Here is a 57671-nt window from a genome sequence, read left to right on the forward strand (position 1 = left end):
CATCCTCGGTGGCGCTTTCTCGACCACCCGCGACACCCTCGAGATGATCAAACAGGCCGAGACCTATGGTGCACGGGTTGCCTTGTTCGGGCGGCGCATCTTCTTTGCGGAAAGCTCGACCGCCATCGTTCGCACCATGCGGTTGATGCTGGAGGAAGGGTTGACCTCGAAAGAGGCCACCAAGCTTTATTATGACGGGTTGCTGAAGGCTGGCATCAGCCCCAAACTGGACCTTGAACAGGATATCGAACTGACGGATCCTGTCCTCAAGGCAGGCCTTTCCGATGCCACATAATCGTGCGATGGAACCGTTGGTTGACATCTTTCAGGCCTTGACCTCCGTTGCCCGCTCCGATGACAAGACCATGGCTCCGCTGGCCCAATGGGTGCTGGAACATCAGGATGTGTCGCGCCGACTGACCATTTCCGAGCTTGCTGCGCGCACGGAGGTCAGCGAGACAACCATCTTCCGCTTCTGCAAGCTGCTCGGTTTGACAGGCTACAAAGACTTGCGTCTGGCTCTGGCCGAAGGGCGTGGTTTGGCTCTTGGTTCGCAATTGGCTTCGCCTCAGGAAGAAGCCCACGCGCATTCCTACGGTGCCATTCTGCAAAAGGTGATCGAAGCCAATATCGAGCAATTGATGCGGACGCCGACAGTCCTCTCGCTTGATGCGCTGGAACAGGCAACCAACCGCCTGCTCAAGGCCAACCAGATCCAGATTGTCGGCTTTGGCAGCTCCGCCCCGATTGCCATTGATGCCTGTCGCCGGCTCCTGTCACTGGGGTTGCCTGCCATGGTGCATAGCGACCCGCATATTCTTGCGGTGGTGACCGCACAGGGCAAACCCGGCACGGTTTTTCTGGGCATTTCCTGCTCAGGCCGGACCCGAGATCTGATTGATGCCTTCGAGACGGCAGGCGAGCGGGGGCTCGACCGGATTCTCATCACCAGCGATCCCGGATCTCCAGCCACCAAGGTTGCCGATCTGGTGTTGGTCTCAGCGGTGCGCAGAATGCCACCGGCGCTTGACATCATCGGCACTCGGGTGTCGCAACTGGCGATTATCGAGGCCATTTCTGTGGCCCTGTCAGAGCAAGACCCAGACGCCCACGCGATCCTCGAGGATACAAGGCAACTGGAGCGGGAAATCGCCAAGAAACGTACGGGCGAACAGACGAAATAGTGGTCGGAACGGTAGGCGGATTGGAAGCCTTCGGGCCATTATGCCTGATTTATGGGGAGGCAAGCGATGGAACGGCAGACACCGCGACAAGGGATCATTTGCGCTGGCAACTGGATCGTCGACATCGTGCATGAAATTGACCAATGGCCAAACAAGAGCGAACTGGCATTGATTGCGCGCGAGGATCGAGGCATCGGTGGTGGTGCCGCCAATGTCAGCTCGGCGTTGGCCCGCATGCAGGTCGGCTTTCCTCTGTTGCCATTCGGAGCGATAGGGAACGATGATCTGGGGGGCTTTGTCGTTGAAAGCTGTCAGGCCCTCAAACTGCCGACCGATCGATTGATCCGTCGTGCCGACAAGCCAACGGCCCACACCCATGTCATGTCGGTGCCCGGCGACAGTCGCACCTTTTTCTATCAGGGCGGCGCCAATGACAGTCTGTCTGAAGCGGATTTCTCTGCCGGTTTCTTCGCTGGGTCGGACGCAAAAATCTTCTATCTGGGCTATCTGATGTTGCTTGAGCAGCTTGATGGAATGGAGGGCGACACCACCGGGGCCGCCCACATACTGGCCCGGGCCCGCGCCGCAGGATTGGTCACAACAGTGGATCTGGTCTCTGCCAGCCGGGATGATTTTTCATGCATCGTGCGGCATGCTGCGCCCCATATCGACTATCTCATCATGAATGAGGTGGAAGCCTGCCGGGCGGGCGATCAACCTCTCGAGGCGGGCGAGGTGCCATCGGATGCCACATTGCTGGCCGCAGCCGATAAAGTGATGGCGGTGGGCATTCACCGGGCAATCATCATCCATTGCCCCAAAAAGGCGGTCTGGATAGGCAGGGATGCGGAGCCGATCTTCCTCCGGCCCAAACCCCTGTCGCCAGACCAGATTCTCAGCCCGGTCGGGGCTGGGGATGCCTTTTGCGCCGGATTGCTCTACGGCATCCATCAGGGCTTTGCACCCACCCGGACATTGGCCCTTGCCCATGTCACGGCGGTGTCCTCAATGAAAGGCATGACGGCAACGGAATCGATCCCACCATTGCACAGTCTGCTGGCCGAACTGGCGTCGAATAGTGCAGAAGACTTTTCGCTCGTTTGACCGCAATTGTTGGATGGCAGGGCGCATGGACCACTTGTAACGTCGGCTCGCCTGAAAATAGGAAATTTTACTTATTTACGCTGCTTTCGGGTCGGCCTAGCCTCTTGATAGATCGTGTATATTAAGGGGGAGAAAAGCATGTCGAGACTTGCGAACATAGCGATCCTGATGGGGGCGCTATGTATAACAGGCACCGCACCTGCCGTCGCCGAGCAATCGCAGGCCTATTTCACGCAAGGGGTCCAGATCTGCCGCGACTTCGGCAATGACGGTTTCTTCGTTGTCGACCGTCTGGAAGAAAAAGGCTGGGTGAAAAGGCACGACGACTATTATGAAACGGATGTGATGTACACGCCCGGCAAGTCGGTATGGGTCATTCCACCCGAAGAGGGCGCATCGATGCCTGCCAGTTGCGTCGTCATCTCCGGTGCCGTCACCATCATGCAGGCGGAAGCCTCGGTCAATCTGGTGGTCTCCAACAGCAACGACAAACATCAGATTCTGTCCAATCAGGGCTGTACGGAGATTGATTTTTTCGGCTCGCAGAAAATCCGGATCTGGTCCGACGGGCAGGATGATTTCTGCAACGATCCCAACAGCGCCCGTGTCGAAGTGATCACATTGGTTGATCCGAATGTGGGACAATAGCCCACACGGCACCGTGCGACAGGGTTCGTTTGGTAAAGATTGTTCGCCCCTGCCTTATGCCGGGGCGAACGCATTGTCAGGCCTTTATGGCAAAGTCATCGCGTCAATGGGTGACATAGCCAAGGCTCTCAGGCAGCCAGAGGGCAAGGCCCGGAAAAAGAATGACCAACCCCATGGCAATAGCCATGGAGAGCATGAACCAGCCAACCCATTTGACGGTAGACTCAATGCCGACATTGGCAATCTTGGTGGTGACCATCAGATTGACCGCAACGGGCGGCGTGAACTGACCGATGGCAATATTCATTGCCATCAAGATGCCGAACCATGTCGGGTTCCAGTCAAACCGCTCCATGACGGGCATCAGCAGCGGCAGCGTGATCAAATAGATGGATACCCCATCCAGCACCATGCCCGCAAAGAGCAACAGCACCATCACCATGCCCAGGACAACATAGCCATTGTCTGATATGGTGAATAGAATGGCCGCGGCTTCGTCGAACGCGCCAAGCGTGCTGCCAGCCCAGGCGAAAATGCCCGCCAGCGAAATGATGATCATCACGGTAGCTGCGGTTTCGGCCGAATCTGCCAAACACTGATAGACATCGCGCAAGGTCATGTTGCGGTAGATCAGAGTCCCCATGATCAGGCCATAGAAGACCGCAACAACCGCCGCTTCGGTTGGTGTGAACAGACCGCTGCGCAAGCCGCCCAGAATGATCACAGGCGCCATCAACCCGGGAATGGCACCAACAAGGCTCTGCCAGAATGGAGGGCGATCATCAGTCTCCAATACCCCAAAGCCATGCTTGCGGCTGAGCAGGATGGTGGGAATGATGATGGCCATCCCTGCCATCAGGCCGGGGATCAGACCCGCCGCAAACAGGGCGCGCAGATCCATGCCGGGCACCATGATTGAATAGATGATGAGGGCAATCGAAGGCGGGATCAGAATGGCAGTCGAGGCCGAAGAGGCAATCACACCAGCCGAAAAGCTCTTGGGATAACCGGCCTTCATCATCGAAGGGATCATCACGGTGGCAACCGCGGCAGCATCCGCCGGGCCTGACCCGGACATGCCCCCCATCAGCAAACAGACAAGCACAGCCACAACGGCCAGTCCGCCGCGCCTTGGGCCAACGACGGCCGTAGCAAAGGTCACCAGTTTGGCAGCGACCCCGGAGCGCTCGAAGATCATCCCGGTCAGAATGAAGAGCGGAATGGCAATCAGCGGATATTTCGCGATGCCGTTATAGGTGTTGGTGCCAACCGTGGCCAAGGCATAGATATCAAGGCCCGTCAGGATGCCCAGCACGGCGGCAAGGCACAGGGATACCGCGATCGGCACCCCAGCCACCAGCAGGAAGGCAAGGCTGGCAAGCATGATGACATTGGGATCAAACATCATTCCCCCCGCCAGTCTTTGAGGGTGCGTTCGATGGCGCGATACAGGATCGCCACGCCGAGGATCGGCAACCAGATCGAATAGATCCAGCTGGGATAGCCCAGACCTGCGGACGTTTCTTCAAACTCCCACTGGTCATAAGCAAAATAGGCACCGTAATAGCAAATCAGGGAAAACACAGTGAGCGTGGCAAACAGCGAAATGGCTTCTGCCACATGACGCAGGCGCTTTGGCAGGCGATCAACAAAGAAAGTGATCCGCAAATGCCCCTTGGTGGCAAAGGCAAGGGCCGTGCCGATCAGGGTCATGAAGACAAGCAGAAACACCGAGAATTCCTCGGTGAAGGCAAAGCTTATATCCGTGACATAGCGCACTATCACGTTGGCAATGCTGATCAGACAGATGATTGCCATGGCACCTGCCGCCAAAGCTTGGTCTATGCGAAGCGTGCCAGACACTCTGGGGGACGCTTCACGGTCGCTATTCAGACGCTCAGTCACTGTGTTTTCCCGTTTGGGGCTTATCGGTTGGCGATCGACTCTTCGGCCATTTTGACCAGATCAGCGCCAATTTTCTTGGTCCATGTAGCATAGACATCACGGGTCGCATCAACAAATTTCTGCCGCTCGTCTTCGGTCAGCTCGGTGATGGTCACTCCGTGGCCGGTAATCTCTTTGGCAGCCGCTTCATCACCGCCACGAGAGGCTTCAATCCCAACCTTGCCAGCGTCAATCGCGGCCTGTTTGAGGATCGCCTGATCTTCTTCAGAGAAGCTCTTCCAAACGCGCTTGTTGACAGCAAACAGCAGGGGGTCATTCACATAGGACCAGCGGGTCATATACATCTGGCTGACCGTATGGATCTTGGCGATTTTGTAGACGGTCATCGGGTTTTCCTGACCGTCCACCGCCTTGGTGGTCAGTGCAGGCTTGGCATCGGCCCAGCTCATCTGGGTCGGGTTGGCTCCCAGTGCGGTGAAGATGTCCTGATAGAGCGGCGAGCCGACAACGCGAATCTTCAAACCCTTCAGATCGGCAGGGCTGCGCACTTCATGCTTCGAGTTGGTCAACTGACGGAAGCCATTCTCGGCCCATGCCAGCGGCACGGCACCTTTCTTGTCAACGGCCTTGAACAAAGCCTCTCCAACGGGGCCGTTGGTCAGGGCGTCAACCGCCTTATAGTCCGGCATCAGGAAGGGCAGCGAGAACAGATTGAGTTCCTTGACCTGTGGCGACCAGTTGATGGTCGAGCCAATGGCCATGTCGATGATGCCCTGACGCAAAGCGGTGAATTCTTTGGTCTGGTCGCCGGAAACCAGCTGGCTGCCGGAATAGATTTTCAGGTTGATGCGGCCATCCGTGCGCTCCTTGACCAGTTCGACCCACTTTTCGGCGGCAACACCCCATGGGAAAGGTGCCGGCAGAACCGTCGATACCTTATATTCTTTTTTGTAATCGGCCAGAGCCGGAGTGGCGATCAGGGCTGCAAGAGCCGCACAAGTCAACGCTTTCACGAATTTCATAATTGGTTTCCTCCGATAGCGGCACCTGTCAGCGCGGCACCTGCCTCATTCCACGGATTTTTGATTTCAAGCTGGGTGGGCGAAGGATCTGCTCACCCTGGATCAGAGTATTAATCGGGATAAAGAGCAAGAATCAACCATATATAAGGCCAATTTTGTAATTAAATATAAGGGGCTTAGGGTAAGTTCGTATATAAATCGCGGATCGCTGGTAGTCTGTGCTCGCTTGATCACTGGATTTTTGCCAAACATCCGTCTTATGACTAGGTTTCAACAAAGATCAACAAGGACATGTGGACAGTGGGGCCCGTGAGAATACATGCTCTCCGACTCACAGTTTGTGTTTGTTTTTCCATTGCCAATCACCTTGGGTGCGTCATGCAACGCCATGATTGCAATGGCCGTGGATTGACGCGAACCGGAACAGGGTAAGGGCGTGAGACCAGCAAGGGACTGCTTGATCAATTGTCATGATATTGATAAGGGAGTTAATCATGACAAATTGGATGCCAGACCCCGACCACTTGCAACGGCCAGTCTACAAGACACTTCAGAGCCTGATCATTGATGCGATTGACTCAGGTGACTTGCGCGCTGGCGAGCGCATGCCGACCCATCGAGAATTTGCCTACCAACTGAAGATTTCGGTCCAGACCGTATCGCGTACATATGACGCTTTATGCAAGCTGGGCTATCTGGTGGGGGAGGTTGGACGCGGGACCTATGTCCGCTATCGCGAAGGGTCGAACGCCTCGATGCCCTTTCTGCCAAACAGGCAGGAAGGTCTGGTCGATCTGTCCATGCTCAAGCCCGTGACCTCCGCCTTGCATTATGACACGATGCAGAAGGGCCTGAAGGAATTATCAAGGGGCTTCACGCGCGATCTGGTCCATTCCTTTCGGCCCGACGAGGCCTTTCGGGATCATCTTGCGCTTGCATGCCGCTGGCTGAAATCTCATCATATCCACGCGGATCCTTACACTGCCATCTTCACCAATGGCGCGATTCCGGCCCTGACGGCGTCTATCATGAGCGCCGCACCGCCCGGCTCGACTATCTGTGCGGAGGATGTCAGCTTTCACAGCATTCGACCGCTTTGTGAATATCTTGGCATTTGCCTGCAAACGATTGGTATGGATGAACAGGGCATTCGGCCAGACGCGTTTGAGGCGGCCTGCCAGAATACCTCCCTTCGGGCCTTGATCATATCGCCCACCGTTGCCAATCCGCGCGCCTATGTCATGGGGAGCACAAGGCGACAGGAAATCATCGACATTGCCCGGCGACACGATGTGTTCATCATCGAGAATGATGTCTTGGGGACACTGATCAAGGGGGCTCCCGCGACGATGCATCAGCTCGACCCGGAGCGCGTATTCTACATCACGTCTTTCTCCAAAACCATCATGCCGGGGATGCGGATCGGGCTGCTTGTCACGCCGCCGTCCATGTATGTCGCCACCAAGAACAGACATCTCGTGACAAACTGGATGGCCAATCCATTGATGGTTGATTTGCTGACACACTGGTTTGAAAACGGGACTGCGGATCACTTGATTGATTGGCAGGCGCGCGCGCTGCATCGTCGTCAGAAGCTGGCCAACAAGCTGCTTGCCGGGCATTCCTTCTCGTCCCACAAATATGCGCCTCACATCTGGTTGCCCTTACCTAAGATATGGAACGAGCAAGAGTTTTTGGATCGGGCACGAAAGAAGAATGTCGCGCTTGCAGGCAGCCTGCCCTTCATCATGTCAGAGCATTCCAACGAAGGGGATTTGGAGACACTCAATGCTGTTCGCATCGCTCTGGGACCATGCGATGAAGATTTGCTGGCATATGCCTTAAAGGTGGTCGCGACGCTGTTGGCCTCGGATGACGAAAAGCCTCTGCCTATGTTTTGATCTGCCCTGCGCCAAACTTTTGCTCAGTTGCATATCGTTCCATCAAAGGCTCTGATTGCGCTCAAGTAAAATTGTCATGATTTAATGTTTCGTTTGACCTGAAATTGTCTCTGTTTGATTGTGCGGGAAAAAGAAAACAATGATGCAATCATAAATGACAACGAGGGAAGCGATGAATACGCGATTTTTGAAGAATCTTGGCTCTGCGACATGTGCTGCTGCACTGCTGGCAGGTGTCTCCATGCTGCCAGGCGTGGCACAGGCCGACACCTGGAAATATGCCATTGAAGAAGCCATCAACGAAGTTCAGGGCGTTTATGCCACGAAATTCAAGGAAGAGATCGAGAAAAACTCCGATCACGAAGTTCAGATTTTCCCCTACGGCACGCTGGGTGAATCGGCTGACACGATGGAGCAGACCCAGGCGGGCATTCTGCAGTTCGTTGACCAGTCTCCAGGCTTCACCGGGGCGTTGATTCCAGAGGCACAGGTTTTCTTCGTGCCTTATCTGCTGCCAACGGACACCGACAAACTGAATGAATTCTTCCGCACCTCCAAAGCCATCAACGAAGATTTCGCCGAGCTTTATGCTGCTCAGGGGCTGGAACTGTTGAAAATGTTCCCTGAAGGCGAAGTCGCCATGACGACCAAGGAACCGGTCAAGAGCCGTGAAGATCTCAACGAGGTCAAGTTCCGCGTCATGACCAACCCGCTGTTGGTGGAGGCCTACAAGGCCTTTGGTGCCACGCCGACCCCGCTGCCTTGGGGTGAAGTTTATGGTGGTCTTCAGACCAACATCATTCAAGGTCAGGAAAACCCGACCAGCTTCATTGAATCCACCAAGCTTTATGAAGTGACCGATGTCATCACCTATGCCGGCCACAGCAACTTCACGACCGCTGTGATGGCGAACAAGGCCTTTTATGATGGCCTGAGTGATGCTGACAAAGAGCTCGTCCAGAATGCCGCCACGGTCGCGTTCGACTTTATTCTCGACTATCAGAAGGGCCTCGAAAAAGAGGCGCTTGACAAGATCAAGGCCGCCAAACCTTCGATTGTCGTGAATGTGCTGAGCGACGAAGAGCGTGCGCCGTTCAAGTCCGCAGCAGAGAAGGTTGAGGCCAAGTTCATCGAAATGACCGGTGACAGTGGCAAGGCCATTCTGGATCAGATGAAAGCTGATCTGAAAGCCGTTGAAGGGATGTAATCCTGCTCAAGGCGTTCATTCCGCCGGCGGTTGGTGCATGGGTGCTTGCTGACCGGCGGACTGCCCGCCGCAAGGGGAGGTCTTGTCATTCAGGACCCGCACCCTTTGTGCAGTGATCTACAGCTTTACACATGCGAAGAGCGGGACTGACTCCCGTTCTTTTCTCTTGGCCTCTGTCTTCGTCGGGAGTTTGCCATGTCTATGGATAATCAAACAGAGACAACTTTGCCCGGATTTCTCGGGTTGATCGACATTTCGATTGCCAGAATCGAGTCGGTGATGCTCGCGCTCGGCGTGATCCTCATGGCGACGAACACGGTGGCCAATGTCATTGGTCGGTTCGTTTTTCAAAATAGCATTTTCTTCTCAGAGGAACTCAATCGCTTTCTCATCGTTCTGATCACATTTTCAGGCATTTCCTATGCTGCGCGCCAGGGGCGACATATCAGGATGTCGGCAATTTTCGACAAGTTGACCGGGCCTGTGCGCAAGGTGCTGATGATCATCATTGCGCTCTCGACAGCGGCAATCATGATTGCGCTCGCCTATTTTTCCTTTTCCTACATCCTGACCGTTGCCAAATCGGGACGGGTCTTGCCAGCACTGCAAATCCCCGTTCACTGGATTTATCTCTGGGTGCCCGTGGGACTACTTCTCACCGGTCTGCAATATGTTCTGACCGCCATTCGCAACATCACATCGAAGGATATCTATCTTTCAAGCCAGGTGCTGGAAGGCTATTCCGATGACGAATTTGAAGTTTAGGAGCGGATCATGGCTTTAACGATGTTTTTTGTGATGCTTGCGCTGCTGCTCGTCGGATTTCCAATGATGATTCCGTTGATTGCAGGGGCCTCCATCGGCTTTTACTCGATGTTTGGCGGCTTTGACAAAATGGACTTCATGGTTCAGCAGTTCATGGCGGGCATCCGTCCTGCCTCGCTGATTGCGGTGCCAATGTTCATCCTTGCCGCAGACATCATGACGCGCGGGCAATCTGCCGGACGCCTCATCGACATGGTGATGAAATTTGTCGGCCACATCAAGGGTGGACTGGCGGTGACAACGGCAACCGCATGCACCCTGTTCGGCGCAGTCTCTGGCTCGACTCAGGCCACCGTGGTGGCAGTCGGATCACCCCTGCGCCCCCGTATGCTCAAGGCGGGTTACAAGGATTCCTTCATTCTGGCATTGATCGTCAATTCCAGTGATATCGCCTTTCTGATCCCCCCATCCATTGGCATGATCATCTATGGCGTTGTGTCCAACACCTCGATTGCCGAGTTGTTCATTGCCGGCATTGGGCCGGGGTTATTGATTCTGGTGCTCTTTTCGATCTACAGCATCATCTATGCCTACGTGAACAATGTGCCGACCGAACCCAAGGCGAGCTGGAAAGAACGCTTTGAAGCGGTGCTTGGCGCAATTTGGCCGATGGGATTTCCGGTGATCATCGTGGGCGGCATCTATGGTGGTGTCTTCTCGCCGACCGAGGCCGCTGCGGTCTGCGTCTTTTATGCGGTCGTTCTGGAAATGATCGTCTTCCGGTCCCTCAACTTTGCCGACCTTTATGAAATTGCCAAGTCGACGGGGCTGATTACGGCAGTTGTTTTCATTCTGGTGGCCGCGGGCGCGTCTTTCTCATGGGTGATTTCTTTCGCCCAGATTCCGCAACAAATTCTCGCTGCGATCGGTATTTCCGAAATGGGGCCGATTGGCGTTTTGATCGTGATCTCGGTGGCCTTTTTCATTGGCTGCATGTTCGTTGATCCGATCGTGGTAATCTTGATTCTGGTGCCGATCTTCACCCCCGTAATCAAGGCAGTTGGCCTTGATCCTGTGCTGGTGGGGACCATCATCACCCTGCAGGTGGCGATCGGATCGGCAACGCCACCCTTCGGGTGCGATATATTCACGGCAATGGCGGTATTCAGAAGGCCTTATTTCGACGTAATCAAAGGCACGCCGCCCTTCATCTTCATGCTGGTCGGGGTGTCCGCGATGCTTATCATGTTTCCGCAGATTGCCCTGTTCTTGCGTGATATCGCGTTTCGCTGACAGGGAGAGATAGGCGAATGTTTGAAAAAATCATCGTGCCAATAGACGGTTCGCCATGTTCGTTAAATGCCTTGGAAAAGGCTGTTGAGTTGCAGAAACTCTGCGGACTGGACTGTATCCTCAAAATTCTGTGCGTCTATCGACATCAGGGCGCACAGGAAGCCTCGCTCTCAATGGTGCGCCCCAGCGCTCCGGAAGTGATCGACAAGGCGCTTTCGCAGAATGCCCGTGAAGTGGTGCAGGACGCCAAGGCCCGGGTTTACGAATTGGGTGGGCGGAATGTCACCGCCCATGTCAAACAGGGCCCCACCGCCCGCACGATCATGCGCTTTGCCTCGGATAATGGGGCGGACCTGATCGTCATGGGGGGGCGTGGTCTGGGTGATCTCGAAGCGCTCTTGCTGGGCAGTGTGTCGCACAAGGTGACGAGCCTTGCACACTGCCCTGTCATGATCATTCGTTGAGCGCTCTCTGCAACACATTCAAAGACATGAAAAGACCCCTCGGCCATGGTGAAGCAACTCAATTTGACCCTGTCGCTGCGCAATAGAACCGTTCCTGCGCGGATCGGACTGATCCTGCTGGAAACGGATCACACCACCGAGCTGGAATTTGCCAGACATATGCCGCACGATCTTGTCGGGGTCTATGCCAACCGGATCCCCTATGCCAATCCGACAACGCCGGACAATCTAAAGAGGATGACGCCGATGATTGGCGAGCGGGCAGCGCAAATTCTGCCCGAGGCCGATCTCGATGTGGTCTATTATGGCTGCACCTCGGCCTCCTTTGTCATTGGCGATGATCTGGTTGCAGAGCATATCCGCGCAGCCAAACCCACGTCGATCGTCGTGACGCCAACGCTTGCCGCGGTTGCTGCCTGTCAACATCTCGCCGTCTCAAACCTCGCTGTCCTGACCCCCTATCTTGCCGAGACGAGTGCGTTGCTCGACCCTTACATGGCGTCGAATGGCCTTTGCGTTGTTTCGCATGCCTGTCTGGGGATCGAGGATGATCGCATCATGGCTGCACTTGATGACAAGAGCCTGATCAAGGCTGCCGAGGCGGCCGATCACCCTGAAGCCGACGCCCTGTTCATTTCCTGCACGGCACTCAGGGCAATAGAAGTGGTCCCCATCCTTGAAGCCCGCCTTGGCAAGCCGGTCATTACCTCCAATCAGGCGGCCATCTGGTATATTTTGCGGCATCTGGGGCTGCCACAGCCAACGCGCAACGCCTGTGATTTGTTCCGGACCCTGAGCGAGTTGGGTCAGCACTGAAACCACAAGATATGAGGTCACGGACATGGGGTCGGTCAATGTTGAAATTGCTGAGGCTGTGCGGGTTTCGCTGGCCGACATCTTACAGGCAAAGCGGCGCATCGCGCCCCATATCGTGAACACGCCGCTTGTGGCGTCCCGATCCCTGTCGAAACGGATCGGGTCCGATGTCTATCTCAAGTTCGAGCATCGCCAGCATACGGGAAGCTTCAAGTTTCGCGGGGCGAGCAACGCGGTCCTTTCTCTTGGTGATGACCAGAAGGTCAAAGGCATTGCTGCGGTCTCAACCGGCAATCACGGGCGTGCATTGGCACTGGCTGCCAAGCAGGCTGGCACCCGCTGTGTGGTCGCCATGTCCGAGTTGGTGCCACAGAACAAACGTGACGGCATTTCTGCTCTTGGAGCGGAGGTGGTCATTCATGGTCGCTCGCAAGATGAGGCACAAAAGGCGGTGGACCGCATGATCGCCGAGGAGGGGATGGCGACGATCCCACCGTTCGATCATCCCGATGTCATTGCCGGGCAGGGCACCTTGGGCGTCGAAATCATCGAACAGCTGGCAGACATCGATACCGTGTTGGTGCAACTGTCAGGCGGCGGGCTGATTTCCGGTGTCGCAGCCGCCATCAAGGCGGTGTCTCCGACCACGCGGATTGTTGGCATCTCCATGCAGCGGGGCGCTGCGATGCATGCCAGTCTGGCGGCAGGCAAGCCGGTTGAAGTGGAAGAATTGCCAACGCTGGCCGATTCCCTTGGTGGCGGGATCGGACTGAACAATACCTATACCTTCGCCATGACCCGCGCCTTGGTGGATGAGGTCGTCCTGCTCGATGAAGAGGAAATCGCCAGAGGCGTGCACCATGCCTATTGGCACGAGGAAGAAGTGGTTGAAGGGGCAGGCGCCGTCGGCATTGGAGCCTTGTTGGCAGGAAAGATCGCCGCTCCGGGCCGATGTGTGGCGATCCTGTCTGGCCGCAACATCGATATTGCCCAGCATCACAAACTGATATCCAACCAGCCCGTTGCGCGTTAGGGAGAGCTCAATGTCGATCCTGATTTTGAATGAAGACAATTTGCGCAAGGTCGTTCCCCTCGATCTGGAAAGCATCGCCTGTGTCCGAACCGCGATCGAGAGTCTGTCTTCCGGGCAAGTGGTCATGCCGCCCATCTTGTCGATGGAAATCCCCCAGCATAACGGCGAAGTGGATGTCAAAACCGCCTTCGTACCGGGTCTTGATGGCTTTGCGGTCAAGATCAGCCCGGGTTTCTTTGACAATCCCAAACTCGGTCTGCCAAGCCTCAATGGCCTGATGGTGCTGTTCTCCGCGAAAACCGGCATCGTTGATGCGGTGTTGCTGGACAATGGCTACCTCACCGATATCAGGACCGCCTGTGCGGGCGCTGTTGCAGCACAGGCGCTGTCTCGACCGGATTCGCATGTTGCCGCGATCTATGGCACCGGTCTTCAGGCGCGTTTGCAGCTCGAAGCCTTGTGCCTCGTCCGGCCGATTGACGCGGTGCGTATTTGGGGACGCTCATTCGATAAAGCGCAGGCGATGGCATCCGAAACCGTTAACCGGCTCTGTCTGGAAGCTGTCGCTTGTAAGGACGGGGCCGACGCGGCCAGCGGTGCTGACATTCTGGTCACCACGACCCCAGCACAACAGCCTGTCCTGATGGCAGACTGGCTTGAGCAAGGCCAGCATGTGACGGCCATGGGATCTGATGCGGATTACAAGAACGAAATTGATCCCGCCTGTGTGACCAAAGCGGACCTATATGTCGCTGATCGCGTGAGCCAAACACGCAAATTGGGCGAACTGCGCACAGCCATTGCCGGTGGCTGGGTGACCGAGCCGGAGGGTCTGCCAGAGCTTTCAGACATTTTGGCCGGATCCAGAACGGGGCGCCAAAGCGACAAAGACATCACATTGTGCGATTTGACCGGCATGGGGGTGCAGGACACAGCCATTGCGACACTCGCCCATCAGCGTGCGGTCGAGCAGCAGATGGGAGCCGTTTTCTAGAACCAAAAAACGACGCATTCAACAAGACCAGAAGGAACTGAGCATGAGTATGGACCATGTGAAGCCAAGACTGTTTTTCAGTCAGGAAGAATATAACAGACGGCTGGCAAAAACGCGCAAGGCCATGGAGGCCAAAGGCGTTGATGTCATGATCTGTACCGAGCCTGCCAACATGGCGTGGCTTACCGGCTATGATGGCTGGTCCTTCTATGTGCATCAATGCGTCATTGTCACGATGGAAGGGCAACCAATCTGGTATGGCCGAACACAGGATGCCAATGGGGCCAAGCTGACCTCATATCTGGATCACGACAATATCCTGTTCTATCCGGACCATTATGTGCAGTCCACTGAGCGACACCCGATGGATCTTCTGTCTTCCATCCTGATCGACAAGGGGTTTGGCTCGGCAGCCATCGGTCTTGAAATGGACAATTACTATTTCACCGCTGCGGCCTACATGTCGCTGGTCAAGCATATGCCGAATGCCACCTTCAAGGATTGCAATGTGCTGGTGCACTGGCAACGCGCCGCCAAATCCGCGCCAGAGCTGGACATGATGCGCATTGCGGGCCGGATCGTTGAACAGATGCATGCCCGCATTCGCGATCATGCCCGCCCCGGTTTGCCCAAGCATGAGCTGGTTGCCGAAATCTATGATGCTTCGCTGCGCGGGGTGGACGGGATCGGTGGCGACTATGCGGCCATCGTGCCGTTGCTTCCTTCGGGGGCCGATGCGTCTGCTCCACATCTGACTTGGGACGAAAGACCCTTCAAACGGGGCGAAGGCACTTTCTTCGAAATTGCCGGTAGCTATCACCGCTATCACTGCCCGCTGTCGCGTACGATCTTCATGGGCAAACCGACCCAACAATTCCTTGATGCGGAAAAAGCCGTGCTCGAAGGCATGGAGGCCGGGCTTGAAATGGCCAAGGTGGGCAATGTTTGTGAAGACATATCGAATGCCTTTTTCGCGGTTCTAAAAAAATACGGCATCGTCAAGGACAACCGGACCGGCTATCCGATCGGCCTTGCCTATCCACCTGATTGGGGCGAGCACACCATGAGCTTGCGGTCTGGAGACAGGAGCGTTCTGGAAGAGGGCATGACCTTCCACTTCATGACCGGCCTCTGGCAGGATGGTTGGGGTCTTGAGATTACCGAGAGCATTGCGATTGGTGAGACGGGTCCTGAATGTCTGGCCAATGTCCCGCGTGAACTGGTCGTCATCGACTGATCAAAGCCTGTTGGGCCGATTGGCTGCATGGTGCATCCTGCCGCCAGCCAATCGGCCTCATCTCCTTTATGTCTGGAGGCAGATGTGCATCAAGTCCTGGAAAAAGCAAAAGAAATACTGGCAGTTTTGGTGGCCTTCAAGAGCCATTCCGGAGAATCGAATCTCGATATGATCGGATATATCGAGGCGCTGTTGGCCGCAGATGGGGTCAAGGCCATGCTGTCTTATGATGAGACCGGCGAGAAGGCCAACCTGTTCGCTGTCATCGGTCCCGATGTGGAAGGCGGCATTCTGTTGAATGGTCATACAGATGTCGTCCCCACCGAAGGGCAGGACTGGTCCAGTGACCCCTATACACTGATCGAGCGGGATGGGCGTCTTTTTGGCCGCGGCTCGGTCGACATGAAGGGTTTTCTCGCCTGCATGCTGGCCATGGTGCCACACTTCAAGCAGGTCAAGCTGTCCCGGCCCATTCTGATTTCTGTTTGCTATGACGAGGAAATCGGCGGATTTGGGGCGCCTGTTCTGGCCCGTGACATCATTGAACGTGGCCCCAAACCGGCGGTCGCCATCGTGGGGGAACCCACCCGAATGCATTTGGTGAACGGGCACAAGGCCGGCTATGAGTTGCGCACCGATTTTACCGGGTTTGCGGCCCATGCATCGGACCCGCGCAAAGGGGTGAGCGCCATTGAAGTGGCGGCGCGTTACGTCAACAAAATCATCGAACTGGCAGATCGTTGCTCCATCAATCCGGATCTGCAAACCCCGTTCGAGCCACCCTATACCTCGTTCAATGTCGGCAAGATCGAGGGCGGGGTCGCCAGAAACATCACGGCCAACCACTGTTCGATCGACTGGGAGCTGCGCCCCATACCCTCTGACGATGGTCGAGTGCTGCTGGCAGAGCTGCAATATTTCTGCGACACGGAGCTGTTGCCAGCGATGCGCGAGACCTATGCCGATGCCTCCATCGTGACCACGATCGAAGCCGACGTGCCACCACTCTGGGCAGATGAAGCCTCTGCTGCCGTCCAGTTTCTGCGCCGGGTGACGGGAATCAACATGAGTGAAGTGGTGTCATTCGGTACGGATGCGGGGCATTTTGAGCGGGCCGGCATCTCTTCGGTGGTCTTCGGGCCAGGGTCAATCGATCAGGCACACAAACCCGACGAATATATCGAACTATCTGAACTATCAAAATGTTTGTCATTCTTGCGTGATGTCGCCGCCGATCTGGAAGAGGTCGATTGAAGAGGGCTGCGGCAGCGGAGGGCGGAGCCGAAGAGGATTCGTCTGCCGATCCCGCACCAAGCCGAGAGTTGCTCTGAAAATCGCTAAGAATTTGGAGGCACATTCGGCCCCTGATCCCTCACACTGGGGGCCGAATGAGGAGAGATGACGATGTTAACCGCACATACAAGAAACAGGTCGGAGGCCCTTGGCGACTTGGCCAACTTGCGCCTCTTCAAGGAATTTTCCTACATCAATGGCGAGTGGGTGTCGCAATCGGGGAAGAATTCACTGCCGGTCTGTGATCCGGCTGATGGCACATTGTTGGGCACCATTCCCGCCTTGACGGCAGACCATAGCCGCAAGGCAGTGGACGCCGCACACAATGCCCTGTCTTCTTGGATGGCAAAGCTGCCACAGGAACGGGCGGCAATCTTGCGCAAATGGTTCGATCTGATCCTTGAGAACAAGGACGATCTGGCGCTTTTGATGACGTTGGAACAGGGCAAGCCGCTGTCCGAGGCCCGTGGCGAGATCGATTATGCAGCCAGCTTTGTCGAGTTTTATGCCGAAGAAGCCAAGCGTCCGAATATCGAAGGCATCACTTCGCATCTGCCTGACGGAGAAGTTGAGGTCTGGCGCGAGCCCATTGGTGTGGTTGCCCTGATCACGCCTTGGAACTTTCCTTGTGCGATGATCACACGCAAGGCGGCAGCCGCGCTTGCGGTTGGATGCACCTGTGTCGTGCATCCATCCAGAGAGACCCCATATTCCGCCACCGCTTTGGCCGAACTGGGAGAACAGGCAGGCTTCCCCGCCGGGATATTCAACATCGTGACGGGCAGCGCCGCAGAAGTGGTCGAGCCATGGACAAAGGATGCCCGTGTGAGGGCGCTTTCCTTCACCGGGTCGACCGAAATCGGTCGTTTGCTCTATGGACAATCTGCCCAGACCATCAAGCATCTGGTGCTCGAACTTGGGGGCCACGCGCCCTTCATCGTCTTTGCCGATGCCGATCTTGACCGGGCTGTCGAGTGTGCCATATCGGCCAAATTTGCCACATCGGGGCAGGACTGCCTCGGAGCGAACCGTTTTTATATCGAGCGCTCAATCTATGACGCATTTGCCGCCAAATTCGTTGCGGCAACAAAGGCATTGAGCATCGGGCGGGGACTGGATGATCCCGATATCGGGCCTTTGATGAATGACAATGCCGTCAGCAAACAAAAAGAACATGTCGAGGATGCGTTGGCCAAGGGCGCGCGGCTCTTGTGCGGTGGTCAAGTCCATGCAATGGGGCCGCTTTTCTTCGAGCCGACGGTTCTGGGCGATGTGCCAAGAGATGCATTGATCTGTTCGCAGGAAACCTTCGGACCGGTTGCAGGCCTGATTCCGTTTGATGCCGAGGAAGATGTCATCGCACTGGCCAATGATAGCGAATATGGTCTGGTTGCCTATTTGCACACCAGCGATGTCAAACGCATCTACGCCGCCTCCAGAGCCCTGCAATATGGCATGGTGGCCGTCAACCGGACTAAGGTGACCGGCGCGCCGATCCCCTTCGGTGGCATGAAACAATCCGGTCTTGGGCGCGAAGGCGCGCGACAGGGCCTCGAGGAATTCACTGAAATCAAATATGTCTGCCGCGACTTCTCTTGAAAGCCGCGACGATCCGAACCTGCGTCCAAGGGCGCCGAAATTCCAGGAGAAAGAAATGCTACAGAATGATCAGTTGGCCGAATGGGACCGGGAAAACTTCTTCCACCCGTCCACGCCGCTTGGCCAGTTCGCAAGAGGCGAGCTCAGCAATCGCATCGTGACCGGTGGCAAAGGGGTCTATATTGAAGACCGTGAAGGCAACAAGTTGCTCGATGCCTTTGCGGGCCTCTATTGTGTCAATATCGGGTACGGCCGTACCGAGGTCGCCGACGCCATTGCAGAACAGGCCAAGGAACTGGCCTATTATCACGCCTATGTCGGCCATGGCACCGAAGCCTCTATCACGCTCGCCAAGATGATCCTTGATCGTGCGCCCGATCACATGTCCAAGGTCTATTTCGGCCTGTCCGGATCGGATGCCAACGAGACCAACATCAAGCTCGTCTGGTACTATAACAACGTGCTCGATCGTCCGAAAAAGAAAAAGATCATTTCCCGCTGGCGCGGTTATCACGGGTCTGGCCTGATGACCGGCTCTCTCACCGGTCTTGAGCTGTTCCACAACAAGTTCGACCTGCCGCTAGACCAAGTCGTGCATACCGATGCGCCATATTATTTCCGCCGCGACGATCTTTCCCTGTCTGAAGCGGACTTCGTCAAGCAGTGTGCCGACAATCTCGATGCCTTGATCCAGAAAGAAGGCCCGGATACCGTCGCCGCTTTCATCGGTGAGCCTGTGCTGGGCACCGGCGGCATCGTGCCTCCACCGGCTGGCTATTGGGAAGCCATTCAGGCTGTCCTCAACAAATATGACATCCTGCTCATTGCCGACGAAGTGGTGACCGGCTTTGGTCGCCTTGGGTCGATGTTCGGCTCAGAGCATTACGGCATCAAGCCAGATATCATCACCATCGCCAAGGGCTTGACCTCTGCCTATGCGCCACTGTCCGGCTCTATCGTTTCCGACAAGGTCTGGAAAGTGCTCGAAGCTGGCACCGACAAGCTCGGCGCCATCGGTCATGGTTGGACCTATTCCGCCCATCCCATCAGCGCGGCGGCTGGCGTTGCCAACCTCAAGCTGATTGACGAGTTGAACATCGTCTCCAATGCCAAGGAAACCGGCGCCTATTTCAATCAGAGCCTGAAAGACGCGCTCAGCGACATTTCCATCGTTGGCGACATTCGTGGCGAAGGCATCATGGCCGCCGTCGAGTTCGTCAAGGACAAGGACAGCCGCACCTTCTTCGATCCGGCTGACAAGGTTGGCTATCAGGTGGCCGGTGCTCTGCTTGAGCGTTCCAAGGTCATTGGCCGTGCCATGCCTCAGGGCGATATCCTCGGCTTCGCGCCGCCGCTTTGCCTTACTCGCGAGGAATCCGACACCATTGTCGCGGCAGCCAAGGATGCCATTGAAAGTGTTGCTGCCAAGCTCTAGTCCGAGCAAGCAACGGTTTATGGCGGGTCCCATCGGCCCGCCATTTTATTTCCGCCCTGTCATGCTAGGCATGAGAGACAAATCAGTTTGTGGAGAGCAGGATGATGCCCGTGCTGGGATTGAAACTAGATGATCGTGATATCGCCATTCTCGCCATCCTGCAAACCGAAGGGCGGATCACCAAGGCGGCATTGGCCCAACGGGTCAACCTGTCCCCGACCCCCTGTTGGGAGCGGCTCAAGCGTCTGGAACAGGCCGGCATCATCGAAAGCTATGAAGCGCGCCTGTCGCTGAAGGCATTCGGAGCGCTTTCCATCATTCTGGTCGAGGTGGAGCTGGACAGCCATCGGGCGGAAGATTTCGACCGCTTCGAGTTGGCCGTGCAATCCTATCCTGAAATTCTTGAATGCTGGGCTGTTGGCGGCGGCCTCGACTATATTCTCAAAATCGTCACCAAGGATGTCGATCACTATCAGCGGCTGATTGATCACATGTTGGAGGCCAACATCGGATTGCGGCGCTACTTCACCTATGTCGTCACCAAGCCGGTCAAAAGCACCGCCGCACTGCCACTGGACAAGTTGTTCTAGGGATGCAGCAACACATGTGGCTCAAGCCAACCGCACCTCAATGATGCAGTTGGCTTGCAAGGTCATGACCGCTGCCAAGGTGCCGCAATTACGCTGATTGCTTCTGGTCAAGATGCGGCAGGATGGCGTTCAGTTGCGCAATCGCCTCTTCGGGACCTTCACCAATGAACACCAGAAATTCTGCCGGGTCATCCTGACCGCGATAAGGCACCAGTTGAACGGAACTGGGCACATGCTGGCAGACCGTCAGGCTGTCAGCATCATCAAGGCGCAACAGACCCTTGACCCGGAAAATGGTCGGCGGCAGGCCCAGAAGGAAATCCCTCAGCTGTTCTTTACTGATGCGGCCGGTCGGGCGCCACAATTGGCTGCGAATGCCATAATGGTGATGCGTGACACATTTCTCGCCATGGCCATCATGACTGCAGCCACAAGGCTCGATCTCCATGTTGGCCTCCCGGTGCTGACCCTCGAAATTGACGCCATAGAGTTCGCGGGGCGAAATGTCTCCTTCTCTCGTTTCATGCAGGGAGCAGTAGGGATTGAGCGCTCTGACTTCGTGCTTGAGATGATCAATCTGGCCACTCTCCACCAGATCGACTTTGTTGATCAGCACCGTATCCGCGACCCGGATCTGATCCTGCAGAATGGCATAGTTCGGCAGAGCGGCCCCGCCATTCAGCGCATCCAGCATGCAGGTAACCGAACAGAATTCGAGCCTGTCCTGCAGCTCGGACAGTTCGGAAAGCAGGTTGGCGGGGTTTGCCAGACCGGTTGTCTCGACGATCAGGAAGTCAGGCTGATACTGGCTGCAGATCTGGTCGATCGCGACGGTAAGATTGTCGATCAACGTGCAACAGATGCAGCCTTCGTCAATCTCCTTGACCGCATAATGCTGTCCAAGCAGGCGGGCATCGAGCCCCCTTTCGCCAATTTCGTTCTGAATGACCGCGACAAACAGATTGCGCGAGGCTTGATAGTCGATGAAATGGGACAGGAAAGAGGTTTTCCCAGACCCCAGAAAACCGGTCAGAATGATCAGCTTGGGCAATTCTTCAATGCCCATGGTGCTCTTGTCCATCGAGTGACGGGCGCCCGGCACAAGCGGATTGTTCCATTTTGCCGCGTCAAAGTCCGTACCGGGATCAGCGTCTTTCCATTGACGCGCGTCGATGTCGGCCTCTGCAATGGGCGCCAAGCCATCCTCGAGCATCCAGGTGAGCCGCAGGGCCTTCAACGGATTGTCGTCTTCCTCAACAAAGAGCTGCTTTCCATCTGCGTGGTTGAGGCGCGTTGGATGGCGCGCGCATTGCAGCCTCAAGGCCGCTGGTGCGGCTTCAAAGACATAGGAAAAGGAGGTCGCGACCGTCTCAAAGAAAGGATAGGCGAGGGACCAGCAGGGCAGGTCCTGTTCCGCCCCTTGAGGCTCGACCAGCATCTGACGTCCCGCATCGGTATCGGCATAGATGCCATCCATCGCCAGCACCCGGTCCCGCTCTGGCGCAACGAGCGACAGGGTCAGCTGCTTGTCCGGGGTGAAGCGCAGCTCCATGTCAGCAATATGGAACAACGAGGCCATGTCCGGATATTGCGGAAAATCGCGCATCATTTCGCTATATTGGTCCCCATAGACCACTATGCCGGCGGAGAGGGAAATTTGATTGAGGATCTCTTCTTCGGGATCGGGAAAATAGAAGATCGAGAATGTCGCGATACCAGTGTCGTTCGCATCAATGCAGCCTTCCGGCTTGATGCCATAGATACCTGTCATGCCGTCTATTTTCGCCGTTTGGCTCATGGGGGCCTGAGGGCAAGCCCTCATCCCGCGCCAGCCAAGACGCTGGCGGACACCAGGAATGAAATTCACCCGCATCATTGTGGCGCGTGGCAGGTGACTGGCGGCAAAGCTCGGCTCTGTCTGACAGTGTGGGGGTAACAGCTTGCTCAGTTCAATCATGGTGCTGGTCTCTGACGGATGGAAAGACAGACTGGAGGTGCAGGCCCCCAAACGGGTGGATGTTTGATGGACCTGCAGGGGTTGGGTCGGCAATTTCGAAGAACCACCAATGAACTTGCCGACCCCGGGTGAAGGTGGCTAACCAAACTTGATCTGGTCGCCATTGCCCAGATAGGCGGTATCCTTGGAGCGATGCTTGGCTGTGCCACGCACCACCGGATAGCCTGCCTGAATGAACTTGTTGGCACAGACCAGACCAGTGCAGTGATTGCAGCCGATCACGTCGAAGTCATAATTCTTCAGCGAGATGACCAGATCGTCATATTTCGGATCCCAGTCATCGAATGGCGAGATATGGAGCCCACCATAAATGCCGTAGAAGTTATCCTTCTCATAGGCCAGTTCCGTATAGGCCGTTTCGGCAAACTGGATGATGCCCTGATGGCAGCAGCCAGTCACGGAAACCAGCCCCTTGTCCTTGACGTTGCAGTAGATGGACTGCTCACCAAAAACGCGGCAGATGATCGGGATCGGGAAGACATAGGTTGCAAGACCGGGAATGATCTTGTTCAAGCCATTCTTGACCTCGATCACTTTGCCCTTGTGGCCGGAATCCTTGATATATTGCTTGCCTTCTTCGTAGAAACCTTCCGGAATGTAGATGGTGATTTCCGGATCGTATTTCAGTGTGACTGGCAAGCCCCAGAAGTGGTCAAAATGCTCGTGGGAAATGATAAGGGCTTCGATTTCCTTGTTCTCGAGCATCTTGTCGATGCCTTCGCGTTTGAAGCTTTCGTCCATCCATTTGTATGACCAGCCACTGTCGAGCAGGAACTTGCGTTTGGTGCCATCCATTTCCTCGATATCCAGCAGGGCGGCATAGCCACCAGCATTGTCAGTGCTGACCGTGTTGGCGCTGATGACCTCCCAGGCTTTCTCCAGATCATGGGGCAAATAGGGCTTGATCTTGGCGATGCCCTCGGCATAGGAGCCTTTGCCCAGCCCCTTGCCGTTGCCGAAAGGTGGCCAGTTATAGTCATACTGGTTCACCAGAAGCCCGCCTGCTTTCTTGATGTCGCCCATCAGAATGGCATTTTCGAACCAGGAGGTTTCCGAGATGTTGGTGACATTGACGCTTTTCAGCACGCCGATGTCGTTCATTTTACGTTTCACCTGCGGCAGGAAGGATTCGCGTAAGGAGGAATAGGAATAAAGTCCCATTGCTCCGAACAGGCCGAGACCGACGCCTGTGGTGGTCCCTTTCAGGAAGGTCCGACGATCAAATGACGTTGTCATTGTATATCTCCAAGTCGTTGGTCAATTAATAGAAGCTCGAGACGACTGCGTAGAATGCAGGCAGGATCGCAACCACGATGAAGTAGACGGCAACACCTGCCACGACACCGGCGCCAATGCCCCAGCCATAACCGCGTGCCGGTGCTTCGGCCGCGATGCGTGCGGCTGCTTCCGCATGCCCTTTGGCGATTTCATCATCGGTTTTGGGAACCATCTTCCACATCGGCCAATTATCCATGAACCAGTGATGGACCAGCATGATATTGACCAGCCAGATCATCGGAATCATCGGGAACTGCTGCGGATGGGAGAAGCCCTTCTGGGTACCCAGGAACAGGTGAGAGGTCTTGTAGTAGACGATGTAAAGGGCAACAGCGCCCACAAAGGAGATGAGTGTGCGAATGGCCACATTGGTTGGCATGGAATATTTGTTTGGCCAATTGTCGAAATAGAAGGCCAGCACAAGAGCGGGAACAAGCCAGAAAATGGCCATTTCACCCACATGCAACCAGCGCCAGTCCGGAGCCATTTCCCGACGGGTACCGCGCACGGCTTCGCCCCAGGTCAGTTCCTGCGCGAAATACAGGAAGAAGTTGATGCAAAGCGCGATGGCGATAATCCCGAAGAACAAGGCCATGCGACGGGCCCAGTTATTCTTGATCAGATTGAACGGATAGCGCTGCCAGATGGTTTCCACCAGCCAGACGACCACCGTACAGCACATGATCCAGGCAATATGGAAGTTGCCTGAGACGGTATCAGCGAAGTTTTCCCAATAAGGAGGGGCGATGGAGGTGAAGCTCTGCCATGGCTGATACAGGATACCCATATGGCTGTGCATCGTGACGAAATACACGATGGTGGACAGGAAGAAGGTCACCAGCAGAATGGTGATCCCGCGCACTGGCTGGGTGAGCTTGTCCCAAGGGGCATTTTCAAAGGCCACGACCCAGGCAGGCGAAAGCCATGAAGCGATGGCTGCGAACATCAGAATGGCCAGAGACGCATATTCGATCGCAAAGAAGGAGGTAATGCCTTCGAGTTTTTCAAGTTGTTCGGGGTTGAAATAGGCAAGTCCGTAATTGCCCAGCAATCCTTCAAAGAAGCCCTTGATCAGGGTGATAAGGATCAGCACAGATACCGCTGTGAGGACCACACCCTTGATAACAGGATGGGTTTGCTCAAGCCAGCTGCGTCTGAATGGCCAGAAATCAAAGATATATACCATCCAGATCATCATGATGAGCCACCAGCGGCAATACATGTAGCCCACATAAGGGGTATACATCCGCATCAGGCCTCGTGGGTCCTGAAAGATCCACCAGGTTGCATAAAAGAGAACTGAAACCAGCAAAAGGCTGACAAGGCCCGGTACTGGACCTGACATGCGCTTGGTCAGTTTGCGCTCCTCGAGGTAACCGACACCAAATCGTTCCATAAGTGTTGTCTCCTAGAACGTTCCCAGGAAGTTGGCCCGTGGTGGCGGGCGCTAGATGAAAACGTAGTCCTGTCGTTGTTGGTGGCAGTGTTGGGGCATGGTTACCAAGCGCTGCTGCCAGCAACTGTGTTTCCCTCGTTGGGGCCATGAGGGGGAAGGGGCGGCCCACTTGAGACAAAGCGGAGCCGTTGCCAAGGATGGATCGTCCCGGCTTCAACTTGTCTCAAGATTTTTAAGGCTTCAGATGGTCGCCAGCTTAAGGCGGCGGATTGGCCTGTTGGTCGGCCGCAATTACAGGGGACGTTGGTATGCCGCGCAATTTTGCCAATGCGTATGCCACATTGGAAATCTTGACCTTGATGGTCTGGCGGGACAGATCAGGATCCCTTGCTTTGATTGCCTTGAGCACCAGCACAAAGTCCGCAAACATCTTTTTGCGATCCTCTTCGGCAAAAGCGCTGAATTTGGGAAACAGGAAAGAGGAAGAAGCACAGATCTCGCAGGTGACATCATGCACAATGCGATTATCGAGCGAGCCGGCTATGATGGAGAAGAATTGCTGGGACTTCTCGCGCAAACCCGGCCAGTTCTTGTCCAGAATGGCCCGTCCGATCAGGCCTGTCACTTCTTCAAGGCGGGCAATGTCGTGTGCACTGATCACCCGCGCGGCATTGGCGAATACCGACGGCAGGAAAAGATAGGCAGCCTCAAGCTTCTCCATCAAGACAGGTGCAGCTTCATTCTCCGGTGTTTCTGCAGGTGTGTCTTCCTTGTCGGTCTCGGCAAGATAGCAGCCGCTGCCCCGGCGAATCGTGACCACTCCTTTGGCTTCCAATTGTTTGAGGACCGAGCGCAGGGTGTTGCGGCTGACAGAAAATTCTTCGCACAAAAGACGCTCCGCAGGCAGTCGCTGACCAACATGCCAGCGGCCATCGGAAATCATAGCCATCAAGCTTTCATGTAGATTGTCCTGCCGGCTCGGTTGCGACAATGCTGCATTTGAAATTGGTAGAACCAATTTCGCCTCCTCCCTTAAAGTTGTTCCCATAATCTCTCTTTTTGGGGAGAAAATAAACGTTTTTATTGGTAGAACCAATTACATGACACTGCTTCGCCGATGAGATTTTTCCCTTTCAGACTGTTGGAATGGTGCTACAATCAACGGTGGTTTCGGTATGGATGACTGCCATCCGACCCGATCAATGTGAGCGCATCGGAGAAGACAATGGGCATCACTTCCAAATTGGACAAGCATTTGGCAGGATCTTCGATTTTGTTATGGAAGATCAATTTGTTAAAGCAGTCCCTGCATGTCACAATGCATGCTGGCTGGGCTGATTTTCCCCACGATGTCGCCAAGTTGATGAAAGATCCCGCTTACCGCGAAGCGATTGTAAGGAAGAGTGATCTTGAGGGGTTGGCAAAAGCCTTGTCTTCCCTGCGCCGCGGTTTGACAGCAAGAGTGGTCTTCCAGATCGGAAACAGCGACAATTCGACCCATTGGTGCCTGCTGGTCGGTAATCCCCAGCAAGGCGTGTTCGATGAGATCTACGGCTCACTTCTTTGCATCGATATGAAACTGATCGGACCGGGGCGCGCGGGAGCGCTGTTGGGGGAGGATGCAGGGCCTGCACAGCATCCGGTTTCAGATCAGCAACTGTCTTCCAGACATCTGGAGGCGCTGCAGAACCGTCTTGCCTCTGGCAACGGCCTAATCGACCGGTTGCAGGGGATTTGCAGTTGGGACAATTCCAATGCCTTCGACTCGCTGCTTTTCTCCGATGTGCAGCAGGCCGAGGACAAGGTGGTGGTCTATGGTGCGGGAGCTGCCTTTGCGGACCTGAAGGAAGGCGGAGCCTATCCCTATGAGGGCACGATTGCCGAGATGATCGTCTCGCTCAATCTTGACCACATGATCGTTGAAGATACGATGGAAAGCCTGAAGCCGATCGACTGGGCGCTGTTCGTTCCCCAAGGCATCCGCTCTTATTTTGCCGTTCCGACATTTGCGGGGGGCACCATCCGAGGGGTGCTCATTTTCTGCTCGTCCAATGCCAACCAATTCTCCGAGGAACAGAAGGATTTCTTTGTTCAGATCGCCAATGTGGTTTTTTCAACGCAGAACCTTTTCAGCGAACGATAAAGGCAACGGAGCTGTGTCATCCTGTTATCCCCTGAGACGGTTAGCCTCAGGGGACCGGAGCGGTTGTCAGGCCGGGTCCGTCACGCTGTTAGCGAGAATGGATCGTCCAGAGGTCCTGCCAATATTGCAGCTTGGCAAAGTCCTTGTCCGTTGTCTCCGAATTGGTCACATGCAGCTGGTCAACAACCTTCGCGACACCTGAGCCTTCTTCTGCTGGCATGTCCGTGTTGATATTGGTGGCCATCTTGCCATCAATCAACTGCGGTCCCATGCCTTCCCCGCGCATCATGTAATGCACAAACAGCTTGGCCGCATTTGGACTGTCCGTGCCACTGGCAATGACTGCCACACGCGGTGTCAACTGACCGGCCCATGGTTTCATGCCATCACAAATGGCCATCTGGTAGCCATACTTCTTGCGGAAAATTGCGGCACTGAGGAAACCGAAATGCGGGTCTTTGAGGCCGGGTGAACCGACAACCGGCCCCACTTCGCTGTCCTTGCGGGTGACGTTCGGCTGATTGGCGGCAAAGCGTTTGACCCATTCACTGGTTGCGCTTTCTGCATCCTTCGGCAGGTCCTCGTTGAAGTGAGCCCGATAGGCTTCGGCCATCAAGTCATCCTGATTGGTCTCGATCTGGTTGAACCAGAACATGGTCTCGTTGCGAAGCAGCGGATCGGGGATGCTGACGCGCCCCTTCCATTCTGGATCGGTCAATTGCCAGATATTCTTGATCGGGCAGCTGTCGCCATATGTCTCGGTATTGTAGGCCCAAACCCAAGGATTGAGGCTGGTGATGGCTGGCTTCTGATAGATTTTTGGTGTGGTTTCAAGTTGATCGGGTGGCATCCAGCTCACACCGGCTCCGTTGACCAACAGCTGAGAGGTGACAGAGGGAAGATTGCTCATGTTGAACACATCATGTGTGACATTCTTTGCAGCAAACTCACGTTGCAGGATCAGCTCCTGCTCCTGACCGCCGAGCTTCACGCCGGTGGCTTCAAGGCCATATAGCTCGGAGAAATTCTTTGCCATTGTCTTGATTTTGCCGGTTGCATCGACAACCACGATGGGCGGTTCCTTGCGAGCGGCCTCAATCAACGCCTCCAGCGAGAAATTCTCGTCGGAAATACCCAGTTCCGCTGCCATGGTTGGCAAACTGGCCATGGTCCCGCACATCAGCGCAAGAGCCAATCCCGTTTTGCGTGTTTTTCTCATTAGAACAGTCATGTCATTCCTCCTAGTTTTGACATTTGTGGATGGGGTCAGACGCGGTGATCCGATCACCGCCTGTATCGAAAATGTGCAGATCGCGCAGGCCGATCGCCATGTGAACGGACGCACCGATCGACAACGCGTCCACCTGGCGCTTCAAGGCGAACAGGCGCGTGCCATCGATGTTTAACTCGACAATCCAGTTGCCCCCGGTGGGAACCAGATCGAGAATTGTGGCCGAACAGCTGGCAAGCTCCTCAGGCACCGCCACGCCTTGGGCGAAAAGCTCAATGGTTTCAGGCCGAATGCCAACCGATCCAACCTTGGCAGGATCGAGCGGCGCATCCGCCCAGATCGCCTTGACCCAGTCATTGAGCAAGGGGTTTTTGGCGAGATCCGATGTTTCGAGAATGTTGATCGGCAGGGTGCCGACAAATTCGGCGACGAACCGGTTGGCGGGACGGTCATAAATGTCCTCAGGTGGCCCCACCTGCTGCAATCGACCCTCATTCATCACCGCAATGGTGGTTGCCAGTGTCATGGCTTCCCACTGATCATGGGTAACGAAGATGAAGGTCGACCCCAGTTCGGTATGGATCCGTTTTAGCTCGGCGCGCATATCAAGGCGCAGCTTGGCATCAAGATTTGAAAGCGGTTCGTCCAGAAGGATCACGTCCGGACTGACAGCAATCATTCTGGCAAGGGCGACGCGCTGCTGCTGGCCGCCCGAAACTTCCGAAGGGTATCGGTCTTTGAACTGGTAGATGCCGAGTGTTTTCAGAACCTTCTCGATGATTGTCTCGCGTTCTGCAGCTGCGACCTTCTTGATCTTCAGGCCGAACTCGATATTTTCCTTGATCGACATGTGTGGCCAGAGGGCATAATTCTGGAAGACCATGCCCAGATTGCGCTTTTCAGCTGGGACAAATATGCCATCCTCGGTCGCATCAACCACCCGATTGCCAATCTGGATCTGACCTGATGTCAGATTTTCAAGACCGGCGATCATCCGCAAAGTCGTCGATTTGCCGCAACCCGAAGGACCAAGAAGACAGAGAAATTCGGACTCGGGAATGTCCAGGTTCAAGTCTGCCACGGCCAAGGGGCCGCCCTTGCTGTAGGCCTTGTTGGCATGTTGAATGTTGATGTTGGTCATGTGATTATCCTCCAATGCCACTGGCTAAATTGCTCTTGCCGACCTTCTGGCCGATCCATGTGCCGACAAAGGCAACGATGCAGATCATGATCGAGACGGCATTGGCTGCTTGGGTGTAGCCGAAATCGACAAGGCGCACGGCGTAGGTTGTGAGAAGGTCTGTGCCGGGAACGGCCAGCAGGATCACCAGACTGAGCCCTTTGATGCCCGAGATGAAGGGCAACAGAATGCCGGAAACCAGAGCCCCGCGATGGATCGGCAAGACGATGGAGATCGCACGGCGCCACCAGCCTGCCCCGGTGATGCGAGCGGCTTCTTCCGGGTCCTTGCCCATCTGCATCATCGCCGCGATGCCGGCCCGTGAGGCAAAAGGCATCTGGCTGGCCAAAAGGGCAACCACGAGAATGTATCCGGTGCCATAGAAGGACGGGATCGGACCACGCGGGACTGCGAACATGGAGAGATAGGCCGCTGCAAAGGCGATGCCGGGCACAAGATAAGGCAGGAAGGTCACCTGCTTGAGAAAGGCACCCAGAATGCGAAGGGGCGAGCGCGCCACGATGTAGCCCACCAGCAACCCGAGCAGGCCCGCCCCAATCGATGCAAGGCCAACCATCCATACGGTGTTCCAGGCCGCCATCCAGAAGTCAGGCGTGATAAGGATTCCCTGCGGCAAGGCCGTGGTCAGCAGATCCTTGCCAATCCAGAAATCGAGCGTGAAATTCTCCCGCGTGAAGACACCCGGCATGCGCATGATCGTTGTCAGGAACAAAGCCACCATCGGAACGACTGCGCCGATGAAGACAAAGCTGCTTGCAAAGCCGAAAGCGGGCCATTTCCATTTGCCCAGTTCGGTGGTGCGATGCAGGGACCCCTTCGAGCCAATCGTGACGAAGCGCTGGGCAGCCTTGAGCAGCTTCATGTCGATCAACACCGAAGTAGCCCCCAGAATGACGATTGCGCCAGCAATGATGGCCGACATGCCGCTTTGGCCGGTCGATATGGTGCGCAGCAGAGAGGTTGCCAGCAAATCGAGTTTGACCGGTGCGCCGATAATGTAGGTGACACCCACATCCCCTAGACATTTGGCAAAGACCAGAGTGGAGGCCGATATGATCGAGGGTCGCAACAAGGGGAAAATGATCTTCCGGGCCACAACCAGCGGGCTGGCACCGAGGGTGCGGGCCGATTCTTCCATCTGGCTATCGAACTGGCGCAGCGCATTGCCCACCAGAAGGATGACAAAGGGGACATAGTGAAGCGACAGAATGACCGCAATGGGAAGGAAGCCATAGGCCAGCCAGTTGGGCGGTGTGAAGCCCAGGCTTTCAAACCAGCCCGGCAGGCCCCCCATGGTCCGGTTCTTGAAGATCGTCATCCATGCAAGGGCGAAGGTCCAGGACGGCACCATATAGGGCACGATCAGTGCGGTCGAAAACCAGCGCCGCCCCAACAGATCTGTGCGGCTGACCAGCCAGCCCAGCAAGCCACCAACCAGCAGGGTGGCACAAATCACGATCAGCGAAATCAGGGCCGTGTTGCCGAGGGGAATCCAGAAGATATATTGAGCAATTCGAGAGAAAAGCGCCCGCTCGATATAGTAGGTTGTCAACGCGCCTTCGGGCAGACCGGTTCGTATCTGATCGGCGAAGTCAACGGTGACAGCATCCCACAGCATGAGCAGAACAGGCGCCAGAATGAAATAGGCGGCGATGATGGCAAGAAGCAGTCCGAGCATTGCCGTCGGGTCGCCTGCCCAATTGCGTGAATGGTACCAAAGGCGCTTGGCTTTTCTCGCAAACCTCCCGGGTTTTGCAGTAGTCGCGTTGATTGCTGACACGGTATTTTCCTCAAAAAGAGTGAGCGGTAGCGTTCAGCGCTGGTAAGGCGCTGTTGAATTCGGCTGTGCGGGACGAAAAGAGGGGCTAGTCCGGTTTGAGCCTGGTCATCGAGACAATGGTTCGAACGGCTTCCCAATCTGTCTGGTAGTGAACCGGTATGAACCTGTTATCCCCCTGAAATGCTTTCGACATTTGCTGCGGGAAGGTGAAGTTGAAAAAGCAGCTCTTCAGCTTTTCGGCCAGACCGGGTTTCAAATCATGGGCCAGAGCAAACGAGGAGGTCGGGAAGAGGGGACTTTTGTAGAGAATGCGAAAATCATCTTTGTTGATGCGTCCCCGTTCTGCCATCCGAACAAAGACATCGGAGGCAACGGCCGCCATTTCATAATCCCCACCAAGAACGCCAAGGATTGATTGTGCATGCCCGCCTGACATGATCGGGTGGTAATCCTTGCCCGGCTCCAGACCATGCTGAGCGAAATAGAATTTGGCCGCATGATTGCCGGAGTTCGAGCGCTTCGTTGTGTGGGCAATGCGCATGCCGGCCAGATCCTTGAGGGAATGGAACGGGCTGTCGGCCCTGACGATGGCAATCAGGTGATAGCCGCGCATGCCCTCGGCCGTGCCCTTGGCGGCAAAGGGATGGGCCCCCGCCATGTTCACAGCCGCCACCGTTGCCCCGGTGGCAAAGCCCGCAAAGTGCAATCGACCATTGGCAAAGGCGCGCACCTGAGCGATTTCCGATTGCACTGGATAATAGACGATTTGGCGACCGACGCATTTGGCAAGATGACGGGTAAAGGGTTTGAACAAGTCGGCATAGATGGCCGCATCTTCAATCGGGGTGTAGGCCCATACAAGGGTTTTGGGGTCCTTGAGGGCATTGGGGTCTGTTGGCATGTCGGCCAATAGGTCACAGTTGGCATCTGTGAAATTTGGCGCTAAATCTGCCTTGATGGTGCACGGCTCTTGCGCTGCCACGGGACCCACCCCGCCAAGCATCGCACAGGCAACCAAAACCAGACCGCACCAGATTTTGCGCAGGACTTCCACTCCCAATCTCCTCCCCAATCTCCTCCAAGATTGCCAATTGCATGGCCTTATGGAAATCACTATGCAACACAGTAGCTGTCAAAGTCCTGTCAGAAGGAGAATATGATGAAAGTCCTGGTCGTAGAGGATGCCGAGGATGTGGCCTTCGCCATTTGTGAAAGGCTCAAAACGCGCGGAAATCGGCCAGAACACTGCGCGCGCGGCGACGAAGCCATCGACATGATCAAGCTTGGGGACTATGACGCGGTCATTCTGGATGTCAACTTGCCCGGAGCCAATGGATTCGAAATTCTCGCCTCTCTGAGGGCAGAAAATATTGATACGCCGATCGTCGTTTTGACCGCACGGGATCACATTGGTGACAAGGTCAACATGCTCGATCTGGGGGCCGATGATTATATGGTCAAGCCCTTTGCGCTGGAGGAGCTGGAGGCCAGATTGCGGGCCATTGCCCGGCGCAATGAAGGGCGTGCCAGCCCGGCCCTTGCCGTTGGCGATCTGAAACTGGACCAATCGGCACGCTCGATTTCATGCGATGGACAGCCGCTGGATCTGGGGTCGCGCGAGGTTCAGCTGCTGGAATATCTGATGCAGAAGCCCGATCAGACGGTTTCCAAGGAACAACTGGTTGCCAAACTGTTCGGTTATGACGAAACTGGCTCACCCAATGCCGTCGAACTTCTCGTTTCGCGCTTAAGAAAGAAGCTGGAAAAATCGACCGTGAAAATTGTCACGCAACGTGGGGTCGGATATCAGTTGCAGACCTCGGACATGAAGTGATTTCAGTGCGATACTCGATCCAGAAACGCCTGCTCAAAAGCGCGATGCTTGTCCTGATCGCCGTCGGCGTGATCTCTGGATTCATCGTCCTTCAGCTCTCAAACACGGCGTCCGACGAGGCGCACGACAAGGTGCTGGGCGCGGCGGCTCTGACCATCGCGGAGACCATCAGTTTTGGCGAGTCCGGTGTAACCGTTGACCTGCCCTATGCCGCCTTTGCGATTTTGGGTACGTCTGGAAAGAACCGGATTTTCTATCGGGTGGTCGCGCCCGATGGTACCACAGTGACAGGAACTCCGGTTCTGGGCATTGACCAGCCAGCCTTGAGCGTCAATGAAAGCCGCTTCTTCGACAGCCAGTATCGGGGCGAGAATATTCGTGTTGTGCAAGTTGCCCATTTCTTTCAGGGCAGGCGGGGGGGCGGTTGGTTCAATGTGTTTGTTGGCGAAACCCGTGAAGCCCGCAATCAACTGGCCACGCGACTGGCGTCCTTCGCATTGCTTCCCGCCATTCTGGCGACCATTCTGGGCTTGGTTCTGATCAGTTTGGCCATTCGCAGTTCCTTTTCTCCCCTGCGTGCCATTGAAACCTCCATTCGTCACCGCAATCCCACCGATATGTCGGCGATTGATGTCGACGTGCCCCTTGAGGTTGAAACGCTGGTCGGGTCGATCAATCAGTTCATGGCAAGATTGGAAGCAACGCTGGAAGGGCTGCGGCAAGTCACCGCGGATGCCGCCCATCAATTAAGAACACCTTTGGCTGCTGTCAGAGCGCTTTCAGAACTGGCGCTGGATCAGGATTTGCCTCCAACCATGCGCAATTACATGTCGCGTATCAACAAGAACGCCGTTTCTGCAACGCAGTTGGCAAGCCAGTTGATGACGGAGGCCCAGTTGCTCCATTCCCTCGAGACGGAGCGGTTCAAGCAGATCAATCTGACGCGTTTGACTCGCAAGGTAGCCGAGGCAACCATTGCCGAAATGCGGTTTCAGGCGGCGCTTCCAAACATCGTCTATCCGCAGGAAAATGACCCGGCCTGTCTTGTTGAAGGCAACGAGGCCGCAATGGGCGAACTCATCAAGAATCTTCTGGTCAACGCCATCCTGCATGGCGCAGGGCCGATCGATTTGTGCGTTTGGCAAGATGGTTCCCATGTGCGGCTGGCAGTGAAGGATCGGGGGCCGGGTATCCCGGAAACAATCAGGGAAACTTTGTTCGAGCGCTTTGTGAAAGATCCAGACAAACAAGCGGGCACAGGATTGGGTTTGGCGATCGTCAAACAGATCGTTACAGCGAGTGGTGGCCGCGTGTGGCATCGCAAACGGGAAAAAGGCGGTCTGGTGATCGAATTGCAGTTTCCTGCCAGTCCTCTCGGCAACAAACTTGGGAAGGGCAGAAAATGACACGCACCTTGATGGCCTTCATGTTCAGTTTCCTCGCTATTTCGCTTCCCTGCAATGCGGAGCAACTGATCGGCGAGGTGCGTCTGGCTGGCACAATATCCCAGACGCGGATGCAGCCGGCCATTCAGGCCATGCAAGCCCATCCCGAAATGAATGGATTGCTTTATCAGCAAATGCGGGCCGGTGAAATCATCTCGAACTTCGCCAGCATGGGAAGCGCAAGCCAACCAATCGATCTGGCAGTGCTGCCGACGCCCGATTCCGGTGTATTTCTTGCCAATGAAGGGCATTTGAGGGAACTGCCAACCGGGCTCAATGCTGATCCGGGCGCACATTGGCGCAGCGAAGTGATCACGCTCTTCTTTGATCCGTCCGTTATCGTCATGCGCAAGGGTCTTGCCTCTCCATCGGACCAACCGCAAGACCGCATGGAACTGGTTCGGTTTCTGGAAAAACACGCCAAGAGGCTCGAGGAACGGGTTGGCCTTGTCAATATCGGTCTCGACAGGCAGAGCTATGCCTATGCTGCACAGGACCAATTGAGATCGCCGATTTTCTGGCAGCTGGTACAAGCTTTCGGGCGACTGAATGCCCGGATCTACGGATCCAACGCCGAGCTTGTTCTGGCCATCGGAGAGGGAGAGATCGATCTGGCCTACAATGTGCCTCTGTCCGAGGTCGCATTTGCCAATCAGGATGATCTGGTCGTCCTGTTGCCCAAAGACTATATCATTTCGCTGCCATGGGTGATTGTGGCGCCATCGAAGACGGACAATCCGCTGTTGCTGAACGTCCTGTCCGATTTGCAGTCGCAGGTCTCGCAGAAACGGTTTCCCAATAAGCGCTTTTGGCAGTTTTTTGAAGATGACAAGATCCCGCAAACCCAGAAGGTCAAGATTGGACCGGAACTGCTGGTTTTCCTTGATCCGCTCAAGAAAAACCGGATCCTCGATACCTGGTTCCAGATGGTCACCAACCAATAAGCAGGACGCTTGCTGGCTGTTTATGAGGGCGTCGTGGGGAGAGCAAGAAAAACAGCGACCTGTCGTGATCAGTGCGATCTGACGTCAATGTCCAAGGTCGCAAACAACTCTCTCTGTTCCGCGGTGATGCCGGAATCGGTCGCCAGAATATCGATCTGGTCAATTGTTGCGAAGGAGGCAGTTCTGACCTTGCCGATCTTCGTTGAATCCATGACCAGAATGTTGGACTCCGCGCGGGACATGGCCATCTGCTTTATTCTGACTTCAAAGAAGTTGGAGCAGGTCAACCCGTTCTGAAAATGCAGGCCGCCAGCAGAGATAAACGCCTTGTTGATCCCCATCTTTGCGAGCAGCTCAATCGACTCGTCACTGGCAAAGGACGCCGAAGCGGGATGATACTCCCCCCCCAGCAAAATGATTTTCGCATTGGGCATTCTGCAGACGATATCGGCGATATTGATCGAGTAGCAGATGATTGTGAGCGGGAGGATCGGCGCAAGATTCTTCGCCAGATAGGGCAGGGTCGTGCCGCAATCGATGAAGATGATGTCGCCCGGTTCGATCAGGCTCGCAGCACTGGCGCAGGCTTCGCGCTTGGCTTCGACATTGGTGAAATTTTCGCGCTGAAGAAAATAGTCGCGACTGGATGGCTGATCCATGCTGCTGACGATATAGCCGCCCAGAAACGAAAACTGGCCATCAGACCCTGCAATATCTCTACGGATTGTCATTTCCGACACATCAAGCAAGCTGGCAGCGTCCTTGAGATGCAAAGCCCGGCCATCTTCCAAGGACTTTGCGAGCTTTAGAAGACGCATCTGTTGTCGTGTTTGTGCCATCGTTTCTATCGAGATCCACTAATACGCACTGATTCTGCAGCAGTCCGCAGCATTAAGTCACATGGCTGTCTGCGTCAAAGTAACTTTCTTTTTGTGACTATTATAACATTTTTGACTTTACATACCGCCATTTTTGATGTCAATCTGTTATTAATGTAACAAAAAAAGTTGCATGCATCACATAGATTAACAAATAATCAAGGGATGCTGGCAGCAATATGGGAGATTCTCAGCATGGCAAGCCTAGTGCCGAATCTGGAAACAGCCGATTTGGCTGGTTACATCGACCACACCATTCTGGCACCACAAGCCACGGTTCAGGATGTAGAGCGGCTGTGTCAGGAGGCCGTCGAACATGGTTTTTGTTCGATCTGCGTCAATCCGGTTCATGTGCCTTTGGTGGCCGAGAAGCTTGCTGGCAGCAAGGTGCTGACCTGTTCGGTCATCGGCTTTCCGCTCGGTGCCATTCCCACAGACCTCAAATGCGCGGAAACCCGTTGGGTCGTCTCCCAAGGCGCGCAGGAAGTGGACATGGTGATTGCGGTCGGCCATCTCAAATCCGGCAATGACGCTTATGTCCGGGACGATATTGCTGCGGTGAAAGAGGCCTGCGGCTCAGCGGCGCTAAAAGTCATCATCGAGACCTGTCTTCTGACAGATGACGAGAAAAAGCGCGCCTGTCAGCTGTCCAAGGAAGCGGGAGCCGACTTTGTCAAGACCTCGACCGGTTTCATGTCAGGCGGCGCCACGTTGGAGGATGTGGCGTTGATGCGTGCGACCGTTGGTCCGGATATGGGTGTGAAGGCATCGGGTGGCGTACGCACCCGGGAGGATGCCGTCAAAATGATCGAAGCTGGTGCCAATCGGCTTGGTGCAAGCTCTGGAGTTGCCATAGTTTCCGGCCAGTGATTTGGCCGGTTTTCATCGCACTTTGTTGGGTGGGGTGAAGGTGAAATATCGACAAGAGTAAAAACTGACAATCCATGGGAGGATTATATGAAGTCTCTTTTCTCATCTTTGTTCTTAGCAGCGGCGCTGGTGACCGCTCCGGCTCTGGCCGAAGGGCCTGTCGACACCAGTCAGGTTCGCAAGGACATCTATAAAGACGCAACCGGCAAGGAATATTCCATTGCCACAGTCGTGAAAGTGGACGGGATTGCCTGGTTCGACCGTATGCGTGATGGGGTCAAACAGTTTGGCGAGGAAACCGGCCATGACACCTGGATGCTTGGGCCAAGTCAGGCTGATGCCGCCGCTCAGGTTCAGATTGTCGAAAACCTGATCGCTCAGGGCGTTGATGCCATTGCCATTGTTCCCTTCTCTGTGGAAGCCGTTGAACCTGTCCTGAAAAAAGCCCGCGATCGCGGCATCGTTGTCATCGCGCATGAAGCCTCCAACATCAAGAATGCCGACTATGTTCTGGAAGCATTTGACAACCATGCCTATGGTGCCAAGCTGATGGAAGTTCTGGGCGGCTACATGGGCGGCGAAGGCAAGTATGCAGCAACGGTTGGCAGCTTGACCTCCAAGTCACAGAATGAATGGATCGATGGCGCCATCGATTACCAGAAGAAAAACTTCCCGAAAATGGAGTTGGCCACCAAACGTCTGGAAACCTATGACGACGCCAACACCGACTATAACAAGCTCAAAGAAACTCTGACCACCTATCCTGATCTCAAAGGGATCGTTGGCGGCCCAATGCCTACGTCTGCTGGCGCAGGCCGTCTGATCAACGAACGGGGTCTGAAAGACAAGCTCTTCTTTGCAGGCACAGGTCTTGTATCGGTTGCTGGCGAATATCTCGGCAACGGCGATATCCAGTATATCCAGTTCTGGGATCCAGCGGTTGCTGGCTATGCCATGAATGTTGTGGCTGTGATGGCTCTTGAGAAAAAGAATGCCGAAATCAAAGCCGGTCTCAATCTCGGTCTGCCAGGTTATACCGATCTGATCACGCCTGTCGAAGACAGCCCGAACCTGCTTTATGGTGCAGGCTGGGTCGGCGTGACCAAAGACAATATGTCTGAATATAACTTCTGATCCTGCAAGCCATTGGGCAGCGCCTGTCGCGCTGCCCTTTTTTTATCTTGTTTCCAATTCCTAACCGTTTGGGATGAGCATGTCTGAAGCGTTCATCGAACTGCGCAATATCGGGAAGCAATTTCTCGGTCTGCGAGCATTGGACGATGTTTCCCTGACCATCAACAAGGGTGAGATTCATTGTCTTGCCGGCGAGAATGGGTCGGGAAAGTCCACTCTAATCAAAATCATATCGGGTGTTTACCAGCCCACTGAAGGAGAGATCTTCATCGAGGGTGAAAAGGTCGAAAACCTGACACCCATCGAGTCGGTCAATCGTTCTATTCAGGTGATCTATCAGGATTTTTCGTTGTTCGGCAACTTGACCGTGGCGGAAAATCTGGCGCTCAACACCGAGCTCAGAAACAAAGTCAAGCTGGTGAATTGGGGACGGGTCCGCAAAATGGCAAAAGAGGCCATTGATCGGCTCGGGGTTTCCATTGACCTCGATGCCGAGGTGGCAAGTTTGCCAACATCATCCAAACAGTTGGTGGCCATTGCGCGCGCTCTGATGTCCGATGTCAAACTGATCATCATGGATGAACCGACCACTGCGCTGACGGGCAAAGAGGTTGAAACGCTGTTCCAGATCGTACGCGATATTCAGAGCAAGGGCATCGCCATCCTGTTCGTCAGTCACAAGATGCGCGAAATGCTCGAAATCTCCGAACGGCTTACGGTGATCCGCAACGGCGCCAAAGTGGCGGAAGGGGACACCAAGGATTTCGACGAGGCGGCCGTCATTCGCCACATGACCGGACTCGATATCGAGATCCAGCCCTATCGCAAGCCAGCGGTGGGGAGCGATGAACAACCGCGTCTGGAAGTCGAAGGCCTGACACTGCCCGGCCTGTATGAGAATATCAATCTCACCATGTATCCCGGCGAGATTGTCGGCCTGTCCGGGTTGCTCGGCTCCGGGCGCACCGAACTGGCCTTGAGCCTGTTTGGCCTCTTGCCAACCCATGCCGGTGACATCAAAATTGATGGCCAGTCGGTCACCTTGCGCACGGTGCAGGATGCGATTGGTCATGGCATTGCCTATGTGCCAGAGGACCGCCTGACCGAGGGGTTGTTCCTGACCCAATCCATCACCCGCAACATTGTCGCCACCTCTCTGGATCGTCTGTCCAGCAAGGGTGTCATCGACATGAAGGCGGTGGAGAAGGAAACGGCCGACACCATTCAATCCATGCAGATCGCCACACCAAGTGCCGACAAAATGGTCGGCGAGCTATCCGGTGGCAATGCCCAACGTGTTGTTCTGGGACGCTGGCTGCTGACGGACGCAAAGGTTCTGATCCTCAATGGTCCCACCGTCGGGGTCGATGTCGGGTCCAAAGCCGAGATTCACAAGAAAATCAGGGAACTGGTGAAGGATCATGGATTGACGGTTTTGATGATTTCCGATGACGTTCTGGAACTGGCGCAGAATTGCAGCCGGGTCATTCTCATGCATCGCGGGCAATTTGTCGAACAGCTTGAAGGTGAGGGCATCAAGGAAGATGTCATCAGCGATAAGCTGAAGTCGTTTACGTGAGGGGGCGGCCATGAAACTTTTCAAACGATCCGAATTTGTGATTGCGGTCATCCTTCTCTTGTCCATGGTCGTGATCGGTCTCATCAATCCTGCCTTCTGGCAGTTGGACAATCTCTTCTCTCTGATGCGCAGCAACGTCATTATCGGCATCATGGCTCTCGGGGTTTTGGTGGTGATGATTTCGGGCGGCATTGACGTCTCTTTTCCCGCCTTTGCCGTCGCTGCCATGTATCTGACCGTCAAGGGCATGATCTTCTTTGGCCATGACGGGGTGATCATTCCGTTCATTGCTGCGGCGATGATGGGCATGCTGTTCGGCTGCCTCAATGCCTTCTTCGTTTACAAGTTCAAGATGATCCCGCTGATTGTGACATTGGGCACAGGCAGCATGGTCCGGGGCTTTCTGCTCGGCATTGTCGGAACAAGCATGATCAACATCAACAAGATGCCAGATGGCCTGATCGATTTTGCCAAAACGGAAGTCATTTCGATGACCAAGCCCGATGGCACCTATTTCGGTTTGACCGCGATGGTGCTGATCTATGTCGGGCTGGCGCTGCTGGTTCATTTCGTGTTGCGCTATACCATGATTGGACGCAGTGTTTATGCGCTGGGTGGGGATGCCGAGGCGGCCAAACGCGTTGGCTTCGACGTGCGGCGCACCACCTTCTTCATCTACTGTTTTGCCGGCATGTTGGCAGGGTTCGGCGGCTTGCTGCACAGCGGCATGATCTGGCTGGCCAATCCGCGAGACTTTGTGGGATTGGAGCTTGATGTGATTGCCGCAGTCGTTCTGGGCGGGGCCAGTATTTTTGGCGGGCGTGGCTCGGTGCTCGGCACGATGCTGGGTGTCTTTATGCTCGTCATGGTCAAGAACAGCCTGATCATCATGAAGGTGGAAACCACCTGGCAACGTGTCGTGGTCGGCATCGTCATCGTCATTGCCACGGCGATGACCGCTTGGCGTGACCGCAAACGCAATGTGTGAGGAGTAAAGAGATGAAACCCTCTTTCGATTTTCGATCTCTGATCAATCGTGAAAACAATATCATGCAATTGATCATGATGACCGTTTTGATTTTCCTCATCATGACGGCTCTGAGCCCGGACAAGTTCCTGCGCTACTACAATTTTGAATCCATCACCTACCTGTTTCCAGAACTGGGACTGCTATCGATTGCCATGATGGTGGCCATGCTGACCGGCGGCATCGATCTGTCCGTCGTCGGGATTGCCAACCTGTCGGGGATCCTGTCCGGCGTGCTGTTCCATTACCTCATTCGTGATCTGGGAATGGAGGAAAGCAGCCTGATGGTTCTGGTCGGTGTCTGTCTGTCCCTGTGTGTGGGGCTAACCGCAGGCATGCTGAACGGCTTTCTGATTACCAAGTTCAACATCACCCCGATTCTGGCCACGCTCGGCACAGGGCAGGTTTTTGTCGGACTGGCGCTGGTGCTGACCGGTGGTCCTGCGATCGTTGGCTTCCCCGAAGCCTGGGCGTTTCTGGGCAACGGCAAGATTATGGGGATCGCGGTGCCATTCCTGCTCTTCTTGCTGGTTGCAGGCGTTGTGGCTTTCCTTCTGACCCGCACCACCATTGGCGTCAATCTGATGCTGATCGGCTCCAATCCGCGGGCAGCCATCTTTGCTGGTCTGAAAAAGTCACGGATGATTTTCTACAGCTACATGCTGTCCGGGGTTCTGGCCAGCATGGCGGGGATCATCCTGTCCGGGCGCACCAACGCGGCCAAGTCGGATTACGGAACGTCCTATTTGCTGCAGGCTGTTCTTATTGCGGTTTTGGGTGGCACCAATCCGGCAGGTGGCAAGGGGTCTGTCGCCGGGGTGTCCATCGCGGTTGTGGCATTGATGTTGCTCTCGAGCGGCTTCCAGATCCTGCGCTTCAGCAATCACCTCATCGACTTTATCTGGGGTGCATTCCTGCTGCTGGTGATTGCCATCAATGCCTACAAGAATCGCAATCGCTAACTGTCTCGTCAAAGAATGAACTTGGAACCGATCCTGTGTCTTATGGCATTGGATCGGTGTCAGGGAGGAAAGAGAAATGAACTCGGTCAATATTATGTTGCGCAAAGTGGATTTTGCCGCACATGAACAAGTTGTCGCCACCTATGCAGGCATGACAGCGTCAACATTCAAGTATGATAGTGGTATCGAGGCCCTCAGACTGAGCAACGAGCGGGGCCATTTGGTCGTTCTGCCTTACTATGGCCAGATGATCTGGGATGCCGAGTTCAACGGTATCGATCTGACCATGAAGAACATGTTTTCAATGCCGCGCCCGGCATCTGACATTGCCGGGACGTATGGCTGCTTTGCCTTCCATTCCGGCCTGTTGCGCAATGGCTGTCCGTCGCCAAACGATAGCCATGCCTTGCATGGTGAAATGCCCGTCGCGGCGATGGACAAGGCCGGGCTCGAATGTGGTGAAGACGGGGAAGGGGCCTATTTGGCAGTGACCGGAGCGGTGGAATATGTGATGGGCTTTGGCGATCATTATCTGGCAATGCCACGGATCGTCCTGCGCCCCGATTCCACCCTGTTCGACATGGCCATGTCCGTCACAAATCTGGGCGGGGCCCCCATGGACCTGATGTATATGTGCCACGTCAATTTTGCCTATTGTGAGGGGGCGAAGATCATTCAACCTGCGCCCTTCACCCCTGACCGCACCCAGGTGCGCACGGCGGTGCCCGGACATGTCCAGACGACCCCGGACTATCTGGCTTTCATCGATGCGCTGGCGAGCGATCCGTCCGGATTGGAAGTGCTGGACGAGCCGCAGCGTTACAATCCCGAACAGGTTCTTTACCTGCGCGAGGTCGGGGCAGATGCACATGGCAACACCGCCTGCATGATGCGGCGACGCGAGGGCGATGCCTTTCACATCGCCTATAGCAAGGAAGATTTCCCCCAGACGGTACGCTGGATCCTCGTCAATGACGATCAGCAGGTGGCCGCTTTTGCCTTGCCATCGACCTGTGAACCAGAGGGTTATCTGGCGGAGAAGAAGAAGGGCAATGTCCGTGAGCTCGCATCGGGCGAACAGGTCGATTTTACTGTCCGGCTTGGTTACATGACAAAGACGCAAGCCGATGGCGCCGAACAGCAGATCCGCGCTCTTTGAGCGGGGAGCCTTGCTGACAGACGCTTCGCTAAGAGAAGGAAAGGGATGACAATGGCCGGAAAAATCGCTGTCGTGGGCAGCAATATGGTGGATTTGATTACCTATGTGAACCGCATGCCCGGGCCGGGAGAGACTTTGGAAGCGCCGGACTTCTCTCTGGGATGCGGTGGCAAGGGGGCCAATCAGGCGGTCGCTGCGGCCAGACTGGGCAGCGATGTCATGATGGTCACAAGGGTTGGCGATGATATCTTTGCCGACAATACCATTCGCAATTTTGAGGAGGTCGGCATCGATGCGCGTCATGTGGTGCGCGTCCCCGATACCTCATCTGGCGTCGCACCGATCTTTGTCGAGAAATCGGGAGAGAACAGCATTCTGATCGTCAAGGGGGCCAACAATGCCCTCACTCCGGCCGAGGTGGACAAGGCCGCCGAGGATCTCAAACAATGCTCCCTCATTGTCATGCAGCTCGAAGTGCCACTGGAAACGATTTATCACGTGATCGCTTTTGGTGCGGAACATGGCATTCCGACCCTGCTCAACCCGGCGCCTGCCCAGCCGGATCTGGATGTTTCCCGCATCACCGGTGTGACCTATCTCGTCCCCAATGAGAGCGAGTTGGAGCTTTTGACCGGCATGAAAGTCAGCGATGCGCCCAGTGCAGAGGCTGCAGCCCGTAGCCTGATGGCCAAGGGCATCAAGACCGTCATAGTCACGCTGGGATCCAAAGGGGCCCTGTTGGTCACAGAGGATGATTGCAAACGGATCGAACCGGTCGCCGTGCAGCCCATGGACACGACAGGTGCGGGCGATGCCTTCATCGGCAGTTTCGCGCACTATTTCACCAAGGAATCCGATCTGGATCTGGCGCTGAAAATGGCCGCGCGCTATGCCGCTGACTCGATCACCCGCCCCGGCACACAGAAATCCTACGCTTCAATCGAAGCGTTTGAGGCTTTCTGCAGCAAGCTGGATGGATAGTCCGTTGGCTTGAAACAAGACGCGACCCGGCACTGGCAACCAGCCATGTTCGGGCCGCGTTCTATCGCCCATCCGTTGCCCTGATCCCGAGTGCAACATGCCCGAGGTGGGAAGCCATTCTAAGGATGCCACCACCCGCTTTCTCTTCCCGAATAACAAGCTTGGTTCCTGCGAAGTCGCAACAATGGCGGCTCGCGACATGTGGCGCTCCGTCGCAAGGCATGCTTGAATGGTCGTCAGAAACCGCATGCGCAATGCCGGTTTCCCTGCGAAAGCAGTATCAAGTGTTTCGACCTGTCTAGCAGACGTGGCTCCGAATGTCCCGCCGATGCCTGTCCGGTCAAAACAAGGGCCGGCAGTGCTTGGAGGGGATGACCATGACAGCAGCGAACCACACCATGCGAAGAGGCCAGGCTTCAGGCATTCTGTTGATGATTGCAGGCGTGGCCTGTCTGAGTGCCAACGACGCGATCGCCAAAACCCTGACCTCCGGCTATTCGCCGCTGCAAATCCTGTTTCTGCGCAATGTGATTGCCCTGCCATTCACCCTGCTCATTGCATTGGTTATGGGGGGACCATTGACCCTGCGGTCACACCGGCCTGCAGCTCATCTGCTGCGTGGTGCGCTCTGGGTCGGCGCAACCATGATGTTCTTCACCAGCTTCATCTATCTCCCTCTGGCCGAGGCGACGGCGCTGATTTTCGTGGCGCCCTTCTTCATCACCATGATCTCGGCGCTGTTCCTCGGAGAGGCCGTCCGCTGGCGGCGCTGGCTGGCTGTTGCCACAGGGTTTCTCGGTGTCCTGATAATCATCCGGCCGGGGGGAGCAACCTTTCAGTTGATTTCCTTGCTTCCCGTCACGACGGCCCTTGTCTATGCCTTGTTGATGCTCAGTGCCCGCTGGGTTGACCCGCGTGAAAGCGTCTGGACGCTTCTGGTGTATCTGACCGGTGCCGGAGCATTGCTCAGTGCATTGATCGTGCCGCTGGTTTGGGTACCAATCCGTTTGGAGGACCTCTGGTTCTTTGTGGGAATTGCGGTCTTCGGCACCGCTGGAATGACCATGATGACGCAGGCCTTTCGTCTCGCACCGGCTTCAATTGTCGCCCCGCTCGATTATACAGGCTTGCCCTGGGCAATGTTGTTCGGTTGGCTCATCTGGCGGGAGAGTCTCGATGCCATGACGATTTTCGGCGCGGCGATCATCATTGCAAGTGGTCTATTCTCGATCTTTCAGGACAGAAACCAAAACCGCGTTTGAAGGAGGCTTCGCCCCTGACAATATAACTGGCCGCGTTGAGTGCAAAGCCGGTGCTACATCTGTAGTCTGCGACAAAGGGCCTACGCATTTTAGAACTGATTGGGATTATTCTTGGCATAAATCGGAGATCGTCAAATGGACACCCAATCAAACAGCGAAAACTGGATGGATTGGCATGCGAAAGCGCGGGTTATGTCCGCATCCATCTTCAAGCCCATACTGGCAGCAATTTTCGTTCCCTGTTTTTTGCTGGCATCGTTTGTTGGCATCGTCAACGGATGGACATTCGGCCCGCTGGAGGGCGCAAAAATTTTCGCAATCCTCTGCGCAGTCTTTCTTGCCTTTTTCGCCTTTGTTCTTCTCATCCTCTTGGCAATCAAACCATCCATTCGGATGCGCTATGTTCTCGATGACACGGGTGTCTATGCCATGGAAGATGATGAAGTTGCGCGAGAATTGATTGCCGCAGGCGGGGCCTTCGGCGTGGCAACCGGCAACCTTACCTTGACGGCCGCCCCTCTGGCGGCCAAGGCTGGAAAAAATGGTCACCTGTCGTGGGACAAGGTGGATAGTGTCTGGGAACGTCCAGTGCAAAATATGTTCATTCTGAAACGGCCGGGCTGGTGGCGCCCGGACTTCACGATCTTTGCGACGCAAGAGAATTATCGTCAGGTGAAAGACTTCATCAAACGGCACAAGGGGCGCACGAACAAAATATCACCAGCCATCGAAAGCGAGGCGTTACAATAGGGTGTCGCAACAAGGACGTTGGATGGGGCCACCCCGGAGGTGCCATTTCAAAGCAACAAAAAGCGCGGATATCCCTTTGCACTGGTTGCTCGGGACGATCCCAGTTCAATCCACTGAATGCAAAGCACCTGCGGTGATCGCCCGGGCGGCGCGCCCGGCTTCTTCGATATAGGCAGGATCGCGATGCACCAGCATCAGCGAGAAAGCGCCATCCATAATCAGATTGATCTGGCGAGCCGTGGCATCTGGCTGTCGCACCTGCGCCTGCGCAAGGCGTCCTGCAAGCCAGGCTTCGAATTTTTTCTTATGCGCCGCCCCCACCTGCATCGCCGGATGACCGGGCATGTTGGCAAGCTCCGCCGCCGTGCGCAGGAAACCGCAGCCTTTCCATTTGGGATGGCGCGATGACTGTGCCAGCGCGATGAAGATCGCCTCGACCTTATCCTCCACATTGCCATCTGCTGCATCGAACCATGCCTCAAAGAGCGCGAGATTGGGTTGATCTCGTGCGGTGAGATAGGCTGTCACAAGGTCATCCTTGCTCTTGAAATGATAATAGAGCGTCTTCTTGGTGATGCCAGCCTTCTCCGCCACGGCGTCAACACTCACCGCGCGGATACCCTCCCGATAGAACAAGCGGTTGGCTGCATCGATGATCCGTTCGCGAGCCGGTTTTGAAGGTGAAATCATGGGCGTGCACTCTCGCATTCCGTATGTATACTGACTAGTGAGTTTCCGTACAGCTTGCCGCTCGCTACCTTGCCAGTCAACCAGGAAAGGCAACCACGAAAGGAGAGACGGCATGCAAAGCAACGACAACGTCAAATTCGAACAACGGGGCCGAATTGCTCTTTTGACACTCAATCGCCCCGAAAAACTGAATGCGATCAATTATGCGATGGCCGATCGGTTGCTTGCTCTACTCGATAAGATCGAGGCGGATGGCTCGATCCGAGCGGTTATCCTGACCGGTGCAGGCGAGCGGGCTTTTTCGGCAGGAGGGGACATTCATGAATTCTCCCGGAGCATCCGCAATGGAGCAGACGAGGCGGTGAGAGACTTTTGCAGACGCGGTCAGGCATTGACCGCTCGGCTGGAAACCTTCCCAAAGCCAGTCATCACCGCCGTCAACGGCATTGCTTATGGGGGTGGGTGTGAAATCACCGAAGCGGCTCATCTGGCCGTGGCATCGGAGCAGGCCGTCTTTGCCAAGCCGGAAATCAATATCGGCATTCCGCCCACCTTCGGTGGCACACAGCGTTTGCCACGCCTTGCCGGACGCAAGCGTGCACTCGAATTGTTGCTGACCGGTGAACCTTTCAGCCCGGATCGTGCCGTTGAGTTGGGGCTTGTGAACAGCATGGTGGCCCATGCAGACCTGCTGCCGGCTGCAATGGATCTTGCCAACCGGATCATCTGCCATTCGCCGCTCGCTACATCGCGTATCCTTGCGGCTGTGACCCGGGGGATCAACACGACGATTGATGAAGGATTGCTGATCGAACGGGAGCAGTTTGCCCGCATGTGTGCGACACAGGATGTGCATGAAGGGCTTGAGGCATGGATTGAGCGACGCATACCAGACTATGCGGAACGATGAACCAAAATTGGCTGTGTGGCCGAAAGGAAGCCATCCTGCCACACATGCTATTGCCATTACATATCCGGCTTCAGGCATTTGTCCTGAAGCAGAAAGCCGGTATTGCACACAGCCCTGCGCAACGTGTCATCATGGCTGATGACGATCAGGGCGACATGTTGTTTGGCAAGAACCGTCAACAGGGCCTGCCAGATTTGTCGCGCCGAAATGGCATCGAGTTGGGCTGTGATTTCATCGCAGATAAGCAGGCGCGTTGAGGGCAACAGCAGGCGGGCCAGTGAAACACGCGCCAGCTCCCCACCGGACAGCTCCCGCGCCAATCGCCCTTGCCATTCGGGCCGAATGCCAAGGCCTTCAATAATTGCGTCGTCAAGTGCGCCGCCATTCTTGAGAATATCAGCGACAGACCAACGCGGATCAACCGCCATCTCGGGAGATTGGGGTGCCAGTTGGACCGGGGAGGGGCCATCAACTTCGGCAAGAGCCTCTCCGTTCCACAAAACCCTGCCTGCTTGCGGCTGAATTTGCCCGGCAAGAATGCGGCCCAATGTCGTTTTGCCGACCCCCGAGGGACCAGCAATGCCGATGCGGTCATTGGCCCCGATTTCGAGGCCCGCCTGATCCAGAATCAGCTGATCGCCAAATCGGTGGACCAGTCCTTCAGCCCTAAGCATACAAGACCCCTTCTTCTGTCAGATCAGCAAAGCCGTCCCAACTTTGTGCCTGCCAAAGTGCCTTGGAGAAGGGATGGGCAAGCGTTCCCTTATGAAAGGCTTCGGTGTCTGCCACCTCGACCTGCTCCCCTTCTTGCAAGATAACCATCTGGTGCGCAATCCCGGTTAGCCGCTGCAGGTCATGACTGATCACAAGCACCGCCTTGCCACTCTCGGCAAAGGAGGCAAGAAGCGCCATGATGCGATCCGCAGCCTTTCCGTCCAAACCGGCGGTGGGTTCATCCGCGATGATGCATTCGGCCCCGGTTGCCAGTGCGGTCGCCAGCAGCACCCGTTTGGCCATGCCTCCGGAAAGCTCATGCGGCCATTGCTCGAGGCATTCGGGTGAAAGACCAAGATGGGAGAAAAGCGCAGTGACATCGCAATTATGTCCCGCAAGTCTTGCGAAACGAGCCACCTGTCGCCCCACCGGGCAGAGTGGGTCCAATGCATCCCTGCTTTGCGGTGCAAGGGCCAATGCGCCCTGTTTGGGTGGAGTGCCGTCAAATTCCATCTGCCCCGATCGTTCAGCATTATGTGGCAAGTTGCTGATCAGGGCTTCGGCGATCAGGCTCTTGCCTGCGCCGGACCCTCCGACAAGGCCGGTGAGACGACCGCGTGGCAAAGTGAAGGTGACATCCCTGATCGGTGCAAGACGCGACCCGTCATGCTGCCGAAAATGCACGGACAGATTTTTAACCACCAGCATCAGGCCACTCCTTCATTCGGGTCAGAGGCACGGCGCAAGGATTCCCCGAAGATCTCGAAGGACAAGGCCACCAGCAAAAGTCCCAGACCGGGGAAGAAAGCCAGCCACCAGAGGCCGGATCCCAGCGCCCGGAGCGACTCGGACAGAATGACACCAATGGACGGCAGATGCGGCGGGACGCCGAGCCCGATAAAGGACAGCCCGGCCTCGTGCAATATGGCGTGCGGAAAAATCAGTACGAAACCCGCAATGATCTGTGGGATAAGGTGAGGCAACAAATGCTTCCGCGCAACCCATATTGAATTGCGTCCCAACCCGCGGGATACCGCGACATAGTCTGATGCAAGCACGCGTTGGGTTTCATGACGCAACAGGCGGGCAAGACGTGGCCAGTGGGTCAGGCCGACCCCGAGAATAACACCTTGCACACCGCCGCCGGCTGCATAGGCGACCAGCATCAGCAGCACGAAATGCGGCAGGCCAAGAAACAGCTCGGTGGCAATGCCGACAATCCGGTCGGCGACGCGGTTGACACTCGCCATCAGACCCAAAATCACAGCCAACGCTGTCGAAACAAATCCGGCAAACAGCCCGATGCCGATCGATTGGCCAAGCGCTAGCAGTGTCCGCAACAGCATGTCGCGGCCCAGCAGGTCGGTACCGAAGATATGATCCAGCGACGGCGCGAGCATGCGCAGGGATGGGCTGACGCGCAGATCATCGGATGAGGCAAACAGCGAATAGGCAAACACGCCCAGCACCAGACTCAAGGCGATGAGTCCGCTCACGACGGCCTGGCGGCGAATGCGAGAGGCATGCTTTCGTCCTCCCGACCCGGCAGCGCAGCCCGGTTGCTCCGGCCATGCATCAAAGCGCGCTTTCTCGGTAAGATCCGTCACGATTTCCCCTCACGCGCTGTTTCAAAATCGGAAGATTGCAACCGCGACACGCTTTTGCGCTTTTGGCGTCTGCTCCCTGCCTGATCCCGCAGCCGTGGATCCAGAAGATGGGCGCAAATGTCTGCCAGCATGTTGCCAAGAAACACAACGGCCAGCGTCGCCAGAGCGACCCCCATCAACAGAGGCGCGTCGGCCCCTTTGGCTGCTCGCACCGTTGCTTCGCCCAAGCCCGGCCATGAGAAGATCGTCTCGGCCAAAACCGAGCCGCCGATCAACTCCCCGGCACCAGCCAAATGAACCGTGAGAGCTGGGCCCAGCGCATGGCGCAGACCGGGGCCCATCAGAAGGGACAGATTTCGAGCCCCATGGGCCTTGAGATGACGCGCTGCCGGTCCTTCCAGAAAGGCACGGGCGCGCGCGCGCGTGTGCAGGATCAGTGGCGCGATGCCAACGACCGAGACCGTGATGGCAGGCAAGATCAAGTGACGCAATCGGTCGCCCCACGTCACCTCGGCCATCGTCAGGCCCGGAGAGGCGGAACAGCAAGCGGGCAACCAGCCAAGTTGGACGGAAAAGACAGCGATCAAAATCAATGCCAGCCAGAAGCCCGGACTGACGGCCAGCGTCACGGCAAAAGCGCGAATGGCACGATCTGGCCAATGGCCTCTGGATGCAGCAGCAATCAGTCCCAAAGAGGTGCCGATCACGAGAGAGAAGAGGAAGGCGGCTCCAATCAGCGAAATGGAGGCAGGCCAGCGGGCCATGATCACATCGACGACCGGCGCGTTGAACAGCATGCTGTCCCCCAGATCGCCTTGGATGAAATGGGTGACCCAGCGCAGAAACTGCTCCGGAACCGGATCATTGAGGCCCCAGGACTGGGCGATGGCATCGCGCTGCTCCGGCCCGACCAGCGCAACCCGCGCCCCGACATAGGCCTGCACCGGATCAACCGGTGCAAGTCTGATGAGGGTGAAAAGCCCGACCATGGCCAGAGGCAGCAGCCAGACAAGGCGGATGGCGCGCTCCACCAGCACCCTTGGAAGCCAATGATGCCAGCTCATTCGCATGTCCACTTCCAGCCCGGCAAGCCTTGCGTGATCGGATAGCCATGGCCATGGGGTTCAATCTGAACAGGGCCGATATCCAGACAGTCGCTGATCCAGTAGGAATGCTTGACATTGACCATCCAGGCCCAAGGCGCATCACCCTTGGCGCTGAACCCCGTTTTGCCGTCCCATTGGGCTGCCTTCCATTCAGCAAGTGAGGCCTCGAAGCTCGGAGCTGACTGGGCTGCATCCAAATGCGCATCGACCGTCGCATTGCGATATAGGCCGGTATTGTACCAGTCAACACCGGCATTGTTGCCATGATACAGGGCGTAGATTTCGGATGGATCATGCGCGCCCCATCCCAAAATCACTGCACTGGCATGCATTTCATTGCCAATGGCATCCCAGCTCAGGCCCCGTGGCTCTGCCACAATGCCAAAGGCGCGCATTTGTTCTGCCGCGCCCAGTGCCAAAGCCTGTCGCAGGGAGTCTGAAGATGGATAGACAAGAGGGAAACGGGCCTGTTGGCCATCCTTTTCGCGAACCCCATCGCCATTTTCGTCCCGCCAGCCAGCGGCATCCAGCGTGGCTTTTGCCGCGTCCACGTCACCGCCCTCCAGATGGGCGTCCGGATTGTCCCAAGGCAGACCGTCAACAGGGCCGTAAGCTGGCGTGCCATGGCCATTTAGCGCCAAGGCCACCAGCGCCTCCCGGTCTAGCCCTTGGTTGATGGCGAAGCGAATGGCTCGGTCTGCGGTCACATCATTGCCGATCGGATGCCCTTTTTCGGTTTGACCACCAGAAGGAATGGTTGGAAATGCGATGCCGCGATTGTCGACCGTATTGATATGCTTGACCGTCATGCCATTGGGGGCATGCGCCGCATCGAGCGGCGGCACGGCAACCAGATGCGCCGCGCCAGAGCGTGCCAAATTGAGCACCACGGCCTCTTCACCAAAGACGAAGGTCACGCGCGGAAACGCGATTTTCTCGCCGTGCCAATAGGGATTGGGTTCGACAATCAATTGCTCGCCTTCCCGCCATTCAACCATCTTGAAGGGACCTGCTCCCAGCGGGTGACGCGCATAGTCATCGCCGTAGCCTTTTTGGGGCACGATCCCGAGCGCCACGAGTTGAGAGGCAAAGGTGATTTGCGGTTTGGTGAGTTCAAGCTCGACCGTATCAGGGGATGTTGCGCGGGCTTCCTTGAGGATCTTCATATCCGTCAGACCGCCAGCGTCCCTAGCCTTGTTGAAGGTGAAGGCAACGTCTTCGGCTGTCAGGGGGGAGCCATCGGAGAATTTTGCGTCTGTGCGAATGGTGACTGTCCAGATCAGGCGGTCTTCGGAGAGGACCCAACTGGTTGCCAGATCTCCAGTCATTTCAAAATTGGCATCAAGACGCAGCAGAGTTGCCTGAAAGAGTGGATTGCCATACCGCCCCCAGCCCATGATAGGATCGAACCCGGTTTCCGGCTCGCCGCCAACCGCCAGAACAAGCGGCGGAGGCGCAGCCGCGACCGAGTTGGCAGACAAGAGAGTGGCAAAAACAGCGGCAAGCAACATCGAACGGCGCATCCGAAACTCCATAGTATGATTTTTTTACGGATTTATCATACAATTTTTGTATACGAAAGTTCGAAATGCTCCGAGAAGCAAAACCTATTCTTATAGATTGGTCTCGTCGCCAAAACCTGCGCTTCTCTTTGTGGAAAGTTCAATCGAGACATGCCTTTCCCACCGGACAAAGGTTTGGTGTCTGTGTGATGCGAGTGTGAATCGCGAAAGCGAAACGCCATCGTCGCAATGGGGGCGAACCGTCGTAAGCACCCATTGGCTTGTCTTCTCTACATGCAATTGCGCAAATGGATGGATCGGACCTTTCGGATTTGCCCCAGTGGGCCGGAGCTTCTATAACGTGTCGGGCAACCTTGTCGAAGAAGCCAAAATATCCATGTCCTATCCCCGTATTGTTTTCATGCGCCATGGCGAAACCGAATGGAACCTCGCCGGTCGCGCTCAAGGCCATCTTAACTCGCCCCTGACCGCAAAGGGCCAAGCCCAGGCTCAAAGGCTTGGCGAGATTCTCAAGCGTGAATTGATCACGCCAGAGGGCTATACCCAAATGGTCAGCCCCATCGGCCGGACCCTCGAAACCTCTGCCAACATCAAAAAGCATTTCCCGTTCGATCCAACGCCAATCGACTTGCTTAAGGAAATCGATCTCGGCAAGCTGAGCGGTCTGAATCGCGCAGAAATGGAAGAGCAGTTCCCCGATCATATGGCGGGAAAGCCTGACTATGACTGGTATTTCGGCGCCCCTGATGGTGAAACCATGGACGATATGCGCAAGCGCGCAACCCAATGGCTCGACAGCCTGATCGGCCCCACCATCGCCGTCGCCCATGGCCAAATTGGCAAAGTGATCCGCGGTGTTTATCTCGGACTGTCCGATGAACAGATCTTGCGCCTGCAAGAACCGCAAGGCGTGGTGCATCTGCTGGACCATGGCACTGAAACCATTTGGAGTTAGAAAAATATGTGTCATGGCGGGGCATTTCTGACAGGGCAGAGGGACCGAAAGCTTGGCTTGATCAAGCATCAGAGCTGACACCCAACAGGTGGCCGCTGGTCCATGTCTGCAAGGGGTCGTGCTTGCAGGAAACGGTGTGTCGAAAGACCACATCATCAGTATATTGACTCGCCGGGGATCTGGGAGTGACTTGGGGGCCTGTATAATGCAAATTTCTGAAATCTGGAGGATCCAAATCTATGACCAAAACTGTTCTCATTAGCGGGGGCTCCAGAGGCATCGGGCGGGCCACTGCGCTGATCATGGCGGGCCAGGGATGGAACATTGCCTTCACCTATCGTGGGGATCATGACGCTGCGCAGCAGGCAGTGGAAGAGATCCGCGCAAAGGGCGCAGAAGCGATTGCCATTCAGGGGGATACGGTTCAGGAAGACCATGTGGTGCGGGCATTTGACGAGACGATCTCGACATTTGGCGGGCTGGATGCCGTCGTGGTCAATGCCGGTGTCGTTGCGCCGTCTATGCCGCTTGCCGAAATGTCCATTGAACGCCTGAAAACCATCTTTGACACCAACGTCTTGGGAGCGGTCCTGTTTGCCCGCGAAGCTGCAAGACGTTTGCCTGACCAGAAGACCGGAAAGGATGCTGCGATCGTGCTTGTATCCTCCGCTGCTGCCCGCCTTGGATCGCCGTTCGAATATGTCGATTATGCCGCCAGCAAAGGGGCGATCGACACATTGACGCTGGGTCTTTCCAAAGAGCTCGCAGGTCAGGGGATTCGCGTCAATGCCATCCGGCCGGGTCTGATTGAAACGGACTTGCATGCAAGCGGAGGCCAACCGGACAGAGCTGAACGATTGAGCAAAGCCATTCCCATCGCCAGACCCGGAACTGCGCATGAGGTCGGTTCGGCCATTGCCTGGCTATGCTCTGAAGAGGCTAGCTATTGCACAGGTGGCATCCTCGATGTGACCGGGGGCCGATAACCCCGCGATTGGGATTCCAGCACGAACTGATACAAACTTGGGCCGGGATACCCGATATTGCTGATGGCAACAAAAGCATGGATATCGGGAACCCGGCCCAAATTCAGACCAATGCTCCCTCACTTCAGTCCCTGTTTCTTGCCGTTCAAAGGATAGCTGAGGACGTCAATCGGCTCTCCCTTTGCGATGTGACGGTCCAGAATGCGGTCGATATCCTGCTCGTCCACCCCGCCATAGATCGTGCCTTCCGGCCAGACCTGAATGACAGGTGCAAGGCTGCATGGACCAAGGCAACTGGTCTTGCAACTCATCATGCCAGCCCCTTTGTCCCTCAGCTTCAAGCGGTCCTGCTCAGACCGGACATGGTTGAACAGGGTGCTTGCGCCCGCATCATTGCAGGCCCCACCCATACAGACCAGAAGACGATATTTCTGATCGGGCACAACACTTCCTTTGGGAATTTTGACAGCCTCCTGCACCACATCGCTTTGCTCGGCTGACCGGACGAGCGCGTCTATCATCTCTCCGAGCTTATCTGTCTGAGTGATGGGCGGATGGGCAATCCTGATGCGCGGGAAGTCCGCACTTTTGCGCTGTGCGATCCAGCGATGCACCGATTTCTTGATCCAGCCCGGAAAAGCCGGCTCCATCGGGAAGATCAGCGAGATGATGACGACCTCTTCGACCTTCTGGTCCGCGAGCTCTGTCAGGCGGGCACGCAAGGATGGTGTCCCAAGTTCCTGCAAGGCATAGGTAACGAGATAATGCGGATTTCTGGCAGCAATGGCATCGCACAATCCTTGCATTTCCTCTCTGGGTTTTGCCGCCATGGCGGCCTTTGCGAGCAACAGAATGGCTGGTTTCATTGGGGATCCCCACTCTCGATCGGCAACACATAAGGATAGGACTGAACAGCGCCGACTAGGGCTTCGACCTGATAGGCATGGCGGATGTGATTGGGCGTCAGAACTGCCTGCCACGATCCAAGAGCCCGAATGCGTCCCTCGGCAAGCAACGCCAGGCGGGAGCAATAGCGTGCGGCGAGGGAGAGATCATGAACGGCGATGATGATTGTCATCTCGGTCTCGGCAGCAAGCGTGCGGATGAGGGACATCGTTTCCATCTGATATTTGAGATCCAGTGCCGAGGTTGGCTCATCGAGCAGCAGGATCTGAGGCTCCTGCACAAGAGCCCGAGCGATGGCGACACGTTGGCGTTCCCCACCGGAAAGGGTGGACACCTCAGAAAAAGCGTGATGGACCATGTTGACCCGCTCAAGAGCGGCAATCACCATCTCGCGATCCTGTGCACCCAACTTGCCGGTCAAGTGTGGCGTGCGCCCCAACTGAACCAGATCGACCACGGATAGCGCCACATCATCCGGGATATGCTGGGGCACATAGGCAACATGGCGGGCATAATCGCGGCGTGGATAGGCCTCGATTGCCTTGCCCGCCACATCGATCTGACCGCTGTCAGGCGCTGCCAGCCGCGCCACACATTTGAGCAATGTGCTCTTGCCCGCTCCATTGGCCCCGAGCAGTCCGACGCATTCCCCCTTGTCCACGACAAGGGAAATCGCGTCAAGGATAGTGCGTTTGCCATAGGACAGAGTGAGTTTGTCTATGCGGATCATTGCATGGCCCTCCGGCGTTGTCTCAGGATCAAATGCACGAAGAGCGGTACGCCCACATAGGCCACGACAATGCCGACGGGGATGACTGCGGGTGAGAAGAGGGATCGGCCGATGGTATCGGCAACCAGCAGCAGAAAGGCCCCGACAATCATCGAGAAAGGCACCAGCCAACGATGGTCATTGCCGATCATCATCCGGGCAATGTGGGGCGAGACCAGCCCGATGAAGCCGATGACCCCGGTAAAGGCGATGATGCAGGCGGTGATCAACACCGAAAGCAGCGCCGTTACGAGGCGAACCTTTTTGAGATTGTAGCCGAGTGAGGCGGCGGTTTCTTCTCCGGCAGCCATGGCATTGAGCGCCCATGCCATCCGCCAGAAAATGGGCGCGGCAATCGCAAGCATCACGGCAGAGAAGCCTACCTCATCCCAGCTGGCCGCATTCAATGAGCCGAATGTCCAGTGAACGATCGCGGCTAGCTGCTCTTGCGTGGCAACAAATTGCAGGGTCGCGGTGAAGGCACTGAACAGATAGGTCAACCCGATACCTGCCAGAATGATCGTCGTTGCTGAGATGCCACTCAAACCGGCAATCCCCAGAACAATCCCGGCACACAGCATGGATGAGGCAAATGCGCCGCCAACCATCATGTAGGTGCCCAGTTCGGGCATTTGCAAAGCTCCCAACAGGATGGCCAGCGCCGCCCCAAAGGCCGCAGCGGGGGAAAGGCCCACGGTGAAGGGACTGACCAGCGGATTGCGCGTGATCCCCTGCATCATGACGCCCGCGATCGACAGCCCGGCACCGCCAACGAGGGCCATGGTGATGCGCGGCAGGCGCAGTTGCATCACGACCTTCTCCTGCAGAACGGACACTTCGGCAAACAGATTGGCGGGCAGGACGGGACCAAGAAGTATTTGAATGGCCTGAAGCAGTGAAATGTCATTGGCGCCAAGGGAAACCGCAAAGACCGACAGCAGAGCCAGCAGCAGCACGCCCGATAGGCAAATCAGGGAGGCACGGATGGTCCGGCGAGCATAGGCTCGCCGGATATCCCCCGATGGATCCTGAACGGATGACCCAGATGGGATGACCTCCGATGGAGAGAAGGCCCTGTTCATCACTGACCTGCTTCCCATTCGGTGGCCTTGGCCCAGTAGCGTCCCGGATAGGCGACACCCTG

Annotated in this window: 55 protein-coding genes (2 of these 55 cut by a window edge); 33 read left to right on the forward strand and 22 right to left on the reverse strand. The window is 55.9% G+C overall.

Going from position 1 to position 57671, the window contains the following annotated elements:
- The 4 genes from DSD30_RS19960 to DSD30_RS19975 all read left to right on the forward strand — a co-directional run.
- A protein-coding gene (locus DSD30_RS19960; RefSeq protein ID WP_198663075.1) for a beta/alpha barrel domain-containing protein crosses the window boundary here: on the forward strand, positions 1–295 show its 3' portion. The gene continues 722 nt to the left of window position 1, outside the view; the window shows 295 of its 1017 coding nt (coding positions 723–1017); the start codon falls outside the window, past its left edge; it ends in the stop codon at positions 293–295.
- Positions 285–1184, forward strand: coding sequence for a MurR/RpiR family transcriptional regulator (locus DSD30_RS19965; RefSeq protein ID WP_114011519.1), 900 nt, complete (start codon positions 285–287; stop codon positions 1182–1184). Before DSD30_RS19960 ends, DSD30_RS19965 begins: the two co-directional genes overlap by 11 nt.
- 66 nt (positions 1185–1250) lie before the next feature.
- Positions 1251–2288 (forward strand): carbohydrate kinase family protein, encoded by a 1038-nt coding sequence (locus tag DSD30_RS19970; RefSeq protein ID WP_157967795.1) that lies wholly within the window; start codon positions 1251–1253, stop codon positions 2286–2288.
- A 138-nt stretch (positions 2289–2426) separates the two neighbouring features.
- Positions 2427–2936 carry a hypothetical protein gene (locus DSD30_RS19975; protein WP_138150053.1) on the forward strand — a complete coding sequence of 170 codons (510 nt, stop codon included), beginning with the start codon at positions 2427–2429 and terminating at the stop codon, positions 2934–2936.
- A gap of 103 nt (positions 2937–3039) precedes the next feature.
- Here the strand turns inward: DSD30_RS19975 and DSD30_RS19980 are convergent, their stop codons facing one another.
- Genes DSD30_RS19980 through DSD30_RS19990 form a run of 3 tightly spaced genes read right to left on the reverse strand, consistent with a single transcriptional unit; the run spans position 3040 to position 5863 of the window.
- The gene (locus DSD30_RS19980) at positions 3040–4341 is read right to left on the reverse strand and encodes a TRAP transporter large permease (RefSeq protein WP_198663076.1); all 1302 of its coding nucleotides are present in this window, start codon (positions 4339–4341) and stop codon (positions 3040–3042) included.
- Positions 4341–4841 carry a TRAP transporter small permease gene (locus DSD30_RS19985; RefSeq protein WP_198663077.1) on the reverse strand — a complete coding sequence of 167 codons (501 nt, stop codon included), beginning with the start codon at positions 4839–4841 and terminating at the stop codon, positions 4341–4343. The genes DSD30_RS19980 and DSD30_RS19985 overlap by 1 nt, the downstream gene beginning before the upstream one ends.
- 20 nt (positions 4842–4861) lie before the next feature.
- A complete protein-coding gene (locus DSD30_RS19990; RefSeq protein ID WP_114011523.1) occupies positions 4862–5863 on the reverse strand; it encodes a DctP family TRAP transporter solute-binding subunit in 1002 nt (333 codons plus the stop codon).
- 494 nt (positions 5864–6357) lie between these two features.
- On the opposite strand from DSD30_RS19990, the gene ehuR reads away from it, so the two are divergent.
- The 13 genes from ehuR (at position 6358) to DSD30_RS20055 (ending at position 20490) form a co-directional block, all read left to right on the forward strand.
- Entirely contained in the window at positions 6358–7764 is a 1407-nt protein-coding gene (gene ehuR / locus DSD30_RS19995) for a MocR-like ectoine utilization transcription factor EhuR (protein WP_157967796.1), read from the forward strand.
- Between the two features lie 172 nt (positions 7765–7936).
- Positions 7937–8971, forward strand: a complete 1035-nt coding sequence (locus DSD30_RS20000) for a TRAP transporter substrate-binding protein (protein WP_114011525.1) — start codon at positions 7937–7939, stop codon at positions 8969–8971.
- Positions 8972–9166: 195 nt separating this feature from the next.
- Positions 9167–9736 carry a TRAP transporter small permease gene (locus DSD30_RS20005; protein ID WP_114011526.1) on the forward strand — a complete coding sequence of 190 codons (570 nt, stop codon included), beginning with the start codon at positions 9167–9169 and terminating at the stop codon, positions 9734–9736.
- A 9-nt stretch (positions 9737–9745) separates the two neighbouring features.
- Complete coding sequence (locus DSD30_RS20010) at positions 9746–11029, forward strand: TRAP transporter large permease (protein ID WP_114011527.1); 1284 nt, start codon at positions 9746–9748, stop codon at positions 11027–11029.
- A gap of 17 nt (positions 11030–11046) precedes the next feature.
- Positions 11047–11493, forward strand: a complete 447-nt coding sequence (locus DSD30_RS20015; protein ID WP_114011528.1) for a universal stress protein — start codon at positions 11047–11049, stop codon at positions 11491–11493.
- Positions 11494–11538: 45 nt separating this feature from the next.
- On the forward strand, positions 11539–12309 hold the full coding sequence (locus DSD30_RS20020) for an aspartate racemase/maleate isomerase family protein (protein WP_114011529.1): 771 nt from the start codon (positions 11539–11541) through the stop codon (positions 12307–12309).
- Between the two features lie 25 nt (positions 12310–12334).
- Positions 12335–13342: a hydroxyectoine utilization dehydratase EutB gene (gene eutB / locus DSD30_RS20025; protein ID WP_114011530.1), complete on the forward strand. Its 1008-nt coding sequence runs from the start codon at positions 12335–12337 to the stop codon at positions 13340–13342.
- Between the two features lie 10 nt (positions 13343–13352).
- Positions 13353–14336, forward strand: a complete 984-nt coding sequence (gene eutC / locus DSD30_RS20030) for an ectoine utilization protein EutC (RefSeq protein ID WP_114011531.1) — start codon at positions 13353–13355, stop codon at positions 14334–14336.
- 49 nt (positions 14337–14385) lie between these two features.
- The gene (gene doeA / locus DSD30_RS20035) at positions 14386–15573 is read left to right on the forward strand and encodes an ectoine hydrolase DoeA (protein ID WP_114011532.1); all 1188 of its coding nucleotides are present in this window, start codon (positions 14386–14388) and stop codon (positions 15571–15573) included.
- 84 nt (positions 15574–15657) lie between these two features.
- A complete protein-coding gene (argE, locus tag DSD30_RS20040) occupies positions 15658–16827 on the forward strand; it encodes an acetylornithine deacetylase (RefSeq protein WP_157967797.1) in 1170 nt (389 codons plus the stop codon).
- Between the two features lie 144 nt (positions 16828–16971).
- Positions 16972–18465 (forward strand): NAD-dependent succinate-semialdehyde dehydrogenase, encoded by a 1494-nt coding sequence (locus DSD30_RS20045; protein ID WP_114011534.1) that lies wholly within the window; start codon positions 16972–16974, stop codon positions 18463–18465.
- A 55-nt stretch (positions 18466–18520) separates the two neighbouring features.
- Complete coding sequence (locus DSD30_RS20050; protein WP_114011603.1) at positions 18521–19900, forward strand: aspartate aminotransferase family protein; 1380 nt, start codon at positions 18521–18523, stop codon at positions 19898–19900.
- Positions 19901–20001: 101 nt separating this feature from the next.
- Positions 20002–20490 carry an Lrp/AsnC family transcriptional regulator gene (locus tag DSD30_RS20055; RefSeq protein ID WP_198663078.1) on the forward strand — a complete coding sequence of 163 codons (489 nt, stop codon included), beginning with the start codon at positions 20002–20004 and terminating at the stop codon, positions 20488–20490.
- 88 nt (positions 20491–20578) lie between these two features.
- On the opposite strand, the gene DSD30_RS20060 is transcribed toward DSD30_RS20055, so the two are convergent.
- From DSD30_RS20060 to DSD30_RS20075, 4 genes are all read right to left on the reverse strand, one after another.
- Positions 20579–22447 carry a CobW family GTP-binding protein gene (locus DSD30_RS20060; protein ID WP_157967798.1) on the reverse strand — a complete coding sequence of 623 codons (1869 nt, stop codon included), beginning with the start codon at positions 22445–22447 and terminating at the stop codon, positions 20579–20581.
- Positions 22448–22585: 138 nt separating this feature from the next.
- Positions 22586–23743 (reverse strand): MBL fold metallo-hydrolase, encoded by a 1158-nt coding sequence (locus DSD30_RS20065; RefSeq protein WP_114011536.1) that lies wholly within the window; start codon positions 23741–23743, stop codon positions 22586–22588.
- Positions 23744–23768: 25 nt separating this feature from the next.
- Complete coding sequence (locus DSD30_RS20070; RefSeq protein WP_114011537.1) at positions 23769–25181, reverse strand: hypothetical protein; 1413 nt, start codon at positions 25179–25181, stop codon at positions 23769–23771.
- Positions 25182–25437: 256 nt separating this feature from the next.
- On the reverse strand, positions 25438–26229 hold the full coding sequence (locus DSD30_RS20075) for a FadR/GntR family transcriptional regulator (RefSeq protein WP_114011538.1): 792 nt from the start codon (positions 26227–26229) through the stop codon (positions 25438–25440).
- Between the two features lie 243 nt (positions 26230–26472).
- Between DSD30_RS20075 and DSD30_RS20080 the strand changes: the two genes are divergently transcribed.
- On the forward strand, positions 26473–27324 hold the full coding sequence (locus tag DSD30_RS20080) for a GAF domain-containing protein (protein WP_198663079.1): 852 nt from the start codon (positions 26473–26475) through the stop codon (positions 27322–27324).
- Positions 27325–27412: 88 nt separating this feature from the next.
- On the opposite strand, the gene DSD30_RS20085 is transcribed toward DSD30_RS20080, so the two are convergent.
- The 4 genes from DSD30_RS20085 to phnD form a co-directional block, all read right to left on the reverse strand.
- Positions 27413–28555, reverse strand: coding sequence for an ABC transporter substrate-binding protein (locus DSD30_RS20085; RefSeq protein WP_114011540.1), 1143 nt, complete (start codon positions 28553–28555; stop codon positions 27413–27415).
- A gap of 10 nt (positions 28556–28565) precedes the next feature.
- Positions 28566–29696: an ABC transporter ATP-binding protein gene (locus tag DSD30_RS20090; RefSeq protein WP_114011541.1), complete on the reverse strand. Its 1131-nt coding sequence runs from the start codon at positions 29694–29696 to the stop codon at positions 28566–28568.
- A 4-nt stretch (positions 29697–29700) separates the two neighbouring features.
- The gene (locus DSD30_RS20095) at positions 29701–31434 is read right to left on the reverse strand and encodes an ABC transporter permease (RefSeq protein WP_114011542.1); all 1734 of its coding nucleotides are present in this window, start codon (positions 31432–31434) and stop codon (positions 29701–29703) included.
- Between the two features lie 187 nt (positions 31435–31621).
- On the reverse strand, positions 31622–32590 hold the full coding sequence (phnD, locus tag DSD30_RS20100) for a phosphate/phosphite/phosphonate ABC transporter substrate-binding protein (protein WP_245418559.1): 969 nt from the start codon (positions 32588–32590) through the stop codon (positions 31622–31624).
- Positions 32591–32695: 105 nt separating this feature from the next.
- On the opposite strand from phnD, the gene DSD30_RS20105 reads away from it, so the two are divergent.
- The 3 genes from DSD30_RS20105 to DSD30_RS20115 are packed head-to-tail and all read left to right on the forward strand — an operon-like array spanning position 32696 to position 35759.
- Entirely contained in the window at positions 32696–33370 is a 675-nt protein-coding gene (locus DSD30_RS20105) for a response regulator transcription factor (RefSeq protein ID WP_114011543.1), read from the forward strand.
- Positions 33367–34776 (forward strand): sensor histidine kinase, encoded by a 1410-nt coding sequence (locus DSD30_RS20110; protein ID WP_157967799.1) that lies wholly within the window; start codon positions 33367–33369, stop codon positions 34774–34776. The genes DSD30_RS20105 and DSD30_RS20110 overlap by 4 nt, the downstream gene beginning before the upstream one ends.
- Positions 34773–35759 carry a type 2 periplasmic-binding domain-containing protein gene (locus DSD30_RS20115; RefSeq protein ID WP_114011545.1) on the forward strand — a complete coding sequence of 329 codons (987 nt, stop codon included), beginning with the start codon at positions 34773–34775 and terminating at the stop codon, positions 35757–35759. Before DSD30_RS20110 ends, DSD30_RS20115 begins: the two co-directional genes overlap by 4 nt.
- A 68-nt stretch (positions 35760–35827) precedes the next feature.
- On the opposite strand, the gene DSD30_RS20120 is transcribed toward DSD30_RS20115, so the two are convergent.
- On the reverse strand, positions 35828–36577 hold the full coding sequence (locus DSD30_RS20120) for a DeoR/GlpR family DNA-binding transcription regulator (RefSeq protein ID WP_245418560.1): 750 nt from the start codon (positions 36575–36577) through the stop codon (positions 35828–35830).
- Between the two features lie 255 nt (positions 36578–36832).
- Between DSD30_RS20120 and deoC the strand changes: the two genes are divergently transcribed.
- From deoC to DSD30_RS20165, 9 genes are all read left to right on the forward strand, one after another.
- Positions 36833–37507 carry a deoxyribose-phosphate aldolase gene (gene deoC, locus DSD30_RS20125; RefSeq protein WP_114011606.1) on the forward strand — a complete coding sequence of 225 codons (675 nt, stop codon included), beginning with the start codon at positions 36833–36835 and terminating at the stop codon, positions 37505–37507.
- Positions 37508–37594: 87 nt separating this feature from the next.
- On the forward strand, positions 37595–38641 hold the full coding sequence (locus tag DSD30_RS20130) for an autoinducer 2 ABC transporter substrate-binding protein (RefSeq protein ID WP_114011547.1): 1047 nt from the start codon (positions 37595–37597) through the stop codon (positions 38639–38641).
- 79 nt (positions 38642–38720) lie between these two features.
- Entirely contained in the window at positions 38721–40220 is a 1500-nt protein-coding gene (locus tag DSD30_RS20135; RefSeq protein WP_114011548.1) for a sugar ABC transporter ATP-binding protein, read from the forward strand.
- A gap of 10 nt (positions 40221–40230) precedes the next feature.
- Positions 40231–41208 carry an ABC transporter permease gene (locus DSD30_RS20140; protein ID WP_114011549.1) on the forward strand — a complete coding sequence of 326 codons (978 nt, stop codon included), beginning with the start codon at positions 40231–40233 and terminating at the stop codon, positions 41206–41208.
- Between the two features lie 11 nt (positions 41209–41219).
- Complete coding sequence (locus DSD30_RS20145; protein ID WP_114011550.1) at positions 41220–42209, forward strand: ABC transporter permease; 990 nt, start codon at positions 41220–41222, stop codon at positions 42207–42209.
- 76 nt (positions 42210–42285) lie between these two features.
- Positions 42286–43368, forward strand: coding sequence for an aldose 1-epimerase family protein (locus tag DSD30_RS20150; RefSeq protein WP_114011551.1), 1083 nt, complete (start codon positions 42286–42288; stop codon positions 43366–43368).
- 51 nt (positions 43369–43419) lie between these two features.
- The gene (rbsK, locus tag DSD30_RS20155) at positions 43420–44349 is read left to right on the forward strand and encodes a ribokinase (protein ID WP_114011552.1); all 930 of its coding nucleotides are present in this window, start codon (positions 43420–43422) and stop codon (positions 44347–44349) included.
- A 377-nt stretch (positions 44350–44726) separates the two neighbouring features.
- Positions 44727–45611 (forward strand): DMT family transporter, encoded by an 885-nt coding sequence (locus tag DSD30_RS20160; protein ID WP_114011607.1) that lies wholly within the window; start codon positions 44727–44729, stop codon positions 45609–45611.
- A 135-nt stretch (positions 45612–45746) separates the two neighbouring features.
- Positions 45747–46361, forward strand: a complete 615-nt coding sequence (locus DSD30_RS20165) for a hypothetical protein (protein ID WP_114011553.1) — start codon at positions 45747–45749, stop codon at positions 46359–46361.
- 105 nt (positions 46362–46466) lie between these two features.
- Here DSD30_RS20165 and DSD30_RS20170 read toward each other — a convergent pair whose 3' ends face one another.
- Complete coding sequence (locus DSD30_RS20170; RefSeq protein WP_114011554.1) at positions 46467–47051, reverse strand: TetR/AcrR family transcriptional regulator; 585 nt, start codon at positions 47049–47051, stop codon at positions 46467–46469.
- Positions 47052–47163: 112 nt separating this feature from the next.
- Here DSD30_RS20170 and DSD30_RS20175 point away from each other — a divergent pair, with 112 nt between their 5' ends.
- The gene (locus tag DSD30_RS20175) at positions 47164–47961 is read left to right on the forward strand and encodes a crotonase/enoyl-CoA hydratase family protein (protein ID WP_114011555.1); all 798 of its coding nucleotides are present in this window, start codon (positions 47164–47166) and stop codon (positions 47959–47961) included.
- Between the two features lie 56 nt (positions 47962–48017).
- Here the strand turns inward: DSD30_RS20175 and DSD30_RS20180 are convergent, their stop codons facing one another.
- From DSD30_RS20180 to DSD30_RS20200, 5 genes are read right to left on the reverse strand one after another with little or no spacing between them, the layout of a single operon-like run.
- Complete coding sequence (locus tag DSD30_RS20180; RefSeq protein ID WP_114011556.1) at positions 48018–48635, reverse strand: ATP-binding cassette domain-containing protein; 618 nt, start codon at positions 48633–48635, stop codon at positions 48018–48020.
- A complete protein-coding gene (locus DSD30_RS20185; RefSeq protein ID WP_114011557.1) occupies positions 48628–49383 on the reverse strand; it encodes an ATP-binding cassette domain-containing protein in 756 nt (251 codons plus the stop codon). Before DSD30_RS20185 ends, DSD30_RS20180 begins: the two co-directional genes overlap by 8 nt.
- The gene (locus DSD30_RS20190; RefSeq protein ID WP_198663080.1) at positions 49383–50282 is read right to left on the reverse strand and encodes an ABC transporter permease; all 900 of its coding nucleotides are present in this window, start codon (positions 50280–50282) and stop codon (positions 49383–49385) included. The genes DSD30_RS20185 and DSD30_RS20190 overlap by 1 nt, the downstream gene beginning before the upstream one ends.
- Positions 50279–51346 (reverse strand): ABC transporter permease, encoded by a 1068-nt coding sequence (locus DSD30_RS20195; protein WP_198663081.1) that lies wholly within the window; start codon positions 51344–51346, stop codon positions 50279–50281. The genes DSD30_RS20190 and DSD30_RS20195 overlap by 4 nt, the downstream gene beginning before the upstream one ends.
- Positions 51343–52911, reverse strand: coding sequence for an ABC transporter substrate-binding protein (locus DSD30_RS20200; protein WP_114011559.1), 1569 nt, complete (start codon positions 52909–52911; stop codon positions 51343–51345). Before DSD30_RS20200 ends, DSD30_RS20195 begins: the two co-directional genes overlap by 4 nt.
- A gap of 376 nt (positions 52912–53287) precedes the next feature.
- On the opposite strand from DSD30_RS20200, the gene DSD30_RS20205 reads away from it, so the two are divergent.
- Together DSD30_RS20205 and DSD30_RS20210 are read left to right on the forward strand one after the other, a co-directional pair.
- On the forward strand, positions 53288–53866 hold the full coding sequence (locus DSD30_RS20205) for a histidine phosphatase family protein (protein ID WP_157967800.1): 579 nt from the start codon (positions 53288–53290) through the stop codon (positions 53864–53866).
- Positions 53867–54105: 239 nt separating this feature from the next.
- Positions 54106–54852, forward strand: a complete 747-nt coding sequence (locus DSD30_RS20210) for an SDR family oxidoreductase (protein ID WP_114011561.1) — start codon at positions 54106–54108, stop codon at positions 54850–54852.
- A 119-nt stretch (positions 54853–54971) separates the two neighbouring features.
- Here DSD30_RS20210 and DSD30_RS20215 read toward each other — a convergent pair whose 3' ends face one another.
- The 4 genes in view from DSD30_RS20215 to DSD30_RS20230 are tightly spaced (each overlapping or abutting the next) and all read right to left on the reverse strand, a layout consistent with a single transcriptional unit that may run on beyond the window.
- Complete coding sequence (locus tag DSD30_RS20215) at positions 54972–55718, reverse strand: (2Fe-2S) ferredoxin domain-containing protein (protein WP_114011562.1); 747 nt, start codon at positions 55716–55718, stop codon at positions 54972–54974.
- On the reverse strand, positions 55715–56488 hold the full coding sequence (locus DSD30_RS20220; RefSeq protein ID WP_114011563.1) for an ABC transporter ATP-binding protein: 774 nt from the start codon (positions 56486–56488) through the stop codon (positions 55715–55717). The genes DSD30_RS20215 and DSD30_RS20220 overlap by 4 nt, the downstream gene beginning before the upstream one ends.
- Complete coding sequence (locus DSD30_RS20225) at positions 56485–57609, reverse strand: FecCD family ABC transporter permease (protein ID WP_114011564.1); 1125 nt, start codon at positions 57607–57609, stop codon at positions 56485–56487. The genes DSD30_RS20220 and DSD30_RS20225 overlap by 4 nt, the downstream gene beginning before the upstream one ends.
- On the reverse strand, positions 57609–57671 hold the end of the coding sequence (locus tag DSD30_RS20230) for an ABC transporter substrate-binding protein (RefSeq protein WP_114011565.1). Its footprint extends 1023 nt past the window's final position; the window shows 63 of its 1086 coding nt (coding positions 1024–1086); the start codon falls outside the window, past its right edge — the gene reads right to left on this strand; its stop codon occupies positions 57609–57611. The genes DSD30_RS20225 and DSD30_RS20230 overlap by 1 nt, the downstream gene beginning before the upstream one ends.

This window comes from Cohaesibacter intestini, assembly GCF_003324485.1.
GTDB classification, from domain to species: Bacteria; Pseudomonadota; Alphaproteobacteria; order Rhizobiales; family Cohaesibacteraceae; genus Cohaesibacter; species Cohaesibacter intestini.

Bases quoted from the DNA above. Each gene is read 5' to 3' on its own strand.
- DSD30_RS19965 (WP_114011519.1), top strand. From the start codon at position 285: ATGCCACATAATCGTGCGATGGAACCGTTGGTTGACATCTTTCAGGCC.
- DSD30_RS19970 (WP_157967795.1), top strand. From the start codon at position 1,251: ATGGAACGGCAGACACCGCGACAAGGGATCATTTGCGCTGGCAACTGG.
- DSD30_RS19975 (WP_138150053.1), top strand. From the start codon at position 2,427: ATGTCGAGACTTGCGAACATAGCGATCCTGATGGGGGCGCTATGTATA.
- DSD30_RS19980 (WP_198663076.1), bottom strand. From the start codon at position 4,341: ATGTTTGATCCCAATGTCATCATGCTTGCCAGCCTTGCCTTCCTGCTG.
- DSD30_RS19990 (WP_114011523.1), bottom strand. From the start codon at position 5,863: ATGAAATTCGTGAAAGCGTTGACTTGTGCGGCTCTTGCAGCCCTGATC.
- ehuR (WP_157967796.1), top strand. From the start codon at position 6,358: ATGACAAATTGGATGCCAGACCCCGACCACTTGCAACGGCCAGTCTAC.
- DSD30_RS20000 (WP_114011525.1), top strand. From the start codon at position 7,937: ATGAATACGCGATTTTTGAAGAATCTTGGCTCTGCGACATGTGCTGCT.
- DSD30_RS20005 (WP_114011526.1), top strand. From the start codon at position 9,167: ATGTCTATGGATAATCAAACAGAGACAACTTTGCCCGGATTTCTCGGG.
- DSD30_RS20010 (WP_114011527.1), top strand. From the start codon at position 9,746: ATGGCTTTAACGATGTTTTTTGTGATGCTTGCGCTGCTGCTCGTCGGA.
- DSD30_RS20015 (WP_114011528.1), top strand. From the start codon at position 11,047: ATGTTTGAAAAAATCATCGTGCCAATAGACGGTTCGCCATGTTCGTTA.
- DSD30_RS20020 (WP_114011529.1), top strand. From the start codon at position 11,539: ATGGTGAAGCAACTCAATTTGACCCTGTCGCTGCGCAATAGAACCGTT.
- eutB (WP_114011530.1), top strand. From the start codon at position 12,335: ATGGGGTCGGTCAATGTTGAAATTGCTGAGGCTGTGCGGGTTTCGCTG.
- eutC (WP_114011531.1), top strand. From the start codon at position 13,353: ATGTCGATCCTGATTTTGAATGAAGACAATTTGCGCAAGGTCGTTCCC.
- doeA (WP_114011532.1), top strand. From the start codon at position 14,386: ATGGACCATGTGAAGCCAAGACTGTTTTTCAGTCAGGAAGAATATAAC.
- DSD30_RS20045 (WP_114011534.1), top strand. From the start codon at position 16,972: ATGACGATGTTAACCGCACATACAAGAAACAGGTCGGAGGCCCTTGGC.
- DSD30_RS20050 (WP_114011603.1), top strand. From the start codon at position 18,521: ATGCTACAGAATGATCAGTTGGCCGAATGGGACCGGGAAAACTTCTTC.
- DSD30_RS20055 (WP_198663078.1), top strand. From the start codon at position 20,002: ATGATGCCCGTGCTGGGATTGAAACTAGATGATCGTGATATCGCCATT.
- DSD30_RS20060 (WP_157967798.1), bottom strand. From the start codon at position 22,447: ATGATTGAACTGAGCAAGCTGTTACCCCCACACTGTCAGACAGAGCCG.
- DSD30_RS20065 (WP_114011536.1), bottom strand. From the start codon at position 23,743: ATGACAACGTCATTTGATCGTCGGACCTTCCTGAAAGGGACCACCACA.
- DSD30_RS20070 (WP_114011537.1), bottom strand. From the start codon at position 25,181: ATGGAACGATTTGGTGTCGGTTACCTCGAGGAGCGCAAACTGACCAAG.
- DSD30_RS20075 (WP_114011538.1), bottom strand. From the start codon at position 26,229: ATGGGAACAACTTTAAGGGAGGAGGCGAAATTGGTTCTACCAATTTCA.
- DSD30_RS20085 (WP_114011540.1), bottom strand. From the start codon at position 28,555: ATGACTGTTCTAATGAGAAAAACACGCAAAACGGGATTGGCTCTTGCG.
- DSD30_RS20090 (WP_114011541.1), bottom strand. From the start codon at position 29,696: ATGACCAACATCAACATTCAACATGCCAACAAGGCCTACAGCAAGGGC.
- DSD30_RS20095 (WP_114011542.1), bottom strand. From the start codon at position 31,434: ATGCTCGGACTGCTTCTTGCCATCATCGCCGCCTATTTCATTCTGGCG.
- DSD30_RS20105 (WP_114011543.1), top strand. From the start codon at position 32,696: ATGAAAGTCCTGGTCGTAGAGGATGCCGAGGATGTGGCCTTCGCCATT.
- DSD30_RS20115 (WP_114011545.1), top strand. From the start codon at position 34,773: ATGACACGCACCTTGATGGCCTTCATGTTCAGTTTCCTCGCTATTTCG.
- DSD30_RS20120 (WP_245418560.1), bottom strand. From the start codon at position 36,577: ATGCGTCTTCTAAAGCTCGCAAAGTCCTTGGAAGATGGCCGGGCTTTG.
- deoC (WP_114011606.1), top strand. From the start codon at position 36,833: ATGGCAAGCCTAGTGCCGAATCTGGAAACAGCCGATTTGGCTGGTTAC.
- DSD30_RS20130 (WP_114011547.1), top strand. From the start codon at position 37,595: ATGAAGTCTCTTTTCTCATCTTTGTTCTTAGCAGCGGCGCTGGTGACC.
- DSD30_RS20135 (WP_114011548.1), top strand. From the start codon at position 38,721: ATGTCTGAAGCGTTCATCGAACTGCGCAATATCGGGAAGCAATTTCTC.
- DSD30_RS20140 (WP_114011549.1), top strand. From the start codon at position 40,231: ATGAAACTTTTCAAACGATCCGAATTTGTGATTGCGGTCATCCTTCTC.
- DSD30_RS20145 (WP_114011550.1), top strand. From the start codon at position 41,220: ATGAAACCCTCTTTCGATTTTCGATCTCTGATCAATCGTGAAAACAAT.
- DSD30_RS20150 (WP_114011551.1), top strand. From the start codon at position 42,286: ATGAACTCGGTCAATATTATGTTGCGCAAAGTGGATTTTGCCGCACAT.
- rbsK (WP_114011552.1), top strand. From the start codon at position 43,420: ATGGCCGGAAAAATCGCTGTCGTGGGCAGCAATATGGTGGATTTGATT.
- DSD30_RS20160 (WP_114011607.1), top strand. From the start codon at position 44,727: ATGACAGCAGCGAACCACACCATGCGAAGAGGCCAGGCTTCAGGCATT.
- DSD30_RS20165 (WP_114011553.1), top strand. From the start codon at position 45,747: ATGGACACCCAATCAAACAGCGAAAACTGGATGGATTGGCATGCGAAA.
- DSD30_RS20170 (WP_114011554.1), bottom strand. From the start codon at position 47,051: ATGATTTCACCTTCAAAACCGGCTCGCGAACGGATCATCGATGCAGCC.
- DSD30_RS20175 (WP_114011555.1), top strand. From the start codon at position 47,164: ATGCAAAGCAACGACAACGTCAAATTCGAACAACGGGGCCGAATTGCT.
- DSD30_RS20180 (WP_114011556.1), bottom strand. From the start codon at position 48,635: ATGCTTAGGGCTGAAGGACTGGTCCACCGATTTGGCGATCAGCTGATT.
- DSD30_RS20185 (WP_114011557.1), bottom strand. From the start codon at position 49,383: ATGCTGGTGGTTAAAAATCTGTCCGTGCATTTTCGGCAGCATGACGGG.
- DSD30_RS20195 (WP_198663081.1), bottom strand. From the start codon at position 51,346: ATGAGCTGGCATCATTGGCTTCCAAGGGTGCTGGTGGAGCGCGCCATC.
- DSD30_RS20200 (WP_114011559.1), bottom strand. From the start codon at position 52,911: ATGCGCCGTTCGATGTTGCTTGCCGCTGTTTTTGCCACTCTCTTGTCT.
- DSD30_RS20205 (WP_157967800.1), top strand. From the start codon at position 53,288: ATGTCCTATCCCCGTATTGTTTTCATGCGCCATGGCGAAACCGAATGG.
- DSD30_RS20210 (WP_114011561.1), top strand. From the start codon at position 54,106: ATGACCAAAACTGTTCTCATTAGCGGGGGCTCCAGAGGCATCGGGCGG.
- DSD30_RS20215 (WP_114011562.1), bottom strand. From the start codon at position 55,718: ATGAAACCAGCCATTCTGTTGCTCGCAAAGGCCGCCATGGCGGCAAAA.
- DSD30_RS20220 (WP_114011563.1), bottom strand. From the start codon at position 56,488: ATGATCCGCATAGACAAACTCACTCTGTCCTATGGCAAACGCACTATC.
- DSD30_RS20225 (WP_114011564.1), bottom strand. From the start codon at position 57,609: ATGAACAGGGCCTTCTCTCCATCGGAGGTCATCCCATCTGGGTCATCC.